This window comes from Kamptonema sp. UHCC 0994, assembly GCF_029167235.1.
Classification (GTDB): Bacteria; Cyanobacteriota; Cyanobacteriia; order Cyanobacteriales; family Microcoleaceae; genus Kamptonema.
The window spans coordinates 1-42,255 of record NZ_JARFTR010000066.1 but is presented as its reverse complement, the minus strand read 5'-3'; the positions used below and the strand labels follow the sequence as shown (position 1 = coordinate 42,255).

Below are 42,255 nucleotides of genomic sequence, written 5' to 3'. Positions count from 1 at the left end.
TAAAGCATTCGTAAGTCCTACTAAATATCAATGCCTTCTTCCTTCTTCCTTCTTAGGTAATTTTGAATGAATGTTTTACTTCTCTATCCCCTATTTCCTAAAAGTTTCTGGTCATTTGAGAAAACCCTAGCTTTGCTAAATCGAAAGGCAATGTTACCGCCTCTCGGTTTAGTAACAGTGGCGGCAATTCTACCACAAGAGTGGCAATTTAAGTTAGTAGATCGTAACGTGCGCGAGGTGACAGAGGCAGAATGGGAGTGGACAGATTTGGTAATTCTGTCAGCAATGATTGTCCAAAAAGAGGATTTACTCAATCAGATTCAGGAAGCAAAACGTAGGAATAAGCGGGTTGCTGTGGGTGGCCCTTATCCGACAGCTTTACCTGATGAAGCCACAGGGGCGGGTGCAGATTATTTAATCTTAGATGAAGGCGAAATTACCTTACCATTATTTGTCAATGCGATCGCGCAGGGAGTTACTTCTGGTATTTTCCGTTCAGGTGGTGAAAGACCCGATGTTACCCATACTCCTATTCCCCGATTCGAGTTGCTAGAATTTGATGCTTACGCGGAGATGTCGGTTCAGTTCTCGCGCGGTTGTCCTTTCCAGTGCGAATTTTGTGACATTATTGTGCTCTATGGTCGTAAACCTCGGACTAAAAACCCTGAGCAAATTTTAGCAGAATTAAATCGCCTCTATGAGTTAGGTTGGCGGCGTAGTATTTTTATGGTCGATGACAATTTTATCGGCAATAAGCGCAATGTTAAGTTATTTCTGAAAGAGCTGCAACCTTGGATGGTGGCACATCAATATCCATTTTCTTTTGCAACGGAAGCTTCGGTGGATTTGGCTAACGATCAAGAACTGATGGATGCGATGGTCGCGTGTAATTTTGGGGCGGTATTTTTAGGGATTGAAACTCCCGATGAAGAGAGTTTGACTCTGACTCAGAAGTACCAAAATACAAGAGACTCGCTGAGTGAAGCGGTACTTAAAATTACTCGAACAGGATTAAGAGTAATGGCAGGATTTATCATCGGCTTTGATGGTGAAAAGGCGGGTGCAGGTGCGCGAATTGTCAAGTTTGTGGAGCAAACATCGATTCCAACAGCGTTGTTTAGTATGCTGCAAGCCTTGCCTGATACGGCTCTCTGGCATCGGTTAGTGAAGGAAGGACGGCTACGGAAAGAAGGGGCTAATATTAATCAGACTACTTTAATGAATTTTGTGCCGACGCGACCCCTTGAAGATATTGCCCATGAGTATATTGAGGCTTTTTGGGAACTGTATGAACCATCTAAATTTTTAGATCGTACTTACCGCCATTATCGCATTTTGGGGGAGGCAACCTATCCTAAAAAAGGTAAAGGTGCGGGTAAGAAAATTAACTGGGTGACTATTCGGGCGCTACTAACTATTTGCTGGCGACAGGGTGTTATTCGCAGCACTCGCTGGCAATTTTGGCGCAATTTGTTGAGTATGTTTTATCATAATCCTGGTGGTGTAAGTAGCTATTTAGCGGTGTGTGCTCAGATTGAGCATTTCTTGGAGTATCGTCAGATTGTGCGGGATCAAATTGAGGCGCAGGTGGCTGAGTTTTTAGCTTCTGTTCCTGCGGTGAAGGTTCCTGAGATAGCGATTATAGCAACCGCCAAGGCGGTTAGGGGCTAGGGGCTAGGGGCTAGGGGCTAGGGAAAGAAGGGAATAGAATAAGCAAGTTTGGTGGAACTCAGAACGTCTTAACTGCCAAGAAGGTTGCTATAAATAATTTTGTTATAGCAACCGCTAACGCCAGCACCAAATCGTATTATCAGGAGTCACAATTCCTGCTGTACAAATCATTTCAGGTCACTATACGGCCAAAAATCTTTGAATCACTTCATCGCTAAGTTCGCTAGTATTTCCCGATGCCACAATTCCACCCTTTTGCATCGCGTAGTACCAGTCAGCTTGCCGCACAAAATGCAAGTGCTGTTCTACTAACAAAACTGAAATTCCTTTAGATGCAACAATACCTCGTACAGCAGCTTCAATTTCCAGAATAATAGAAGGTTGAATCCCTTCTGTAGGTTCGTCTAAAACCAATAATTGCGGCTGTCCCATCAATGCTCTAGCAATAGCTAACTGCTGCTGTTGTCCTCCACTTAAATCACCACCCATGCGAGAAAGCATAGTTTTTAACACAGGAAATAGCTCAAATATCTCATCGGAAATTTCTTGCTTTGTGGGGCGAATTTTTCTTGCTTCCAAACCTAAAAATAGATTTTCCTCAACAGTTAAACGGGGGATAATTTCGCGGCCTTGCGGGACATAACCAATGCCCATTCTCGCTCTTTTGTCAGGAGATTTGGAAACAATTCCTTCTCCACAAAAAGCAATCGCACCGCTACGGGGTTGCAGCAATCCCATCAGGGTTTTTAGCAGAGTAGTTTTGCCGACTCCATTGCGGCCAATCAAGCAAACCATTTTCCCCGCCGCCACACTCAGATCCACATCTCGAAGAATGTGACTTTCACCATAGTAAACATTTAAACCAGAGATTTGCAGCATATTTTTTGGTAATGGGTAATTGATAATTGGTAACAGTTAACTGTTAACCGTTAACCGTTAACCGTTAACCGTTAACCGTTAACCGTTAACCGTTAACCGTTAACTTTTTAAGCAGCTTGATGCTCGTTTTCAGGCTTTCCTAGGTAAACTTCAATTACACGGGGATCGTTTTGGACTTCATCCATACTTCCTTCGCACAAAACCGAACCTTGATGCAAAACCGTCACTTTTCTAGCAATTTGCCGTACAAACTCCATATCGTGTTCAATCACTAATACGGAGTGACTTTCAGCCAGAGAAATCAGTAAATCACCAGTTAAAGCCGTCTCTTCATCAGTCAAACCCGCTACAGGTTCATCTACTAACAATAAATCAGGAGATTGGGCTAGTAACATCCCAATTTCTAACCATTGTTTTTCACCGTGAGAAAGTAAACCAGCCGCAATGTCAGCTTTGGCAATTAAACCGATAGTTTCCAATAAACCACTTACCGTGCGCTTTTCGGCAACAGGAGTACGCTGAAAAAGCGTTAAAAAAACATTCTTTTTGCGATTACAAGATAGTTCTAAATTTTCGCGTGGTGTTAAATTCAGATAAACTCGCGGTGTTTGAAACTTACGACCAATTCCGAGACGAACAATTTGATGTTCCGACAATTGGCGCAAGTTTCGCCCTTTAAATATAACCCGCCCTTCTGTCGGCTGCACTTTGCCAGTAATCACATCTAGAAATGTTGTTTTTCCCGCACCATTCGCGCCAATAATAACTCGCAACTCGCCTGCATCCATACTGAAATTAAGCCCATTTAGTGCCTTAAAACCGTCAAAGCTAACGGTCAAGTCCTCAATCTCTAAAATCTTTTCGTTCATAAGTTTGCTAATTGCTAATTGCTAATTGCTAATTGCTAATTGCTAATTGCTAATTGCTAATTGCTAATTATTAGTTCTTGATAAGCAACAACTAACAACCAACAATTAACAGTTAACGATTCTCCAACTCTTCCTTTTCGCGCTGTACTTCTGGATCTTCTTCCAAACTAGGATAAGTAGGAGCATACCTATATCTACCAAGCAATCTCTGAAACATTTCCCAGCCTTGAAACCGCAGCCATCCGACTAAACCATTAGGTAGCACCATCACCACAATTAAGAATAGCGCCCCTTGGAAAAATAGCCAAACTTCAGGAAATTGTTCGCTTAATAAACTCTTACCAAAATTCACTAAAAGTGCCCCGACTACAGCCCCCACCAAACTAGCACGACCTCCCACTGCTACCCAAATTACCATTTCAATTGAAAAAGCAATATCCATCGCCTTCGGTGAAATAATCCCCGTTTGCACTGTGAATAAAGCACCAGCAATTCCTGCCAAAGCAGCAGAAATTCCAAACACTAAAACTTTAAAATCAGTGGGGTCATAACCTGAGAAACGCACCCTAACTTCATCATCGCGAATTGCGATTAGCAAGCGACCAAAACGCCCGCTAGTCAGCCAACGGCAAAGGGCGTAAGCACCTACTAAAAATAATATTGTCAGCGTGTAAAAGACAAACTGCGTCTGTGGTGAGTTAACTGTTGCCCCAAATATGGTTTTAAAGTCAGTTAATCCATTAGTACCATTAATCAGTTTTTGTTGGCCATTAAAAAAGTTAAAAAATACAATTGTTGCCGCTTGAGTCAGAATTGAAAAATACACGCCCCGGATGCGATTGCGGAACACTAAATAGCCCAGAAATGCACCTAAAAAGGCAGGGACAATGACTACTGCTATTAAGGACAAAGGGAAAGAATAAAACGGTTGCCAAAACCAGGGTAGTTCAGTAACTCCGTAGAGATTCATAAATTCTGGCAATTTAACGCTTGCATCTGCGGGAATTTGCAATTTCAAGTACATGGCAAAAGCGTAGCCACCCAAAGCAAAAAACACCCCGTGTCCCAGACTCAGCAAACCAGTGTAACCCCAGATTAAATCAATACCAAGGGCAGCAATTGCTAAGGCAAGAAATCGCCCCATTTGGTTCAGGCGAACGCTGGGGAGAATCGCAGGCATGATAAAGATAAAGATCAGCGCAAACGCTACTACAATCGCCCCTTCAATAACCAGCGAACGCCTCTCTTCACTTACTATAATTCCCGGTGTTTCATGCTTCATGCTTTTTTCCTTCTTCCTTGTTCCTTCTTGATTTCTTTCTCTCTAAATTATTCCCTCTTCCTATTCCCTATTCTCTATTCTTCATTCCTTTTTCCTCCTTCCTTTACCCTTCTACAGTGCGCCCTTTTTGCGGGAAAATTCCTCCAGGCTTCACCTGAAGAAAGGCAATAATCAACGCAAATACCATCACCTTTGCCATGCTAGTTGTAGCAAAGAAAGTAAAGAAATCAGCTAAAGGTTTAATCGGTGTCAGTATTAAAGCTAGCGTACCGGAACCAATCAAATAACTAACTGTACCAATAGCCATCGCCGCTACTACACTTCCTACTATTTTGCCGACACCTCCGACAACCACAACCATAAAAGTATCAACCACATAGTTTTGCCCCGTATTTGGCCCGACGGAACCGAGTAAACTAATTGCACAACCAGCAACTCCAGCCAACCCAGAACCTAGAGCAAAAGTTAGTGCATCTACTTTTTCAGTAGGGATTCCCAAACAAGCGCTCATGCTGCGGTTTTGTGTCACTGAGCGAATGCGAAGGCCCCACACTGAACGCTGTAAAAATAGGTAAATTCCTACCAAACAAATTATCGTCAATACAATGATAAAAACTCGCGCATAAGGTAACTGAAAATTACCTAAAGGCAACCCACCACGCAACCATTTAGGTGCAGTCACATCTACATTTTGAGCGCCAAACCAAGGCTTAGTTACATCTAGCTTATAAGTCTGTCCTAAAAATGCACAAGCTGCCCAGGAAATTCCCAAAGATAGCGGTAACATTACAGCCACTATCCAGTTACGAACTCGCTCGAAATCAGGGCGGCGACGCAGCACCCACATTCCGCCAAAAAATAGTAAACAAAATAGCGAAATTCCAGTTACCAATACCCAACTTACACTCCGCACAAACTGCTGTAAAATCAAGCTCACGCCCCAAGTTGCCAGCAGAGTTTCCAAAGGCCTGCCATAGAGATAACGAATTACCCCTCGTTCCAGAATTAATCCCATGATTGCGGCAACTAAGAAAGCCAGAGGAAGGGCAAATAGTATATAAATTTCAAAGGCAAATCCTCCCACACCTTTGAAGTAGTTCTGCACCACAAAAGTAGTGTAAGCTCCTAACATCATTAACTCGCCGTGAGCCATATTAATCACACCCATCAGCCCGAAAATAATTGCTAAGCCGAGAGCCGCAATTAGCAATACAGCGCCAATGCTAATTCCATTAAATATTCCATCTAAAATTTGTAGTAGCAACCGTTTACTCCTTTTTTCATAGTTAGTAACTTAGAACTTGTAACGCCGCCCTCTGGGCGGTAAAGTCACCGCCCAGAGGGCGGCGTTACGAACTCTAAGTTTGTTTGAACTTGCCTGGATCGGGTGCAGTCTTATTCGTCCAGTCACAAGTAAAGCCTTTAGTATCAGCAACAAACTGATTCCAAGGAACTGGCTTCACCGCTTCTGGAGTTGCAAAAACTATGTTAAACAAACCATCATCTCTAACTTCACCTAACCGCACAAACTTAGCAAGGTGATGATTATTTTCCAGCGTGACTTTACCCTCTGGAGCATCAAAAGTTTGACCCAAAGCTGCCGCTCGCACCTTATCTAAATCATCCGCCGTCCCTGCTTTCTCAACTGCTTGCTTCCACAGGTAAACCATAATGTAAGCAGCTTCCATTGGGTCATTTGTTACTCGCTCTGCGCCGTATTTTGCTTTGAAAGCTTCAACAAATTTTTTATTAGCAGGAGTGTCAATCGTCATAAAATAATTCCAGGCGGCGTAATGACCTTTGAGATATTCCACGCCAATTGCTTTGACTTCTTCCTCAGCAATGCTGACCGACATTGACGGATACTTGTCGGGCCCTAATCCTGCACCCTGCAACTGTTTAAAGAATGCTACGTTGCTGTCACCATTTAAGGAATTGAAAATCACGCCACCGTCTGGCAAAGCAGCCTTAATTTTTGTAATAATCGGCGTAACTTCAGTACCTCCAAGGGGAATGTAATCTTCGCCAACTACTTCGCCGCCTTTCTCTGCTAATTGCGCCTTGATAATAGTGTTTGCCGTGCGGGGAAAAACGTAGTCAGAACCAACCAAGAAGAATTGTTTACCTTTGTTTTGCAACAGCCAATCAACGGCAGGTTCTATCTGTTGATTCGGTGCTGCACCTGTGTAAAAAATGTTCTTGGAACACTCTTGACCTTCGTATTGTACGGGATACCAGAGCATATGATTTTTCTGCTCAAATACTGGCAATACTGCCTTCCGACTAGCGGAAGTCCAACAACCAAAGACAGTGACAACTTTATCCTGGTCAATTAATTTTTTAGCTTTCTCTGCGAAGGTCGGCCAATCAGATGCGCCATCTTCTACGATCGCTTCAATTTGCTTACCCAGTACGCCACCCGCTTTGTTAATCTCCTCAATCGCTAACTGTTCGGCATCAACAACGCTCTTTTCGCTAATTGCCATCGTGCTGCTTAGAGAGTGCAAAATACCTACTTTAATGGTATTTCCGCTGCCGGCTGCTGGCGACGGAGATGCACTTGGCGTTGGAGAAGCATCAGAACTTGCTGTAGGAGTTGGACTCTTACAAGCTTTCAATAGCAAACTTGTTGCCAGGGTAGCTGAACTGTATAAAAGAAATTGCCGCCGATCGAATCGCTTTACCATGTCCTTTCTCTAAGTCCTAAATAGATGAGTTAGGTGATATTGCAGCCTATCACATTACGGTGTGATATTAGGACTAGGTTAAGCGTTTAGTTGTATTTTTAGATACAAAAATCAAAATTGACAAAATTAAGATTTAGTGCTTTGGGTTCTTTGACTTTTTTCTGGATAATTTTCAGGCGATCGCCGATTACTAATTAGATATGAAGTTTTGTAAAATGCGGAGGGGTGCGATCGCCAAAGTAATAATAACCTCAAATTTACCATTCTTGCTCCGAACTTGGAGGCAAACGCAACTTCGGAAATCGATAAAATGTATCTCCCTCATCATCTACTTCTAAAACTGCTGAAAAAACCTGAACTTGCCGCTTTAAATACTGTTGTGCAACTTGAGCCTCAACCCTAGCCTTTGCCGCCAGTTGAATTAAAGAAATCTGGCTATTTTGTTTTTCCAATAACAGATAAAAAGCCTCATCTAACTGTCGCTTATACTTCTTCTCATTGACACTATTCAGAACCAATAATCCTAACAGAGAACCCAAACCAACTATAAATAAAACTTGTAGAATTGCCATAGTAATAAAACCACTTATTCAAATGAATACTAAACATAAATAGTAATAGTGAGAAACTGTTCGGGACTTGTAGAGACGGGATTAATCGCGTCTCTACTAAAAAATTATTAATTTCCCACTAACTGGCTTGAGGCTGAACCAAATTATCTGCTCCTCGAACCACCTTAGCAGAAATAATTTCATCCCCCTGCTTCAGTTTTTCCAAAACCTCTTTCCCCTCAATCACGTAACCGAAAACAGCATAGCGACCATCCAATAAATTGAGGCCAGCAGGTGTTAACTCCGGTTCAAACAAGAAAAAGAAAAACTGCGAAGAAGCGCTATCAGGTTCAGATTCTACTCGCGCCATCGCCACAGTACCATAAGCAGAAAAAGGCAACACTGGTTGATCGCGATAGCGTCCCGCATCTTCTAAAGTAATCCCATAAGTAGGTTTATCATCTCCTCTCACCATTACCTCCAAAGGAATATTGCGGTATACTCCTGTAGCTGGATCGAGGAAACCAACTTCTGAACCCGGCGGATCTCCCGCTTGTAGCACATAAGATTCTTCCGAGCGAATAAACTTCAAACCGTTGTAAAAACCCCGCTCCACCAAATCCACAAAATTACCAGCCGTAACAGGAGCACTATAGCCATCAACTACAAAAGTAATCTGTCCTTTTTCAGTTTCCATCTCTATTGTAGCGCGACCTTTCAGTTGAGGCAAATTAGCGTATTCTAAAGGTACTTCAAAAGGAAACTCCTTCACCATTAACTCTTCAAGAGCGGCAACTTTATTAAGAAGTTCGCCTCTTTGTTTGCCGACTTCTTCCTTGTCCTTGGTCTCAACGGCCTTTTGCAATTCTGCAACTCGTGAATTGAGCTCTGCAATTAGGGCTTCAGCTTCAGGCTTTTGTTCATCAGAAATACTTTTTAGTATCTCACTTGAGCGGGTACTCAAAACCCTTGATGCCTTTTTGACATCGTTGCTAATCGGCCCCCAGCGTTTAGCCAGGATGTGGTTGCTAATATCTTCTAAACTGGTTTGGATATCTCGCACCGCCTCATTGTTAATGGGTAAGGCGTAACGCAATAGGGCCTGGCTATCAGTAATGGCATTGCCAGCAGGCATACTGCTAGAGCGTCTCGCCGCCTGGGAAACAGGGCTTAAACTTAACGAGAGAGTGAATAGCAGCAGTGCTAAGATGCCAACCTTGAGCCAACGCTTGCCAGTATCAATCAGGAAATTACGCAAATCGAGCATAAGTTTAATATTTTATGATCTTTCTCATCTTCCCACAGGGCTGTCCGCCCTTTGACTTAACTCAGATGCCGCACTGTGCTTTATGTGCTGGGGTCTGGGAAGCTTTTTGGCTTTAGTTACACCTGTTGCCCCGTTGGGCGGTAAAATAAAATGCCGATTGTTCTTTTTAAGGTCAAGATACCTACATAAGCGTCGCTTAAGACTTGAACCGGGGAGTCTAATGTAGGGCTAAACTAAGTTTACCTACATTTTTAGAAGCGGTTTTCACACTTAACCAGAATTTTTTTATGATTTCGAGTAATGACTTTCGACCAGGTGTTTCGATTGAGTGGAATAACGGGGTGTGGAAAGTGGTTGAATTCCTCCACGTTAAGCCCGGAAAGGGCTCGGCTTTTGTGCGGACGAAATTAAAAAACGTACAAACCGGAAATGTAGTAGAACAAACTTTCCGAGCCGGGGAGACTTTACCTCAAGCCAACCTGGAAAAGAGTTCTATGCAGCATACCTATAAAGATGGCGATCAGTTTGTCTTTATGGATATGGCAACTTATGAAGAAACAACTCTGAGTGCTACCCAGATTGGCGATCGCGTCAAGTATCTTACAGAAGGTATGGAGGTCAATATTCTCCGCTGGGGCGAACAAATTCTAGAGGTAGAACTGCCTAATGCTGTGGTCTTGGAAGTAATACAAGCCGATCCCGGCGTTAAAGGAGATACTGCTACTGGTGGTAGTAAGCCTGCCATTGTGTCAACTGGGGCTCAGGTGATGGTGCCGCTATTTATTTCAGCAGGGGAACGGATTCGGATTGATACCCGCACCGATAGTTACCTTGGCCGCGAATAAGGGCTATGCCTAGAGTTACGTAATGCCGCCCTCTGGGCGGTGACTTGACCGTAAGCGAGGGCGGCGTTACAAAGAGTTTTGCGTAAGTCCTAGTAAAGAAAGCCCCATTTTCAATTATCCAATTAACCCATTACCGATTAACTTGCTGTGCAACTAGACTTAAACCAGCTTTGCGAACTGCTGACAGTTTTAGACTCTACTGGCATTTCGGAGCTGAACTTAAAAAGTGCAGATTTTGAATTGACGGTGCGAAAAGGCTCTCCGGTTAGAGAAACTGGGGCTCCTTCCCTAGGTAATGCTCTCAATTCTGATGCGATCGCCGATCGCTGTGATATTTTGACCGATGGTAGTATTAATGACACAGTGGCCCTGACGGGGGCATCGGCTGCTCCTACACCCCTAAGTTCGGGGGTGAATCCGGCTGCTAAAGGTATTTCCCCAACTGGTTCCAGTGCTGCTCGGCCGATAGCGGTTCCGCCACCGGCAGAACCTAAATGGGTGGAGGTGATCTCCCCAATGGTAGGAACTTTTTACCGGGCTCCTGGGCCTGATGAGCCGCCTTTTGTGCAGGTAGGCGATCGCGTCAGGGTTGGTCAGACCGTCTGTATCATTGAGGCAATGAAACTGATGAACGAGATCGAGGCAGAGGTATCGGGTTCCGTTGTGGAAATTTTGATTCAGAACGGCGAACCTCTGGAGTACGGTCAGCCATTGATGCGAATTAATCCAGATTAAGGATTACTTTATTGTTATAAACAGACTAAATGTTAGTATTTGGGGATCTGTTCTTTCAGGTGAGTTTGATGAAGTCATCCCAGCCTGTGCCGCAAGAAGTTGTGCAGCAAGTTGCTGAGTATTTCAGTATTCTGAGCGAACCGATGCGTTTGCGGATTTTAAATCTGCTTCGTGACGGGGAAAAATGTGTTCAAGAGTTGGTGGAAGACACCGAAACCAGTCAAGCGAATGTTTCTAAACATTTGAAACTTATGCTGCAAGCTGGTATTCTCACTCGCCGGAGTGAGGGAACTTCAGCCTACTATCGGGTGGAAGATGAATTGATTTTTGAGCTGTGCAATTTGGTTTGCGATCGCCTCGCCGCCCGTATCGAACAGCAAGCCCGCCACTTTCGGGAATTTAGTCTGACCAGCAAGCAGTAAGGGTAATTGCTAAATGCCTTGAGGCAATGGGCAATCTGCCATAGTTTTTCACTTTTTGCCAATTGCCAATTACCCATTACCGCAGGCTAACAATTACTGCACAGCAAAGTCTTTCTCAAAGGAGGAGCGAGTGCTCGGCCAAGCTACCTCTAACCCTTCACCACCTAAAATTTTCAAGGGTTTTCCATCTACAGAAATCCAGACTTGAGCATCCGGTTGCAAACTGGTAGCTGTGAATATTACTTGCCCCAAACGCCCAATCATCGAGGTGCTACCACCGCCAGAGGTAAATTCCTCTGACAAATTCACGTGAACACCATCCTCCAAAACTTTTACACTCTCAAGTTTTGTTCCTTTGGGAACTTCGCTCTGGCCCTTCCCATCTGTGGGGCCTGCTAACAATTGCTCGAAAGCACCTTTTATAGCTGTATCGGGTTTCTGGATTCCCTGAGCGGCCAATTTATCAGGCACAATCTGAAATTTGCCGCCTGTATCTTTGAGCCAGTAGACTTGAGCTGTTTTCTCTGCTGTTGAGCCTAAAGGTATTGGTGCGGGTGACTGAGGCTTGAGAGCCGACTGTGAATCCTGAGATGGCTGAGTCTGAGCAGGAGTGGGAGTCGGTACGGGGATAATTACGCTTGGTGTATTGCTAGGACTAGGGGAAGCTATGGGGACGGTGGGGGGAGCAGAAGATTCACTGGTGCGGAGATTAGGGTTTTGCGTTGTCCACCAGGCTATTCCGCCACCAGCGGCTAAAACGAATCCACAAACACCTGCAATGACAGCTATAGGGACTTGGCGAATTTTTTGTTGATCTTTCATATTAAAATTTCTCCTTGAGGATCGGTCGCTTTAAGGGGTGAAGAGCTACTTCAGATAGCTACATTTAGCTACATTCGTCCCTAGTTAGATTCTGGAAACGCCTGGGGCGGCTCCCGCAAGCGTTTCTAGCCTTAAGTATATCGATACCTATCTTTATACGTCCCTAAAACTTTTAGCCTTTTACTTATAGCAGATCGCATCTTCTACCCAAACTCGTTATTAAAAAGCTTCAGCTTGTTTAATTCATTTATGGGAGCCACGAGCCTTGTTGGTTACTTTTTGGACAAAAAAGGACTAATTTACGACTTAAATATTCTAGCATCTGTTGACGTACTGCTTTTTCAACACCTTCTAGTAGATTGTTGGGCGGTTGAAACCGCTACTACACAAACGAAGTCCGCCTACGCGGACTAAAGAATAAAGAAGATATTTAAGCCGGATTTGGTATCACTAAGGCGGCCCCCCTTGCTGCTGCATCAACTCTTTAAGCTGAATAAGCTGTTCTTGCGTCAATACTTGGCGTTCGGCTAACATCATTTCAAAGTGATTGTTGTCGATTTGCTGGCGTAGGGTTTGGATGTACTGCTGTTGTTGTCGCAATTGCTCTAATGGGGTATTGGTTTCTAAGAGCGATCGCATTTTTCCATCCGCCTCAAAAAGTTGCTGTTGTATCTTCTGGATACCTTTGATACCTTGTTCGTGAATCGCCTGGATGCGCGATCGCTGTTCGTTGCTGAGGTTGATATTTTTTGCCCAAGGGGGTTCTGTCTGACTCCCTGATTCCATCCCCATCATCGGCGGTGGTGGCGGGGGACAGGGTGGAAATTGAGCGATCGCAGTTTCAGTAGTGACGTGCGGTGGTGGATAGGGTGGAAACTGAGCGATCGCACTTCCAGGGCTTATATTCCTCAATTGCAATTGATTAACTCCCATTCCACTCGCAATCTGTAGAATCACAGATGTTGTACCCAATACCAATAAGTAACGCTTAATCATTAGACCGATCCCCTGAAAATAAGTTGAAATTGCCTTATCAATTTTCTAATTAAACAATCTGAATATGACAGGTATACCTGCAATTAAATGACAAATTTGTAATGTTCGTTAATCCTATATCATAGTAGAATAACTAAAGAGGTAAAATTATGAATATTCTCTATGTTGAAGACGAAGCCAAAATTGCTAGCTTTGTCTGTGCTGGATTGAAAGAACAAGGTTTTGTTGTTGATTATTGCGATAACGGTGATGAAGGTTATCTGCGAGCAATGGATAACCAATATGACGTGCTAGTTCTTGATATTATGCTTCCGGGTAAAGATGGATTAGCAATCCTTAAAAGTTTGCGTCGCTCTGGTCGCAATGTACCCGTAATTTTATTAACTGCTCGCAATGAACTTGACGACCGCCTGGAAGGACTAAATCTTGGGGCTGATGATTATTTAGCTAAACCATTTTTTGTTGAAGAACTAATCGCACGTATTCATGCAGTTATCCGCCGTGTTTCTGGGGAACGCCAGAATATTTTAAGCCTTGGCCCCCTAAAACTGGATCGGATTACTCGCCAAGTTACTTGCAATCAACAATCAGTAGAACTTACTACCCGCGAGTTCAATTTACTAGAATATCTAATGCGTTCCCCTGGAAGAGTTTTAACTCGGACACAAATTTTAGAGCACGTTTGGGGCTATGATTTTAATCCTAGTACAAACTTAGTAGATGTTTGCATTCAGCGCATTCGTAAGAAACTAGAACGTATGGACGGTGGGAGTTGTATTGAAAGCGTGCGGGGCGTTGGTTACTGTTTTCGTAAACCGGAAGTTTAATCGTGAAATGGCATTCTTTTCGTCTCCGAATTACTCTTTTATCTGCAATTCTTGCAGGTAGTGCTTTAGTGGGTTTTGGTTTTGTCTCTTGGTTCCTAATTTATCAGACAAAATTAGCTCGTCTTGACGATCAGATCAAAAGTCATTTATTGCGAGAATCTTCTGCACCCCGTCCGCTGGATCATTGGGAGTCTTATGAGTTAGCATTACCGTCTTTCTTCGGTGTTGATTCGCAGGCTAAGATTGCACTATTGGTGCTTGATGTTGATGGAAATATCTTGTTTCAATCTACTAATTGGCCCTCTGATTTAGATCGATCGGGATTATTTCCTCCCCAAGATACTTTTAGACCACCACCGCGTTTTCGTCCTCCCAGACAACGCCCCCCGTACCCATACCCACCACCCAGAGAAGGAGAGGAATTCCCCCCCCCAGGGCCACCGCCGGAACCACCAGAGGAAGGGCTTTTTCCCCCTCCAGAACCCCGTCGAGAACCACCAGAGGAAGGGCTTTTTCCCCCTCCAGAACCTCGTCGAGAACCACCAGAGGAAGGGCTTTTTCCCCCTCCAGAACCCCGTCGAGAACCACCACCATTTAGGCCCCACAAACCGATAAACCAGTTATCTCCACTGGTAAAACGTCATACTGTGACAGGAATTTGGCGGGTTGGGGGAGCGACATCTCCTTTTATTCAGATTGCGATCGCAGTCAGTTTCACTGAATTTGAGCATGAAATGAGTGCGATTAGTAATATTTTTCTGATTTCAGTACCATCAGTTTTGATTGTAGTCGCGATCGCGGCTTGGTTTCTATCTGAAAGGGCATTAAAACCAATCCGTGAAGTCACGGCAACTTTGCAAAGAGTGACAGCAAAAGGATTAGATCAGCGGATTCCGATTAGTGCAGTAGATGTCGAATTTTTAGAACAAATAAAGGTATTTAATCAGATGATGGAACGCCTAGAACGCAGCTTTCAACAAGCATCGCGTTTTAGTGCGGATGCGGCCCATGAACTGAAAACACCCTTGGCAATTTTGCAGGGTGAATTAGAGAGGACATTGCAACAAGCTGATTCTGGTTCGGAGCTCCAGCAAAATCTAAGTAATTTGCTGGATGAAGTGGGCCGTTTGGGTTCAATTGTCCGCAAGTTACTATTACTATCTTTAGCAGATGCGGGACAAATGCGCTTACACAAAGTTGAGATCGATTTGTCCGCACTTTTGCTGACTTTAGCGGAAGATATTGAACTGTTAGCGCCGGATTTAAGTGTAAATTTACAGATTCAGCCGGGATTACGAGTTAAGGGCGATCGCGATTTATTGATCCAAGTATTGCAAAATTTGATTACTAATGCTGTTAAGTATAATCTACCGTCGGGTTGGGTGCGGATTGAGGCGAAGCTTAAGGAGTTGATGGTTTCTGTAACTGTTACTAATTCTTCCCATGATATCCCTGTAAGCGATCGGGAACGAATTTTTAATCGATTTCACCGGGGAGATTCTGCCCATAATCGCCATATTGAAGGTCTAGGTTTGGGATTGAGTTTATCCCGTGAAATTGCCCGTGCTCATGGTGGAGAGTTGATATTGGATTCGACACCGATTGGTCAAACGGCTTTTACTCTAAGATTAACAGGATTTAGGGGGCGGTAAAAAATTAAAAAGTATTGCGTCGCGATCTTTCCTGCAAAAATCCTCCTACTCCCCTTCACTGCGGAAATCTTTGGAGTTGATAGGGGGTTGGTTGCCAAATCTTGATATTCGTGGGAGAATAGTGTGCGATCGCCCACAATGGTAGGGTTAATGTCAGTATCGCGATCGCAGTTCCGACAATATTGGCTAGCGTTTGCTGAGGAGGTCGGTCTGAAGGACTGGCAGGCTGACTATTAGATTCCATAAGGAATAGATACGCTATTGTGAACTCACTGAAAGCGATCTAAAAATAACTATAAGTCATTGTAACACAATTCTGGCTTTTTGACACAAAAATATGAATATACCTCCAAGGAAATATCTCCCCAGCCGCTCATCAGGATGGGGAGAAAGCGTCGAGCGCCGAAATTGATTCACTCATGGACTTGGTTATACATTCCCTGTACTACATCCAGCATGGTAATCGCTTGCTGCCATTGGGGAGCATCTGGATTACTACTTTTAGAGCGTTGAATTTTAAAGCTCTCACGTAAGAGTTGCAGCAGTACCTCTGGGCGGGGTACTGAGGTGTCCGATTCATCTGCGGAGGGCGTTTCATTTTCTGCTACTTCTTTAATAGCCTGGGCTTTCTCCGCCAGTGCGATCGCTCTCCCTGCCAGGTTTTCCGGCATTCTTGGTTGCTCTGACAAATAGACGCTAGTAATTTCCAGCAAAAATTGACGTACTTGCTGTGCCCACTCGCGCTCGTGCCCTGAATGTAAACCTGAGATTGCTTGCCCATCGCGATCGTCTTCAATACTCTGTACTTTCTGTAGCAGAGGCAGAGCCTTTTGAGAAAAATTCTCTGGCAGTCTGGGGATATCCGACAAAGAGCAGCGAGCAATATCCATCAACAGTTGGTAAACATCTTCCACCCAATTGATATCTGTGGACTGCGAATTGAAATTAGTCATAACTAGAGTTTAATGTTTCCTATATCTAAGACTAGAGGATTGACTTTCTGCGGCGAAACCATGCAGAGGCTCAGAGACAGAATTTTTGAGGTCGCACAAAATGAGAGTGAAGTGCTAGACTTCTTCAGCTTGCTGGGAATACCTGCGACGGGGATCGCCGCAGGGGCAGTTTATTTTTCCGTAAGTTTCCAAACGCCGTCCCAGTTGAGGACATCTGGAGGCTGGTGCTGAAATAGCATACAGCGCTCAACGTGCAATTTAGCTGCCTTGTTTTTGGGATCTGCTTCCAGAACAGAGTGAAATTGGCTGTCAGCATCTTTAAACGCCTGCTTAGCTTTGGGTTCTAACAGCCGCTTGACCTCAGAGAGCAGCTTCTTAACTTGATCTAGGGATAAGTTCGGGAATTCTTCGTTTAAAAAATTCTCGACTGCTTCTACTGACCGACTTTTAATTTTAGCCTCTAATAGCAGCTTAATTTCAGCCGGTGTCAGTTTCTTAATCTGAGGCTTTGATGGCTGCTTAACTTCGCTCTCCAAGAGCTTTTTAGCATCGCCCTCTGCCAGTTCCTTAATATCCTCTGCTGATATCTGCTTAACTTTAGCTTTTAAAAGCACTCTCACTTCGTCCTCGGAGAGATTTTTGATCGTCTCCAAAGACAGCAGCTTGATTTCTGGCTTCAGCAATTTAATCAGCTCATCTTTTTTAGAGGGTCTGGCAATTTTCGACTCTGGCAGCTTTTTGATGTAATACAGCAGTTTCTTAAGTTGATACTCTAACTGCTCTTCGACATTGTAGGAGAGCTTTTTGATATCAGCCGGAGACATCTGTTTAACTCTTTCTAACAACTCGCGAATCTCTCTGTCTGAAAGCTTTTCACTCACTGGCCGTTTGTAGCACTCCCGCCCCTTTTCATAGTGTTCTATGACCTTCTGCTGAGCTGTGGAGAGTGGTTTGCCAATGGGCGAAAACCCTGCACGGATGCCTAAAAGTTCGTAGATGGTAACGGGTTCGGTTTTGCCTTTAACAGTGATGAAATCCAGTTCTCGGACATAAAGGCGCTCGGCGTAATCTCTATAAGTATTTTCGCTGATTACCAAGTCAGTACCGTATTGTTTAGATGTCCCTTCTAAGCGAGAGGCCAGGTTCACACCATCACCAATGGATGTCAATTCCATACGCTTGCTAGAACCAATGTTACCGCTCACTACTTCATCGGAATGGATGCCCATACCAATGCTAATCGCCATTAACCCGTTCCTGACGCGATCGGCATTGAATTCAACTAAACGTTCCCGCATTTCTACAGCCGTTTGCATGGCGCACCAACTGTGATCTTCTAGAGGTGCAGGGGAACCAAATACAGCCATCAGTGCATCGCCGATGTACTTATCAAGAGTACCGCCGTATTTAAAGACGGCATCTACCATTTCTTCAAAATATCCGTTGAGCATAGCGACCACTTCTTCTGCTTGCAGTTTTTCAGTTAATGTGGTATAGCTGCGAATATCTGAGAACAGCACCGAGACGTGCTTGCGCTTGCCGCCGAGTCCGGTGTCCCCCGAAGCTAACAAAGCTTCGGCTACTTCCGGGGTCATGTAGCGATACATCAAGCTTTTTACTTGTTTTTCACCACTGATATCTTCCATCACTACCAGGGCCCCATTAACTTTATCAGGGTCAACAGCATCTGCCATTGAATTAATTGATAAATTAATACTCTGAGGTTCGCCTTCTAGGGGAAGTAAAACTTGGTCTGGGTAAAACTGTCGGCGATCTTTCTCCTCTTTGGGTGACAAAGCTGCTTCAAACCACTGGGCAAAATTACCTTTTTCTAAGTTAATCAACTCGCGCAAAGATTTGCCTTCGGCCAGGTCAGCATCGGTAGCTCCCAGTAGTTTTTTTACGCTATCGTTGGTAGCGACGATATGACCATTTTTATCTGTAGAAATTACGCCATTTGTCAAGCTGCGAAGCATATCTTTTTGTCTTTGTTCTTGCTGCTTGACTTCAGCGAAAAGTTTAGCATTTTGTAAGGCGACTCCGGCTTGGATATTAAACGCCTTCATAAATTCTAGGTCGTTGCGGTTAAAACTCGCCTTCCATTGTTCGGGCGCTTCTGGCCAGTTAGCGGAGTCGTAGGGTGCGTAATCTCCCTGTTTTTTCTTGTTAATTAACTGGGTGACACCTATTAATTTTTTGTCGGCATTAAACACTGGCATACACAGCATACTGCAAGTACGATAGCCCGTTCTTTTATCCGTTTCTTTGGCTGTCACTGCACGGGGATCGTCGTATACATCAAAGGGAATTAAAAGGTGTTCTCCTGATTCGGCTACCATCCCAGCAAAACCAGCGGTTCTAGGGATACGAATTTCTTGTAAAATCCCATTGATGGGAATTTTTGTCCAAAGTTGATCTTTATCGTCATCTATTAGCCAAAGGGTGCTGCGATCGGCGTTCATCAGTCCTTTTGCCTGATCCATGACTCGTCCCAAGGTGTCATCTAAGTTGAGACTACTCTGGGAAAGTGCTTGGACGGCATTCATTAGGGCGCTGGCGGCACGCTGTCTTTGAGTTGCTGCATAGAAAGATTTAGAAGATTCGAGAATTAGGCGAATTGAGGGGGCGAATTCTCTAAATACTTGTTCGTCTTCTGCGGTAAATCCACAGGCATCAATTTTGTCTTCTAATCGTCCATGAGGTTCGTGATTTAACTTAAGCTTATTAATCAGTTGGACGACTGCTACTAATTCCCCTGTTTCTTCATTGATCAGGGGCATTGCTAACATTGAAAAAGTCCGATATCCAGTTCTTTGATCCGTCTTCTTAGCGTTAGTTGAGCGCGGATCGTCGTAGAAATCGAAGCCAATATTAACAACTTTTTTAAAGGTAGCTACTTCTCCAGCGATGCCCACAGTAGAGGGAAATCGAAATTCGAGGTTGTTGCCTTTCTCGTCTTTGGCGACAATTGACCAAAGTTCGCTGGGTTCTTTTTCGTCGTCTAATAAATAAATAGTGCTGCGGTCGGCGTTCAGTAATTCCCCTGTTTTAAGGGTGATGGACTGCAACATTTCGTTGAGGATGGCATCAAATCCCTGGCTATCCAGTAGACTGTCCAACATCCCTAGGGTTTGGTTAACAACTCTGAGCTTATCTTCTACATCTCTAGTGACGTGCTTAAAGTTGTCTTTGTTAAGGGGGGCGAGGAAACTTGAGAAGTTTCCTTGGGCTATGGTGAGAGAACTGCTACTAGAGTTAGGTTTGGGATGCTGAACCTGATGATTGTCATTCTGAGGACTAACATCTATCACGGCGGTGGTAGCGTTGTCCATAGATACGTTGGGAGATGCAGATTTCATAGACCTTTATAGAGGCTATTGCGTAAGGGTTGGTCTTTGACAAGTGAGGGGTGGGCAAGTTTACTAGGGCGGGTAGGTAGCACCTAGTAAGCAGAGTCTAAGACTTATTCCCAGTTTACTTGGATCGGGGGCTGTTGCTAAATCTGGGGAGGGTCTAGCCTTGCCATGATTGTTGCATCATAACCTGCTAATATGTGTGCTGGTTTCTACAATTGTGATTTTTAAGCGATTTTTCTGTCATGTTGGCACGGTTAGGTTGTAGTTTAATGCTGCAATTGTCGTCTGCTAGCATTTTAAATATTTTTGGGCTGGGTAGAGTTAAGTTAGGATTTGCGTTTTTTGTCTGTATAGGCTTTTTGATGGCTTCTTCTGGTCTGATTTTGGCTTTTAAGGTCGATCGGTTGCTGTTTTGAGTGGGTTTGGCGGAGGATGGCGGCCTCGGTGAGGAGAGATTCGGCGAAGGCGATCGCTTCTGTGGCCGATCGCCCGCTGGCAAGTTGGGCTAATTCTTCGCGCCGTTTCTCTTGGTTATCAAGCAGGGTGACTCTAACAACTGTACGGATGTCAGGGGAGTTTGGAGTTGCCAAACTAGAAAGTTCTCCCCCATCTTCCCTACCTTCCCCATTTCTCCCATCTCCTCCATCTTCGATAAGTTGTTTATTAACTCGGAAGTGGGAGTCGGCCATTGCGGCGACGAGGGGTTGGTGGGTGACGCAGAGGATTTGATGTCTGTGGGTGAGTTGATAGAGTTTTTGGGCGATCGCTTGGGCGACTCTTCCCGATACTCCGACATCGATTTCGTCGAAGATTAGGGTTTCGGAACTGTCTATCTGGGAGAAACAGGCTTTGAGGGCGAGTAAAAAGCGGCTCATTTCTCCTCCTGATGCGATCGCACCTAATGGCTGCATAGGTTCTCCGGGATTGGGGCTAAAACAGAAGGCGATCGCATCTGCGCCTCCGGCTGTGGGGGAACAAGGACTAATCTCAACTTGAAATTGTACTTTCTCCATTGCTAAAGGTTTAAGTTCTCCGACTAAGCGAGTTTCGAGTTGAAGGGCTGCGGCTTTGCGTTTTAATGTGAGGGCATGACACTCGCTTTTAAGCTGGTCGAAAGCGGCTATATGGGCTTGTTCTAAGGCTTCCATTGATTCGCCGCCGTCGTGGAGTTCTTTGAGTTCGATTTGGATATTCTGGTAGTAGGCGATCGCTTCACTCAAAGGGCCATATTTACGACAAATTTGTTTAAGTTCTCTGATCCGTTCTTCTACTTCTTCCAGTCTTTGAGGATCTGTCTCTAATTGTTCGCCATAGCTGCTAATTTGTCTACCTGCTTCTGTGACTTGGGCTAAAGCATCGCTGACCATTTCTAGTATGGGTTGCAATTGAGGATCGTAAACTGCCATATCATTGAGAGAACTTTCAGCACGGCTGAGTAAGTCGCCAGCGGCTTCTGTGCCTCTATCATTTTGATAAAGAGCTTGGTAGACTTGATAGCTCTGCTGTTGTAATTCTACGATGTGGGCGAGTCTGGTTCGTTCCTGTTCGAGTTGTTCTTGTTCCTCTGGTTGGCTGAGATTAGCTTCGCCGAGTTCCCGGACTTGATATTCTAAGAGGTCTAGCCTTTGCAAACGCTGTTGTTCGGATTGTCGTCTGCGTGTAAGGGCGGCGGCGGCTTGTTGGGCGGCTGTGTAGGCGGCGGCTACTGCTTGGCGGCTATTCAGGAGCTCGGAACCGCCATAAAAATCAAGCCATTCGCGCTGAAGGGCGGGTTGTCCGAGTTGTACTGTTTGACCTTGGGCGGTAATTTCAACCAGGCGATCGCGCAGTTGATCCATCAGTTGGCGATTAACAAGAATACCATTCAAGCGCGATCGGCTGCGGAATGCGCCGCTGGAAGCCGTAATTTCTCGACTACAAACTGCTAAGTTTCCGTCTACAAGTTCTATTTCTTGTTCGCTCAGCCATTGAGCCACCGATCGATCTAATTCAAAAGTAGCTTCTAATATTGCCCGCACTGTTCCTGTACGAATAGCGCGACGATCGATTTTGCCGCCTAAAGTCGCATCTAGAGCGTCTAAGATAATTGATTTACCTGCACCTGTTTCGCCTGTAAAGACGTTTAAACCGGGGCCAAAATCGATGTTGAGACTGTCGATTAAGGCAAAGTTTTCAATTCTGAGAGATAGGAGCATGGATGGCGGATATAAACCTCAGCAAGGGATAAAAAAGTCTTTGATTCTGTTAAAAGTGTCAGGAATAAGAAATGGAAATTAAATAATATACACAAAAGTGCCTGGGAACACCCCGATTTTTCATCCAGACTGAACCCGATCTTTTCCCCCTACCCCCTCCCCTTCAAAGGAAGGGGGCTGGGAGGTTAGGTCTTTTTCAAAAATGGGATGCTCCCAAGTATATTATTGCGCCTTAGCGCTAAAACGCAACAACATACAAGTTGCTCTAAAATCTAAAGCGTAATTTTTTAACCTCCTTTTTAATTGATTTATATGGATTTTGTTAGAAGACTAAGCTATTGAGAAAATGGTTAGTGGATAGATAGAAAAGTTACAAAACTGATGCCGCTTATGATGGGGAGTAGATTATTATTTAATTGCTCGATTGCGATCGTTTTTCGCCCGCAAATTCAATGGGGAGTTGAGGAAGCCGGAGACGAACTGCATTGGCTCGCAGCCAGAGAGTTACAGCGTGTCGCCGTTGCGGTGTCAGATACTCTCCAGCCTTTATAACTCCAGCACAAACACCGATATTCTTTAGTCTGGTTTCTTGCTCAGAAGCACTAGCACCCTGCAATAACCTGACTTGGGCTTTGATAAAATCCACGTTCATAGGAGTAATATTCAGTAAAGAACTCAGTTAAATAACGATACTTAGCTTTTAATTGTACATCTAAAATCAGTTTTGATGAATCAGATTTAATCAAGTTTCTTTGCGTACTTATTCAATCAAATGGAAGCAGTGTTGAGTTATATTTAACTCAACACTTTCTCAAGACTAAAATCAAAATTAAGCTGTTTATGCACTTTATAGCGCCGAAAAACTGTTCGGTGCGAACAATTAATACAATAGTTTTAAACTATCTACAGCTAAGAATTTTGCCGCCTTACAGCACTTTTCAAATGAATTGAATATAACTCTCCCCAGCCATAAATTGGGGTATCTTACCGCCCAGAGGGCGGCGTTACGTAAGTTCTCCAAACAATAAAACTGTTAAGAGTCATTATGGCGGTTGCTATACTAACAACTTGAGAGCTATAATCCCAATTTTTAGCGTCTTTTAAGCTTACTCAAAAGTCTGCTAGTAGCGGTTTTTTATTGATTAAACCTAAGATCCGCTTAAGAATTTCTCCTGCTACGCATCAATGGCGATCGCTTTTTCCGTTACTTGCGCTTCAATATTTCTAGCGGCTGTTATACATAAGTGTAAGTAGCCACCGCAAATGCAACTTATAAGCCGTACCTGCTTAATTGCCTATTTTTGATAGAAATGTAAGTCATTACTACCAATTAGGTTGAGTTTGGTTAAGTTAAATTTGTCTGTGAACGTTAATGTGTTTGTCTTTGGCTGACAGCTTGAATCTGCAACCTTGTACTCAACAGAGTTGTTATTATTTGTTGACAGTTCCCAGTCTAAAGACGCAGGTATTGTTGAGCATCTGCTTTTTGACATAAATCGGCAAAAAGTTTGATTTTCAACGCTGCTGTCAAACAACCTCTACTCACTCACTCAACTAGGGTTGAAGTTGTGACTACTTTTAAATTTGTACTCGATAGCGAGTATGGTTCGGATGATAGCATAGAGCCTTGAAGAAAACAACATCTGCTTTGACTACTAAGTAAATCCACCTAATTTACCCTGTGATAATTTTAAGCTGTAACATAATTTAACAGTGACTATATTTACAGATGTACTCTATTCCATTAGACGGATGCCATTTTTTGTGAAATCTCTAATAAGATTGAGATGCTAATGGCGTTTTTATGTAATTAAAATAAACTACAGCTTAGAAGGATACTGAATGAAACCTCCTAAGCTGTAGTCCTCAGAGTTCTAAAGATTAGCAATAGGCACTTCTTCTATTGCATCAGCTAATTCAAACCCAAAGACTCGCGAGTAGAAATAAAATTCCCCGTCGAGTGTTTTTTTGATATTTTCAGCACGACGAAAACCGTGTTGTTCGCCTTCAAAAGTAATGTAGGCTACTGGCAAACCTTTAGCTTTAATTGCTGCTACCATCATCTCAGCTTGATTAGGTGGTACAACTCGATCTTCTAATCCTTGAAAGAAAATTACTGGACAAGATAAGCGTTCAGTAAAATGAATGGGAGATCGCTGTTTATACAAATCTTGCCGTTCAGGATAAGGCCCAACCAATCCATCTAAGTAACGAGACTCAAATTTGTGAGTATCTGTGGCTAAAGCTTCTAAATCGCTGACTCCATAATAACTCGCACCCGCCTTAAAAACGTCTCGGAAAGTGAGAGCACACAGAGTAGTATAACCGCCTGCACTACCGCCGGCAATCGCCATTTTTTGGCTATCTACTAATCCTCTTTCAGCTAAATACTTTGCACCGTTAGTACAGTCATCAACATCGACAATTCCCCATCGATCTTTTAGCCGCTGACGGTATTCCCGTCCGTAACCAGTGCTACCGCCATAATTGACATCAAGGACAGCAAAACCACGACTTGTCCAGTATTGAATTTTTAAATTGAAACTGCTAGAAGTTGCTGCGGTTGGGCCACCATGACTTTTGACAACAAGGGGAGGTTTTTCTTCAGCAGGTGCGGTGTAGTCGCGGTTTTTGGGAGGGTAAAAGAAAGCGTAAGCTGTCTGTCCGTTTTCTGTAGGAAACTCTATGGGTTCGGGGTTGGATAGATAGCCAGAATTGATGGTTAATTCACTAGAGCGCCGCAGCACTTGTAATTGATTTGTTGCTAAATCTAATTGTGCAATAGCTGTGGATTCTGTAGGAGAAGCTGCAAGGAAAACCACTTTGTTGTCTTTGGCTTTAATTCCTGAAATATTAGTGTAAGGAGTCTCAATTGTTGTTAACTGTTTTGTTTTGATATCGAGACTGGCTAGATACCAGATGCCTTGTTGAGTGTAGGTACAGATGATGCTATTTGCTGAGGTAAAAGCATAAGTTAACATCCCAAAAACCCATTGGGGAAGTCCAAATTCAGCAGGCATTTCGCACAGAGTTTCGATTTCTCCTCCCCATTTTTTTAAGGGGGTTTCCTCGCTTGTTAATGGGATTAGTTGCCAGCGGTAGAAGTTCCACCAATTAGAACGATCGCTAACAAAATACAACACTCCATCGGTTGACCATTCTGGTTGAAAAATAGATTCGCTAACTCCGCCTGCAACTAATTGTTTTTCACCTAAAGAACCGTCTGCTTTTATCTCCGCTACCCATAATTCTGTACCATCCCAAGGCATATTTGGATGATTCCAACTCAGCCAACAAAGTTGAGAATTATCGGGACTTAGACGAGGTGAAGCGTAAAAATCATTGCCGTGAGCTAAAATCTGGATATCTTCGCTATTATCCAAATTAATGCTAACTATTGTGTTAACAGGTTCACTGGTAGTGGTATGATCTTCTCGGATATAAATGAGGCGATTGCGTTCGCGATCGATGATGCCATCTGCATAACGCCAGTCACCCGCAGGCGTTAAAGGTTGTGGTTCTGAATCAATTGTTTGACAGTAAAGGCGTTGATCGGTAAAGTTGGAAAAATAAACTGTGCGATCGGCAACTAAAAACGCGCCGCCTCCATATTCATGTACGCGAGTGCGAACATTAAAAGGTGGTGGTGTGACATCTGCTATTGTACCATCTGATGTCCGACGCACAATGACATTACGTCCGCCTTCGGAGGGCCTTCCTTCCATCCAGTAAATATCATCGCCATCTAGGGAAATTCCCCCTAGTCCAATTGTACCAGAGACAATTAAATCTGAGGTAATTGGTGATTTCCAAGAGCCATAATTTGCGATTTGATTCATCATTAATTCTCTCTATTTCCAAATCTAGTTAACAAATCTTCGCGAGATAAATTAGATAATTCAAGCAGCATTCGCGTTAATTCTTGCGGCGGTAACTCAAGCATTGGTTCAAGCACTGCTAATAGTGCTTCATCAATAGACCCAAATCTCGCTATTAACAAGTTTTCTACAAGAATACGCCGTTCTTCAAAGCGTCCTATCTCTACTCCTATCTGTCGTCCCTGTAGCAAAGTTTCTTCTCGCCATTGGACATAAGCTGGTGTTAAAATCATAATTAACTCCCGATCTTCTTCAGTTAAATCTTGCTTGGTTTGTAGATTAACTCGCCAGGTTGAAACCAGTTCTAAAAGAGGCGATCTGGATAAGGTTCCAGCAAACATGGACTCGATACTATTTTACCAAGTAATCCTAAATTTTGCCGACCGCCAGTAGGTTGCACTGTGGGTGCAAACCAGACATCGATTTGGCGAACTTCGCCACTTACTTCGCGGCTAACATTCACTTCCCCTAGTGATGCTAGTAGTTCAGCTAAATACTGTTTGGCAAATTGGTCGTGAGGCTGTCGCGTCATTAATGTTTTAGCACCCGATCTTCAATAAAAGTTTATCATAAAGATGCGATCGCGCACCAATATCTTACTGTAAAATATAGTTACATATAAGCATTCTCCTCATCTTAATTGACGGGAATCAAAAAAATTAAAGCTAATAATATTTATTAAGATACGTTTGCCGTAACCCTAAACTTGATATGCTAATGCCTTAATCGCATTACGGGCGTATGAATGGGAGAACATAAACGCATTGGCATCCTCACCAGTGGAGGAGATTGTGCAGGCTTAAACGCTGTAATTCGAGCAGTGGTTTACCGCGCAACGGGAACATATAATTGGGAAGTTCTAGGAATTCGTCAAGCCACCAATGGATTGATGAGCCGTCCTCCACAGGCAATTTCCCTCGATATTGAAAAAGTTGACCCTTGGCTCACGGCTGGCGGTACAATGTTAGGCACGACGAATAAGGGAGATCCTTTCGCATTTCCCATGCCTGATGGCAGCTTGTGCGATCGCACCGTCGATATCATTGAAGGCTATAATCAACTCGGACTAGATGCCTTAATTGGCATTGGCGGTGATGGCAGTCTAGCAATTCTCCAGCGAATTGCTCAACAAGGTAATATCAACTTAGTTGCTATTCCCAAAACTATTGATAATGATGTTGGAATTACCGAACGTTCCATCGGTTTTGATACCGCCGTTAATATTGCCACAGAAGCACTAGATCGCTTGCATTTCACCGCCGCTAGCCATTCGCGGGTGATGATTATGGAAGTCATGGGACGGGATGCTGGACACATTGCGATCAGTGCGGGAATTGCTGGAGGTGCAGATGTAATTCTCATTCCCGAAATTCATTACAAATTATCTAATATCTGTGCCAAAATCCAAGAACGCCAGGAAAAGGGAAAAAACTACTGTTTAATTATTGTCGCTGAGGCAGTTCGCACTGAAGAAGGCGAACAAGTGATGCACACAAATCGTTTAGGACAGAAGCGATTAGGGGGAATTGGTCAGCATTTAGCTGATGCAATTTCTGAATGTAGCGGTGCAGAAACGCGAGTAACTGTTTTGGGACATATTCAACGCGGGGGTACTCCTTCGCCGCTGGAAAGATTAATTGCTTCAGCTTTTGGCGTAGCCGCAGTTGATTTAATTACTGAGGGGAAATATGACCAGATGGTAACTTGGCAAAATCGCTCAGTGGTTAGCGTTCCGCTTAGCGATGCGATCTCAAAATACAGTGCAGTCGATCCCAAAGGTACTCTAGTTAAAACTGCTCGCGGACTTGGAATTTGTTTGGGTGATTGAAAATTGGTTTAGATGTAAAAAAATAAACGCAGATAGATTTAGATCGTCATCTGCGTTTATCTATCTGCGATCGCTAATTAATTAGCCGCCTGCAACAGCAGGAACGATGCTAACTTCATCTCCATCTTTAAGTTCAGTCTTTGAGCCATCTAAAAAGCGGATATCTTCGCTATTAACGTAGAAGTTCAAAAATCTGCGAGGTTCACCTTGTTCGTCACAGAGGCTTTTTTTGATGCCGGGACAATTTGTTTCTAGTGATTCAATCAGTTCGACAATATTGCCGCCTCCGCACTCAATTGTCGATTGATTCTTGGTGAATTTTTGCAAGGGTGTGGGAATTAAAACTTTGACACTCATGGTTTGTTGGTAGTTGGTAATTGGTAGTTGGTAATTGGTAATTGGTAATTGGCTGTTATTAGTATTACCAATTACCCAAAATCTGAAGGGTGATGATTAGACGCTCACTTCTTGCCATTCTAAGCGATCGAGTGTCCGAGCACGTTCTAGGGCACGCTCAAATGCTTCTAACTTCGGCTCTAGGGTAATCGGTTCGCCGATGTATCCTTGGACGGCTTCTTGGGTTTTCAAGCCGTTGCCGGTGATGTAGGCGACGGTGGTTTCTTCGGGGTCAATTTTGCCAGCTTCTACGAGTTTTTTCAAGACTGCGATCGTAGTTCCGCCTGCGGTTTCGGTGAAGATACCTTCAGTTTCCGCTAATAATTTCATGCCTTCGATGATTTCGGCATCGCTGACGGATTCAATATTACCGCCTGTTTTCCGGGCAATTTCTAAGGCGTAAATGCCGTCTGCGGGGTTGCCGATCGCGATCGATTTAGCAATTGTATTCGGCTTGACTGGCGTTACGAAATCCCGTTCTTCGCGGAATGCTTGAGCGATCGGCGAACAACCGTCTGCTTGAGCTCCGCTAAACCGGACTTTCTTTCCTTCCACTAAGCCGACTTCTGTAAATTCTTGAAAACCTTTGTAAATTTTAGTGAAGAGGGAGCCAGAAGCTAAAGGAGCGACGATGTGATCGGGTAATTGCCAGCCTAACTGTTCGGCGACTTCATAGCCAAGGGTTTTAGAACCTTCCGAGTAGTAGGGACGCAGGTTGATATTGACAAATCCCCAGCCATGTGTATTGGCTACTTCGCAGCAGAGGCGGTTAACTTGGTCGTAGTTACCGTGAACTGCCATTACAGTTGGGTTGTAGATCAGAGTGCCTAATATTTTGCCCGCTTCCAAGTCGGAGGGGATGAAGACACAACAATCTAGACCGGCATGGGCTGCGATCGCAGCTGTAGAATTAGCTAAGTTGCCAGTGCTAGCACAGGAAACAGTAGTAAAACCCAATTCTCTAGCTCTACTAAGAGCAACTGACACCACTCGATCTTTGAAGCTGAGAGTGGGCATATTAACAGCATCATTTTTAATATAAAGATTTTTTAGACCCAGGCGGCGAGCTAAACGGTGAGACTTAAGCAGGGGAGTCATACCCGTGCCGACATCAATAACATTATCTGTAACGACTGGTAAAAAGGAGCGGTAGCGCCAAATCGAGTTAGGGCCAGCTTCGATAGTTTGGCGGGAAACGGTGCGACGAATAGCATCGTAGTCGTATTTAACCTCCAGCGGCCCAAAACACAGGTCGCAAACGTGCTTAGCTTCGAGTTCATACTCTGCACTACATTCTTTACACTTGAGGCTGACAGCGGTTGCTGATGTGGATTTGGTTTTGGTTGCTTGGGTCATGGGTGGACTCCCTACTTTCTACGGTGGTTTTCGACTCTTTGTGGATAGTAACACGAGCTCAAAATGTTGTCAAACATACCCGATAAAAAAAGTCGGGTATAGTTTTATCAAAGTCAAAAGATGAGCTTGGTAGCTGAACGCTTCAAGGCGAAAGCCTAAGTAAATCAATACTCAGGACTTACGCACGATTACGTAACGCCGCCATCTTGGCGGTGACTTTACCGCCAAGATGGCGGCGTTACGGATAGTTTTGCGTAAGTTCTAATCCTAAATACTTTAGAAAATGCTGTAACGAGAGTGACAAAAAAAGATATTGTATATAGTTGACTCTATCTCCCCATCTCCCCATCTCCCCATCTCCCAGTCTCCCCATCTCCTTAGAGAGAGGTATTATTGAGCAATCGCCATCTGAAGATTGGCAGTGAAAGGTTGCTCCTGAGTTCCGGCTTGAGGACTAATCATGGAGAAGCATATACTCTGAGAAAGTCTTTTCTCTCACTGTCAACCTCAATATAGGTATGACAGGAGTATCCAGTCAGGAAAAAAGATGAAACTTCGTCATAAGACACTATTAATAATTGGTGCAACCCTCGCTGGATTGACTAGCGTTCTTTATATCACATCCTCAACAATCCTTCTGAGGAGTCTCAAGAAAGCTGAGGAACAGGAAGCTCGTCAAGTTGTGAACGGAGTGCTGAGCGTTTTTGGCCAAACAGAAGACGACTTCAACTCCCGCTTTGCTGATTGGTCAGCGTGGGATGACACATATACTTTCATTCAAGATGCAAACAAAGGATATATTAACTCGAATTTAGCGCCCGAAGCGCTAGGAAACTTGAAGGTAAATTTGGCGTTATTTATTAATAGTTCTGGCAAGATAGTCTACGGTACTGGTTTCGATACTAAAAACGGCGAAAAAACACCGATACCGGAGATGTTAAAACCCCATCTAAATGTTAACGATCTTCTGTTACAGCACCCCAACCCCAAAAGTAAGCGCTCTGGCATTATTCTGCTACTTTCAGAGCCGATATTGATTACTTCACAACCGATTGTAACTACTCAAGGAACAGGCCCAATCCGAGGTACACTGATCTTTGGTCGTAAATTAGATGCTGTTGGTATTAAGCGGTTGTCGAAAATTACGCGCTTTCCCCTCACAGTTTATAGTATTAATGAGCCTCAGCTACCCGCAGACTTCAAGATTGTACGGGATATCCTGTCTGAAAAAAACCCGATTTTAGTGCGCCCCGTGAACGAAGAGAAAATCGCAGGATATGCTCTCTTCAAAGACATTTATGGTAAGCCGGCGCTGCTATTGCAAGTGAATATTCCCAGAGAAATCTATCAGCAAGGTCAAAGGAGTTTACACTACTTGCTTGCCTCTGTAGTGATAGTGGGGGTGGGGTTTAGCGGCTGTACTGTGCTGCTATTAGAACGCCAAGTCTTGTCTCGTTTGAGCCATCTCACACGAGGTGTGAACCGCATTAGCACTAGCAAAGACCTCTCATTGCGATTGTCTGTAGCAGGTAGAGATGAATTATCGAGCCTTGGTAGCACTATCAATGGAATGCTAACTGAAATCGAGCAAGCTGAGAGCGAACAAATTGAGGAAAGAGCTCGCTATCGCGCTGTAGTTGAGCAAGCCTCAGATAGTATTTTTTTGTTTGAAGTTAAAACTAAACGCATTTTAGAAGCTAATACAGCTTTTATAAATTTACTTGGCTATACTCTTGATGATATTTTAAAACTCACTATTTACGATATTACCGTCCACGACAAAGATACAATCAACCGCAATATAGAGCTGTTGATTAGGAGAAAACAGCGCAGGCTAGGCGAAGTGATTTACTGCCGTCGAGATGGTTCTCTGGTTGATGTTGAGGTAAGCGCTAACATGATTTCTTACGGTGGTCGAGAGATTATTTGCACAGTTGTCCGCGATATTACCGATCGTAAACGAGTTCTAGAAGAAATGTATAGAGCTAAAGAAGCTGCTGAAGCTGCCAATTTAGCTAAGAGCCAATTTCTTGCTAACATGAGTCACGAGTTGCGAACTCCTCTCAACGCAATCATTGGCTATAGCGAGATATTACAAGAGGATGCTGAAGATTTAGGTGAGAAAGATTTTGTTTGTGACGTAAAGAATATTTACAAAGCAGGCAAGCATTTACTGGGATTGATTGATGAAATTCTTGACTTGTCTAAGATTGAAGCCGGCAGGATGGAGATGGAGTTTATCACTTTCGATGTGAGGACTACAATTCGAGATGTGGTGGCAACTGTCGAGCCGCTATTGATCAAAAATACTAATCGCCTGAATGTACAGTATGGAGATAATATTGGATCTATGCACTCAGACCAAACGAAAGTACGACAGATTTTGTTTAATTTGCTCAGTAATGCAGCTAAGTTCACCCATGACGGTACGATTTTGCTGACTGTGAATAGGGAAAAAGTAGCTATTGAGTCTGAAGGATTAAAGAATAACGAATTAGATGTTAAAAGTGATTTATCTAAAGGTTTAATCGCTGATTATGATTTTTTAATTTTTAATTGCACTGATACTGGGATCGGCATGAGTTCAGATCAGTTACAAAAGTTATTTCAACCTTTTATGCAGGCAGATCCTTCGACTACGCGCAAATACGGTGGTACTGGTTTGGGGTTGGCGATCGCGAAGAAATTCTGCGAGATGATGGGAGGAGAGATTACAGTAAAAAGTGAGTTGGGTAAGGGTTCAACTTTTACTGTAATCATACCAGCCTGAAAAAGAGGGGCTAGGGAAAGAGAGGGGGAGATGGGGAGGATGGGGGAGATGGGGGAGATGGGTAATTAGCCATTAGCCATTAGCCATTAGCCATTAGCCATTACCAATTACCACTTTTACCCTAAACCTATTGTTCGATCTGAGATAGATACAAACTTAAGTTGTTCGGGAGAGATATTCTTGACCATACCCAGAATATTGCCAGTGCTGGTTTCTCTAATTACCGAAACTTTAATGTTTTCTGTTTGGAAATCTGCCGTCCTTGGGATTCCCAAAGGAAAAGGGCCTCTGCTGTCAAAATCTCTGCGATCGCCAATTGTTAAAAACCTTTCAGTAACAACAATATCATCCTGTGTCATTCCTCCAGTCAAGCCGATCGCATCTCCAGAACCAGGAGTGAAATCTAAAATAAAATCGGCGATAACTGGGTCAATAATAAACTGATCGTTATTAGACCGGGGTTGAAGGGAACCAACTTCTTGATTGGGGACTGCGGAATCTTTCGTGAGCACAAAGATATCTTCACCTGCACCTCCCCAAAGCTTATCGATACCCCCATCACCGATCAAGGTATCGTTATCTTCCTCACCTACTAAATTGTCATTGCCTTTGCCACCCCGTAACACATCGTTTCCCTCATTTCCAATCACATAATCGTCTTCTTTATTCCCGTTAAGAATGTCGTTGCCAACCCCACCATAAATCTGGTCAAAATCTATACCGCCTCGCAAAGTATCGTCTCCACCACTACCAACTAAGGTGTCTTCGCCTGCATTTCCATTTATTAATTCCGGTTCGTCAGATCCTTTGACAAAATCATTTCCATCTAGGGCAATTAAACCTCCGGGAGTTGAACGCAGGATGCGAGGTGCGAGGGAAACTATGTCCTCATCATTTGTGAGGTTAAAAAAGTTGGGGTCGAACAATGGGTCATCCGCTGGGTCAATGGGGGGCGCGGAGATCAATCTGATGTTGGCAGGATCGAGAAACCCTGTATCAGGGTTGATCTGTGAAGCATTGATGTTTTCTGATGGTTGTTTTGACATGATTTATTTCCTGATTGAGATATGGCAGAGTGTGTGTAAGTTTTGTTAGATTTAATTTTAGTCAAAAACTTTAGCAATAAACAGCGAAAGTTGAGAATAGAGGCTGGTGGCGGCAAAAAATGTTACATTTTTATATATATTTTGGTGGTGTATTATGGTATTATCTAGATAATGGGATGGTGGCAAAAATAAAATTTTTGGACGGATTTCCATTATAAAATAATATCATGTCAAGTTAATAAAAGCAAGCGGTTTTACCAAAAAAATAAAAATTTTTGAGAGCTAATTTAAAAAAATCAAGAGCAAAATTACTACAATCTTAATAGCAGAGGAGATAACAATTATGGCATACGATTATGACTTGTTTACGATCGGTGCGGGATCTGGGGGATTGGCGGCTTCTAAAAGAGCTGCTAGTTACGGAGCGAAAGTTGCGATCGCAGAAGGGGATCTCGTTGGGGGTACTTGCGTAATTCGCGGCTGCGTACCCAAAAAGCTGATGGTCTACGCTTCTAGTTTCTCGCACCTTTATCAAGATGTGATCGGTTATGGATGGAGTGAAGTTGAGAGTAGCTTTGATTGGCTAAAACTCGTAACAGCCGTAGATAAAGAAGTCCGCAGATTGAGTAAACTGCACATCAGCTTGTTGGAAAAAGCCGGAGTTGAATTGATTTCTGGATTCGCCAAATTTGTAGACCCCCACACCGTCGAAATTGGCGATCGCAAAATCACAGCAGAGAAAATCTTAATTGCCGTAGGTGGCGAAGCATTCAAACCTGACATTCCCGGAATAGAACACAGCATCACATCCCGCGAGATATTCTTGCTAAAAGAACAGCCAAAACGGATTGCAATTTGGGGTGGCGGCTACATCGGCGTTGAATTTGCCTGCATTATGAACGGGTTAGGAAGTCGCGTTAGTCAAATCATCAGGCGAGACTTAATTTTAAACGGTTTTGACGAAGATATTCGCTTCAACATTCAAGAAGGAATGACTAAACATGGTGTGGAATTTTTGACGGAAAGCGCTATTGAGCAAATTGAAAAAACCCCAGAGGGTTTAAAATTAAGATTGTGGGGAGCTTGCCAAGGAACAATAACAGTAGATGCTTTACTTTGTGCTACTGGCCGCAGTCCAAATTTAGAGGGATTGGGTTTAGAGAATGCAGGAGTTGAGACAGTCTTAGGCGCGATCGCAGTTACAAAAAATAGTCGTACCAGCCAGCACCATATTTTTGCCGTCGGAGACTGTACAAACAGGATAAATTTAACACCAGTTGCTATTGGCGAAGGTCGAGCTTTTGCCGATACTGAATTTGGTAATAACCCTAGAGCGATTAGTCATAAAAATGTAGCTTCGGCGGTGTTTTCTCAACCAGAATCTGCTAGCGTGGGTCTGACAGAAGCACAAGCGCGAGTAAAATTTGGGGATTCAATCAAATGCTATAGCAGTAAATTTCGCCCCATGTTTCACAGTTTGACTGGTGCTGATGAGAAAACCTTTGTTAAGTTAATAGTTGAGGAAAATACTGACATCGTTTTGGGAGTTCACATGGTAGGAAAAGATGCTGCGGAGATTATTCAGGGTATGGCAATCGCAGTTAATATGGGAGCTACGAAGAAAGACTTTGATGCTACCATTGGCATTCATCCATCCACAGCCGAAGAGTTTGTGACTTTGCGATAACTTATGTAATTATGGATTCTGAAACAATGGATATTAAATCAGATCAACAGGATTTAGTAAATTATCCCAAAGGCAGTATTTTAGCCTTTTATATTGGTCAGACACCTAACACAGACGGTCGCACGATCGAAGAGATGTGGTCATGGAACTATCAGAAACTAGAGGATACACATAATTATATTCAGTAGCAGATTGTGGTATTATAAATTTAGCCAGTTTCTCCCGAACTTACGCAGGAGATGGTCACGGCGTAAGCAGGCTAAGAGAGATGCTACAATAGCTCAATATGAGCGATTTCCCTCACACAAGGCTAAATACAAGACGTGCCGGTATAATTGCATTAATTATCACCTTATGGATTACCACAACATCATTACAATTGAGCCAGGAAAACGCAGTGGCAAACCCTGTATTCGGGGAATGAGAATTACAGTCTACGACATCTTAGAGTATTTAGCAGGTGGCATGACAGAAGCAGAGATTCTGGAAGACTTTTCTGAACTTAATTCGGAAGATATCAAAGCCTGTCTTGCTTTTGCTGCTGACCGTGAGAAAAAGTTATTCGTAGCATCCCTGTGAAACTATTATTAGACGAAAACCTTTCAGACCGGATTATTGCCAAGATTATTGATTTGTATCCCAATTCCAATCATGTCAAGAATTTGGCACTTACGAATACTGATGATGCGATTATTTGGGACTATGCAAAAGTCAATAACTTTGTGATTGCTTCCAAGGATTCTGACTTTCATCAACGTAGTTTACTGTATAGTCATCCACCCAAATTTGTCTATCTTCGGATTGGTAACAGTCCTACATCAAAGATTATTCAGATTTTGAGATATAATTTTGATACTATTATCCAATTTGGAGATAGTGAAACCGAAAGTATCCTAGTGTTGGCGTAGAGTGAACTAGCGATGCCTGCGGTGGGCTACGCCTACGCAGCCATCTTGGAGTCCAAAACCCGCATTCTACTGTTGCCCATTGAAAAGTGTCTGAAGTTATTGAATATAAAACAATATTGGAGGAAAATCAGGTGATTGCCGATCCAGTAATCTTACAATTGTCAAAGGTTTCTTTACAGGCGAAACAGCTACTACCTGAATATTCAGGTATCTACTACGTTCTGGATGAAACTAACAATGTTTGGTATGTAGGAAAAGCAAAAAACATCTGTAAACGTTGGCAAGGTAAATCTCATCATCGGATCTATCAACTAGAAGCACAAAAAAAGAAACATTTCACAATTTACTATGAGCAAGTTAGCGAATCTCAACTAGACAGCGTAGAGAAGCAACGTATTGAAAAATATCATCCACACTTAAACTCTAGTCCAGTAAAGACAAAAAAAGTGCGGCCAGTTGAAACTCTATTAAGGGAAACCATAGCTGCAATCTCTGATTTTGCTTTTTTATTAGGAGTAGAACCACCCAGAAAAGAAATTCAGTCTCAAATTACCATTGATTGGCTGGCACAGAAGAAAATATTGGGATTAAGTATTATTCATGTTTGCCTAGATATAGATATTCTTAAAGAAAAATACCAACCTGCTTCTATTGAGGAGGAAGAAGCCCTAATCAAAAAGGCATTTAGCAGTCGCAAGGCTTATGCTAGTAAATGGGAGGTTCCACCTGTCTATCCTTGGATGTATCGACTTTATGTAAATGGATATGTAGTTGAAGTTAATTATTGGAATCGTTGGTACTCAAAAGAAGAAACAGAAGGTATTAGAGAATATACTGATACTACTTTAGCTCAAGATTATATTAGGGCTTTAACTCCAGAATCACTAGGTAAAATTCAAAATCAAGCTGATGAAAAAGATCGCTATTTCTTGCATATCAAGAGACTTAAACCTTATACTTTAGACTTGATAAAAATACTATTCAATGAACCAGTGGATAGTAAAGCTGCTAAGGCAATGATGTGCAAAATTAGTGATGACTATAAAACAGGAATACGTGGAATAGGCAGTCGCTCTCAACCTATTAAATCAAAACTGATTAGCTCAGACTTTACTACAATTGAAGAACTATTGATGAATCGAGAAATTGATCCTGAAAAATACAATAGAGGTGGGGTGATTGACATTGGTTATTCTGGAGAAAGAATGGGGCTATGTATTAAATGTTTTAGCGTTGACATGAAGATGCCTAGCAAGTATGAAACAGATGCTAACAACCAGAAGTATCCTATTTATTATAATCTAGCCTACGGAATACTAAACAACAACAAAACACACTATGCACCTTCTCAACTTGATACCGTCTATCTTTTAGCTAGTGTTGAGAAAAAAGGATGGCTCTTGGTTGAGGAGTATCTGAAAGATTTTGCTATCCCTGCGGCTAATCAGTTAAGTAATGGGATAGGGTATATAGAAAAGTTTTATGTTTCTGCTCGTAAGTATATAGTTCCTGCAAAGGTAAATATAAAACTGGAGACTCTTGGATATAGTGCTTGGATTCCTTTTGGAATAAGCGCGGATTTTCCTAGCTTTGAATCGGCTAAAGAAGAGATTTGTAAGCGATTAAAAAATTCTGGTTTACCAGGAATAAGATTAGGTTTTAAACGGGAAACTATAGAAAAATAGTTTCTCTTAGAAAAGAAGAGGTGCGGATTCCGCACCCGTTAAAAAATGCAATCAAAAAAGACTTTTCATCACCAACTACACCCCAACAGGCGCAGCCAACTTAGCAATCATCCCTGGATCGATCGCAATTCCTAACCCTTCAGCCACACGGCGACCATAATTCACATCAGCCCGGAAAAAATGACACAATTGCCACTGTTACACAGGTATCTTACCACTCTGACCATTACTACTAAATCTGAGGTTGAACCTTTTTTCGAGATCCAGTGTCTAAACCTGTCAGATATCAAACTGGAGAGGGAGACTCTGCTGGTGTTAGCTGTGCCAACCGATGCCATACCTGGTTACTCTGACTCGTACCTAATCGCTCAGTGCTTGGAAGGCGATCGCACCTGCTTTCGCCACCTGTACAGACGCTATCAAAACAAAGTCAGGTCAACCCTTTACCAACTCTGCGGTCAATTCTTCTTAGATGATTTAGTGCAAGAGGTATTCTTACGAGTCTGGAAAGGACTACCCAAACTCAAACAGAGAGACAACTTTTCCACTTGGCTCTATAGAATTACCTGGAATGTTGCTGCCGATCAAAGGCAAGCATTTGCCCAGCAGCGCTCGTTTAATTCTAAACTTAAAATAGAGGAACATTTTAGTGTGGATGCCAACTCAAAAATTTCCTTAGACTTTGATTTAATGCAGATTCACTATCAAGATTTAGTGAAGCGAGGCTTAGAAAAACTAAGCTTTGAACACCGCAGTGTTTTAGTGCTGCATGATTTAGAAGACCTTCCGCAAAAAGATGTTGCTCAAATTTTGGGAGTGCCTGTTGGAACTGTTAAATCTCGACTATTTCGTGCTAGAGCTACCGTGCGTGAATTTTTACAACAAGAAGGAGTTCAGTTATGAATGAACCAATTAGTGACAAAAAATTAGTCAGTTTTTTGAAGCTATATCGTCCAATTATTCCTGAAGAGATGCCAGATTTAGAGCAAAGAATTATGGTAGCTATAGAAGGGGAAAACTCAACAGCAAACAGAGATAAAGATAAAATTCAAAATCTACCCCTCTTATCGCTATTTGCTAAACATAGAGCAAAAATCCAAAATCGCTTGTGGGTATTTCCCCCTGCTATTGCTGCTAGTTTGTTAGTTGCTTGGTCTGGCTATCATACTCTAACTCCTACAAGACTTAGCGCTACTGAAGAAGCTCATCTAGAAGCATTTCTTGTAAGTAATTGGGATGGAGCCGTGAGCGATTCTAATTTGCTACCGATGACATTTCCAACTGACAATTAACAACTCACAACTAACCAATATCAAATAGGTGACATTCATGTTATTGCGCCGTTTTTCAGCTTTAGCTTTTTTAATGCTCTCTCTAGGTAGCACTGCCGCGATCGCAGTTCCTAAATTACCTCAAACAATTGCTCAAGCTCCACAGGAGCCAGGGCCTCCTATGCGCGATGGCGGTCAGTTGTTTGAGAAACTGAATTTAACCGCAGATCAAAAGCAGAAAATGCAGGCAATTCGCAATCAATATAAAGACCAAATTGCCCAGCGCCGAGAAGCAATGCGTAAATCTCGACAAGAGTTAATGAATATGATGAGCGGCACTACTTCAGAGAGTCAAATTCGCGAAAAACACCGTCAAGTTTTAGCTGATGGACAGCGGATGGCAGAGTTGCAATTTGATATTATGCTGGCGATGCGGGAAGTTTTAACCCCAGAGCAGCGCCGTCAATTGGCACAACTGATGCAAGAGCGTCGGGCGAATGTTACAAACCAGAATAGAGGCGGAAATAGACCTCAGCGGTGATAAGTAGAAGGCAACATTTACACGACTTACGGATCGATATCGTCACGCCACTGTCCCAGCAGTATCTCTACCGCCGGGACAGCGGCGTTACAAATAGTTTTGTGTAATTCCTATAATTAGGTAGGGCTACTTAACATCATCAATATTGTAGAAACTTTATCATTAAAAAAATGACCAGCAGGCACACCAATTCTGCGGGTCATTATTTTATGCGATCGCTAATCTTGTTCACGGAAAACTCATATTCGTTCTCAAAGACCAAAGGTGGTGGTACAAGAAATTTATGGTTTACTACTAGGACATTGGGCTGTAAAGTCAATTGCCTTAGTGTGTGTAAGTCCTGTTAGTTTGAAGAAGGTTCTGGGAAGGGAACAGTCGGCCCCAAATCTTGAGGGTTCTGCGATCGCGAACTGTCTACACTATTCTCCTCCGAGATTGGCGGCAAAAGTTCTGGCTTTGGCTGAGGAATGGGCGCTGATGCAGGCTCTAGGGGAGATTCAGGAAATAAGGGAGCCTCAGCAGCAGGGGGTGCCGGTGCGGGTAGAGGTGCAGAGGGCTGGGGCGGCTCTGGCGGTAATGGTGCAACTTCTGGAACTGGTGTAGGTGCAGGGGCGGGAGGTTCTGGCGGATATTCCCGTTGAGGTTCAGGAGTATAGGATTCCGCCTGCTCAGGTTCAGGTTCAGGAGTATAAAACTCCGCGCGCTCGGGTTCAGGCTCACGCTCAAGTTTAGGCTCAGGCTCAAGCTCAGAAGATTCTGGAGTTGGTATTGCAGAGGATTCGATCGCAGAGGTAGATGCAGATGCGGTAGTTTTTTGCTCCGTAACACTTTCAGAGCTGCCTTTAGGAGGTTTATGCCATTGCAGAGGGAATGTAGGGCTGCTCTGGATAGATGGTTCACCGAATAAAGGGACAGAGGGATTTTGGCTGCGGAATTCTGGGTGTAGCGAACTCTCTAAGGGCATGAAAGATCGATCCGCTGGAAAGTTCTTGTTCATAGCAGTCATATCATTATAGCGCCGCGCTAAGTCAAAACCTATCCAACCAGCCACTCCAGCCGTGAAGACAAACAGGAACAAAATAAAGGATGAGGAAGGAAAAATGGGTAATTCGGCATTTTCTGCTTGCTTTTTCTTCCTTTCTAATAACTGCTGAGTTTCCAAAAAAGCCAGCCAATCTTCTACTGTCTGGTGGCGATTGCGAGCGTCTATTTCTAGGCCTCGCAGAATAGCTTGCTCAATGGCTGGACAGGGTTGCGATTGAAATTGCTGCAAGGAAAACAGGGGAATGCGATCGCGTAGTACAGCCGCCACAGGCGGTTCACCCGTCAGCAAGTAGTAAAAGGTTGCAGCCAAACCATAAATATCTGTAGCGGGAGTCAACTTATTGGCAATTTTGGTTTTCTCTAAACCTGAGCGAGATGAATTGGGAAGCGAAAGTGTCTCTCCTGTGTCCCCCTCTTCCTGGGAGAGATACTGCTCAATTGGTGCGTAAGGCGATCGCAAACTGGTGTTGTTTTGCCTCATACCGTAGGTAAACTCGTGGGTAAGGCCAAAATCAATCAGCATTACTAAATGAGTCCCCGCTCGCCGGATAATGTTTTCTGGTTTGATGTCTCGATGTACTAAGTCGCTTTTGTGAAGTGTACTCAGAGCGGAGGCAATTTGCCGAATGTAGTGCAGAGCTTCGGCTGCCGGTAAGGGCTGACCCGATTTTATCAATTGAGCTAGAGTTTGACCAGGAATATAGTCCATGACAATAAAAGACAACCCTGCTTCCTCAAAAAAGTCCAGCATTCGGACGATGTTGGGATGCTGACACCACGAAAGAAGCTTGGCTTCTCCAACAAATTGAGCCTGAAATTTGGCAAAATCAGGGTGTTGGTGCAGGCTATCGTTCAGGGTTTTGAGTACGACTGTTTGAGCTAGATAGGTGTGAGTGGCTCGGTAGGTAATCCCGAACCTTCCTATGCCCAAAATTTCGTCTATCCTGTATTTGCCGTCTTGAAGGACTGTTCCTAGCGTTAAGTTCATGTTTCTTAAAAACCCATTTCCCAACTTATGCTATCGCTTTTGTAGTATTTCGCAGTGCGGGGTTTTTGCCAAGGGTGGGGTATAGCAGAGGGCTGAAGGTAGAAGGCTGGAGTTATAGCAACCGCCTCTAGTAAGGTAAAAGTCAACTGCAATCGTTGTTTAGTAATGGTTTCAGCAATTAAGAAAGTCCTCATCACCTTGGCGGTGGCTATAGGAGCAAACAAAAATCCCGCTCGGTTGGAGCGGGAAAGCCATCAGGGTGCATCTACTCATTTAATCTAGCACGGCAGGGGGTGAAACCCCTCACTGTATTTACAAAAGTTTACATAAGGTACAAATCTGATAATTTAGGCGATATTGATTGACAAAAATATCATAATGTGTATTATCAGAGTAAGGATGGGTGCTAGGCGATCGCAAACATCTTTGCTGAAGGGTCTAATTTTTGATATTAAATATGACTAATTCTCGTAAGCTTCGTACTCCATCCTTTGCCCGTATTTTCGGAATTATCCTAAGTATTACCCTTATAATTTGGCTACTTAGAGGTTTTGGCATACTAACATTTATTCCTGGTGGTGTTTTATGGTTGCTGCTTTTACTTTCTATTGGCACTGGCATTATTAGCACTCTTCAAAGGAGATAAGGGAGCAGGGGAGCAGGGGAGCTCTTGAGCTCTTGAGCGGGGGAGCAGGGGAGCGGGGGAGCAGGGGAGCAGGGGAGCGGGGGAGCAGGGGAGCAGGGGAGCGGGGGAGCAGGGGAGCGGGGGAGCGGGGGAGGATTTTCCCCAATGAGCAATTAGCAATTAGCAATTAGCAATTAGCAATTAGCAATTAGCAATTAGCAAT

General features: G+C 43.4%; 40 protein-coding genes. 17 read left to right on the top strand and 23 right to left on the bottom strand.

The annotated features are described in order from the left end of the window. Positions 1–66 precede the first annotated feature (66 nt). On the top strand, positions 67–1,671 hold the full coding sequence (locus PY364_RS06785; RefSeq protein ID WP_275521469.1) for a B12-binding domain-containing radical SAM protein: 1,605 nt from the start codon (positions 67–69) through the stop codon (positions 1,669–1,671). A gap of 180 nt (positions 1,672–1,851) precedes the next feature. Here the strand turns inward: PY364_RS06785 and urtE are convergent, their stop codons facing one another. The 7 genes from urtE to PY364_RS06750 all read right to left on the bottom strand — a co-directional run bounded on the left by urtE (position 1,852) and on the right by PY364_RS06750 (position 9,206). After that, complete coding sequence (gene urtE, locus PY364_RS06780) at positions 1,852–2,550, bottom strand: urea ABC transporter ATP-binding subunit UrtE (RefSeq protein ID WP_275521467.1); 699 nt, start codon at positions 2,548–2,550, stop codon at positions 1,852–1,854. Positions 2,551–2,657: 107 nt separating this feature from the next. Then, the gene (urtD, locus tag PY364_RS06775) at positions 2,658–3,419 is read right to left on the bottom strand and encodes an urea ABC transporter ATP-binding protein UrtD (protein ID WP_275521466.1); all 762 of its coding nucleotides are present in this window, start codon (positions 3,417–3,419) and stop codon (positions 2,658–2,660) included. Positions 3,420–3,531: 112 nt separating this feature from the next. Beyond that, on the bottom strand, positions 3,532–4,701 hold the full coding sequence (urtC, locus tag PY364_RS06770) for an urea ABC transporter permease subunit UrtC (protein ID WP_275521465.1): 1,170 nt from the start codon (positions 4,699–4,701) through the stop codon (positions 3,532–3,534). 103 nt (positions 4,702–4,804) lie between these two features. Next, positions 4,805–5,965 (bottom strand): branched-chain amino acid ABC transporter permease, encoded by a 1,161-nt coding sequence (locus tag PY364_RS06765; protein WP_275521463.1) that lies wholly within the window; start codon positions 5,963–5,965, stop codon positions 4,805–4,807. Between the two features lie 94 nt (positions 5,966–6,059). After that, positions 6,060–7,388, bottom strand: a complete 1,329-nt coding sequence (gene urtA / locus PY364_RS06760) for an urea ABC transporter substrate-binding protein (protein WP_275521462.1) — start codon at positions 7,386–7,388, stop codon at positions 6,060–6,062. A 257-nt stretch (positions 7,389–7,645) separates the two neighbouring features. Continuing rightward, on the bottom strand, positions 7,646–7,960 hold the full coding sequence (locus tag PY364_RS06755; protein ID WP_275521461.1) for a hypothetical protein: 315 nt from the start codon (positions 7,958–7,960) through the stop codon (positions 7,646–7,648). 118 nt (positions 7,961–8,078) lie between these two features. Further along, the gene (locus tag PY364_RS06750) at positions 8,079–9,206 is read right to left on the bottom strand and encodes a peptidylprolyl isomerase (RefSeq protein ID WP_275521460.1); all 1,128 of its coding nucleotides are present in this window, start codon (positions 9,204–9,206) and stop codon (positions 8,079–8,081) included. Between the two features lie 287 nt (positions 9,207–9,493). Between PY364_RS06750 and efp the strand changes: the two genes are divergently transcribed. The 3 genes from efp to PY364_RS06735 all read left to right on the top strand — a co-directional run bounded on the left by efp (position 9,494) and on the right by PY364_RS06735 (position 11,208). Then, positions 9,494–10,051 carry an elongation factor P gene (gene efp, locus PY364_RS06745; protein WP_275521459.1) on the top strand — a complete coding sequence of 186 codons (558 nt, stop codon included), beginning with the start codon at positions 9,494–9,496 and terminating at the stop codon, positions 10,049–10,051. A gap of 147 nt (positions 10,052–10,198) precedes the next feature. Then, a complete protein-coding gene (gene accB, locus PY364_RS06740) occupies positions 10,199–10,786 on the top strand; it encodes an acetyl-CoA carboxylase biotin carboxyl carrier protein (protein WP_275521458.1) in 588 nt (195 codons plus the stop codon). 29 nt (positions 10,787–10,815) lie between these two features. Then, on the top strand, positions 10,816–11,208 hold the full coding sequence (locus PY364_RS06735) for a metalloregulator ArsR/SmtB family transcription factor (RefSeq protein ID WP_343277560.1): 393 nt from the start codon (positions 10,816–10,818) through the stop codon (positions 11,206–11,208). Between the two features lie 93 nt (positions 11,209–11,301). Here PY364_RS06735 and PY364_RS06730 read toward each other — a convergent pair whose 3' ends face one another. Both PY364_RS06730 and PY364_RS06725 read right to left on the bottom strand, forming a co-directional pair. Then, positions 11,302–12,030, bottom strand: coding sequence for a GerMN domain-containing protein (locus tag PY364_RS06730; protein WP_275521455.1), 729 nt, complete (start codon positions 12,028–12,030; stop codon positions 11,302–11,304). A 450-nt stretch (positions 12,031–12,480) separates the two neighbouring features. Further along, entirely contained in the window at positions 12,481–13,026 is a 546-nt protein-coding gene (locus tag PY364_RS06725; protein WP_275521454.1) for a hypothetical protein, read from the bottom strand. A 149-nt stretch (positions 13,027–13,175) separates the two neighbouring features. Between PY364_RS06725 and PY364_RS06720 the strand changes: the two genes are divergently transcribed. Then, positions 13,176–13,853 carry a response regulator transcription factor gene (locus tag PY364_RS06720; RefSeq protein ID WP_275521453.1) on the top strand — a complete coding sequence of 226 codons (678 nt, stop codon included), beginning with the start codon at positions 13,176–13,178 and terminating at the stop codon, positions 13,851–13,853. A gap of 2 nt (positions 13,854–13,855) precedes the next feature. Beyond that, positions 13,856–15,505, top strand: a complete 1,650-nt coding sequence (locus PY364_RS06715) for an ATP-binding protein (RefSeq protein ID WP_275521451.1) — start codon at positions 13,856–13,858, stop codon at positions 15,503–15,505. Between the two features lie 55 nt (positions 15,506–15,560). Here the strand turns inward: PY364_RS06715 and PY364_RS06710 are convergent, their stop codons facing one another. The 8 genes from PY364_RS06710 to PY364_RS28810 all read right to left on the bottom strand — a co-directional run bounded on the left by PY364_RS06710 (position 15,561) and on the right by PY364_RS28810 (position 26,419). Next, entirely contained in the window at positions 15,561–15,749 is a 189-nt protein-coding gene (locus tag PY364_RS06710) for a hypothetical protein (protein WP_275521450.1), read from the bottom strand. Between the two features lie 169 nt (positions 15,750–15,918). Next, positions 15,919–16,458: an inorganic pyrophosphatase gene (locus PY364_RS06705; protein ID WP_275521449.1), complete on the bottom strand. Its 540-nt coding sequence runs from the start codon at positions 16,456–16,458 to the stop codon at positions 15,919–15,921. A 170-nt stretch (positions 16,459–16,628) separates the two neighbouring features. Further along, on the bottom strand, positions 16,629–19,817 hold the full coding sequence (locus PY364_RS06700; RefSeq protein ID WP_275521447.1) for an adenylate/guanylate cyclase domain-containing protein: 3,189 nt from the start codon (positions 19,815–19,817) through the stop codon (positions 16,629–16,631). Between the two features lie 323 nt (positions 19,818–20,140). Then, complete coding sequence (recN, locus tag PY364_RS06695; RefSeq protein WP_275521446.1) at positions 20,141–22,009, bottom strand: DNA repair protein RecN; 1,869 nt, start codon at positions 22,007–22,009, stop codon at positions 20,141–20,143. A 412-nt stretch (positions 22,010–22,421) separates the two neighbouring features. Next, on the bottom strand, positions 22,422–22,661 hold the full coding sequence (locus PY364_RS06690) for a hypothetical protein (RefSeq protein ID WP_275521445.1): 240 nt from the start codon (positions 22,659–22,661) through the stop codon (positions 22,422–22,424). Positions 22,662–23,883: 1,222 nt separating this feature from the next. After that, the gene (locus PY364_RS06685; protein WP_343277559.1) at positions 23,884–25,851 is read right to left on the bottom strand and encodes a S9 family peptidase; all 1,968 of its coding nucleotides are present in this window, start codon (positions 25,849–25,851) and stop codon (positions 23,884–23,886) included. Then, positions 25,851–26,228 (bottom strand): hypothetical protein, encoded by a 378-nt coding sequence (locus PY364_RS06680; RefSeq protein WP_343277558.1) that lies wholly within the window; start codon positions 26,226–26,228, stop codon positions 25,851–25,853. Before PY364_RS06680 ends, PY364_RS06685 begins: the two co-directional genes overlap by 1 nt. After that, positions 26,192–26,419 (bottom strand): hypothetical protein, encoded by a 228-nt coding sequence (locus PY364_RS28810; RefSeq protein WP_343277557.1) that lies wholly within the window; start codon positions 26,417–26,419, stop codon positions 26,192–26,194. Before PY364_RS28810 ends, PY364_RS06680 begins: the two co-directional genes overlap by 37 nt. 213 nt (positions 26,420–26,632) lie before the next feature. Here PY364_RS28810 and PY364_RS06675 point away from each other — a divergent pair, with 213 nt between their 5' ends. Further along, positions 26,633–27,715 carry an ATP-dependent 6-phosphofructokinase gene (locus PY364_RS06675; protein WP_275521444.1) on the top strand — a complete coding sequence of 361 codons (1,083 nt, stop codon included), beginning with the start codon at positions 26,633–26,635 and terminating at the stop codon, positions 27,713–27,715. Between the two features lie 81 nt (positions 27,716–27,796). On the opposite strand, the gene PY364_RS06670 is transcribed toward PY364_RS06675, so the two are convergent. Both PY364_RS06670 and thrC read right to left on the bottom strand, forming a co-directional pair. Then, entirely contained in the window at positions 27,797–28,072 is a 276-nt protein-coding gene (locus PY364_RS06670; protein ID WP_275521443.1) for a MoaD/ThiS family protein, read from the bottom strand. Between the two features lie 96 nt (positions 28,073–28,168). Further along, positions 28,169–29,467 carry a threonine synthase gene (gene thrC, locus PY364_RS06665; RefSeq protein ID WP_272030386.1) on the bottom strand — a complete coding sequence of 433 codons (1,299 nt, stop codon included), beginning with the start codon at positions 29,465–29,467 and terminating at the stop codon, positions 28,169–28,171. A 547-nt stretch (positions 29,468–30,014) separates the two neighbouring features. On the opposite strand from thrC, the gene PY364_RS06660 reads away from it, so the two are divergent. Further along, the gene (locus tag PY364_RS06660; RefSeq protein ID WP_275521442.1) at positions 30,015–32,237 is read left to right on the top strand and encodes a CHASE4 domain-containing protein; all 2,223 of its coding nucleotides are present in this window, start codon (positions 30,015–30,017) and stop codon (positions 32,235–32,237) included. 116 nt (positions 32,238–32,353) lie between these two features. On the opposite strand, the gene PY364_RS06655 is transcribed toward PY364_RS06660, so the two are convergent. Then, positions 32,354–33,283 carry a calcium-binding protein gene (locus PY364_RS06655; protein ID WP_275521441.1) on the bottom strand — a complete coding sequence of 310 codons (930 nt, stop codon included), beginning with the start codon at positions 33,281–33,283 and terminating at the stop codon, positions 32,354–32,356. Positions 33,284–33,340: 57 nt separating this feature from the next. Continuing rightward, positions 33,341–33,496, bottom strand: a complete 156-nt coding sequence (locus tag PY364_RS06650; RefSeq protein WP_275521440.1) for a hypothetical protein — start codon at positions 33,494–33,496, stop codon at positions 33,341–33,343. Between the two features lie 130 nt (positions 33,497–33,626). Here PY364_RS06650 and gor point away from each other — a divergent pair, with 130 nt between their 5' ends. From gor to PY364_RS06610, 8 genes are all read left to right on the top strand, one after another. Next, entirely contained in the window at positions 33,627–34,970 is a 1,344-nt protein-coding gene (gene gor, locus PY364_RS06645; RefSeq protein WP_275521439.1) for a glutathione-disulfide reductase, read from the top strand. A gap of 26 nt (positions 34,971–34,996) precedes the next feature. Beyond that, positions 34,997–35,158, top strand: a complete 162-nt coding sequence (locus PY364_RS06640; RefSeq protein ID WP_275521438.1) for a hypothetical protein — start codon at positions 34,997–34,999, stop codon at positions 35,156–35,158. A 166-nt stretch (positions 35,159–35,324) separates the two neighbouring features. Further along, a complete protein-coding gene (locus PY364_RS06635) occupies positions 35,325–35,549 on the top strand; it encodes a DUF433 domain-containing protein (protein WP_275521437.1) in 225 nt (74 codons plus the stop codon). Next, a complete protein-coding gene (locus PY364_RS06630) occupies positions 35,546–35,878 on the top strand; it encodes a DUF5615 family PIN-like protein (protein WP_275521436.1) in 333 nt (110 codons plus the stop codon). The genes PY364_RS06635 and PY364_RS06630 overlap by 4 nt, the downstream gene beginning before the upstream one ends. A gap of 86 nt (positions 35,879–35,964) precedes the next feature. After that, positions 35,965–37,563, top strand: coding sequence for a hypothetical protein (locus PY364_RS06625; protein WP_275521435.1), 1,599 nt, complete (start codon positions 35,965–35,967; stop codon positions 37,561–37,563). Positions 37,564–37,875: 312 nt separating this feature from the next. Then, on the top strand, positions 37,876–38,466 hold the full coding sequence (locus PY364_RS06620; protein WP_275521470.1) for a sigma-70 family RNA polymerase sigma factor: 591 nt from the start codon (positions 37,876–37,878) through the stop codon (positions 38,464–38,466). Next, complete coding sequence (locus tag PY364_RS06615; protein ID WP_275521434.1) at positions 38,463–38,855, top strand: hypothetical protein; 393 nt, start codon at positions 38,463–38,465, stop codon at positions 38,853–38,855. Before PY364_RS06620 ends, PY364_RS06615 begins: the two co-directional genes overlap by 4 nt. Before the next feature lie 37 nt (positions 38,856–38,892). Beyond that, complete coding sequence (locus PY364_RS06610; protein ID WP_275521433.1) at positions 38,893–39,375, top strand: Spy/CpxP family protein refolding chaperone; 483 nt, start codon at positions 38,893–38,895, stop codon at positions 39,373–39,375. Positions 39,376–39,718: 343 nt separating this feature from the next. Here the strand turns inward: PY364_RS06610 and PY364_RS06605 are convergent, their stop codons facing one another. After that, on the bottom strand, positions 39,719–41,407 hold the full coding sequence (locus PY364_RS06605) for a serine/threonine-protein kinase (protein WP_275521432.1): 1,689 nt from the start codon (positions 41,405–41,407) through the stop codon (positions 39,719–39,721). Between the two features lie 5 nt (positions 41,408–41,412). Further along, entirely contained in the window at positions 41,413–41,631 is a 219-nt protein-coding gene (locus tag PY364_RS06600; RefSeq protein WP_275521431.1) for a hypothetical protein, read from the bottom strand. 233 nt (positions 41,632–41,864) lie between these two features. Between PY364_RS06600 and PY364_RS06595 the strand changes: the two genes are divergently transcribed. Next, a complete protein-coding gene (locus PY364_RS06595; protein ID WP_275521430.1) occupies positions 41,865–42,053 on the top strand; it encodes a hypothetical protein in 189 nt (62 codons plus the stop codon). Positions 42,054–42,255 lie beyond the last annotated feature (202 nt).

Bases quoted from the DNA above. Each gene is read 5' to 3' on its own strand.
- PY364_RS28810 (WP_343277557.1), bottom strand. From the start codon at position 26,419: ATGACGCGACAGCCTCACGACCAATTTGCCAAACAGTATTTAGCTGAA.
- PY364_RS06720 (WP_275521453.1), top strand. From the start codon at position 13,176: ATGAATATTCTCTATGTTGAAGACGAAGCCAAAATTGCTAGCTTTGTC.
- PY364_RS06710 (WP_275521450.1), bottom strand. From the start codon at position 15,749: ATGGAATCTAATAGTCAGCCTGCCAGTCCTTCAGACCGACCTCCTCAG.
- PY364_RS06735 (WP_343277560.1), top strand. From the start codon at position 10,816: ATGTTAGTATTTGGGGATCTGTTCTTTCAGGTGAGTTTGATGAAGTCA.
- PY364_RS06640 (WP_275521438.1), top strand. From the start codon at position 34,997: ATGGATATTAAATCAGATCAACAGGATTTAGTAAATTATCCCAAAGGC.
- PY364_RS06680 (WP_343277558.1), bottom strand. From the start codon at position 26,228: ATGTTTGCTGGAACCTTATCCAGATCGCCTCTTTTAGAACTGGTTTCA.
- PY364_RS06595 (WP_275521430.1), top strand. From the start codon at position 41,865: ATGACTAATTCTCGTAAGCTTCGTACTCCATCCTTTGCCCGTATTTTC.
- urtD (WP_275521466.1), bottom strand. From the start codon at position 3,419: ATGAACGAAAAGATTTTAGAGATTGAGGACTTGACCGTTAGCTTTGAC.
- PY364_RS06700 (WP_275521447.1), bottom strand. From the start codon at position 19,817: ATGAAATCTGCATCTCCCAACGTATCTATGGACAACGCTACCACCGCC.
- PY364_RS06705 (WP_275521449.1), bottom strand. From the start codon at position 16,458: ATGACTAATTTCAATTCGCAGTCCACAGATATCAATTGGGTGGAAGAT.
- PY364_RS06670 (WP_275521443.1), bottom strand. From the start codon at position 28,072: ATGAGTGTCAAAGTTTTAATTCCCACACCCTTGCAAAAATTCACCAAG.
- urtC (WP_275521465.1), bottom strand. From the start codon at position 4,701: ATGAAGCATGAAACACCGGGAATTATAGTAAGTGAAGAGAGGCGTTCG.
- PY364_RS06755 (WP_275521461.1), bottom strand. From the start codon at position 7,960: ATGGCAATTCTACAAGTTTTATTTATAGTTGGTTTGGGTTCTCTGTTA.
- PY364_RS06690 (WP_275521445.1), bottom strand. From the start codon at position 22,661: ATGAACGTGGATTTTATCAAAGCCCAAGTCAGGTTATTGCAGGGTGCT.
- gor (WP_275521439.1), top strand. From the start codon at position 33,627: ATGGCATACGATTATGACTTGTTTACGATCGGTGCGGGATCTGGGGGA.
- PY364_RS06655 (WP_275521441.1), bottom strand. From the start codon at position 33,283: ATGTCAAAACAACCATCAGAAAACATCAATGCTTCACAGATCAACCCT.
- PY364_RS06730 (WP_275521455.1), bottom strand. From the start codon at position 12,030: ATGAAAGATCAACAAAAAATTCGCCAAGTCCCTATAGCTGTCATTGCA.
- PY364_RS06660 (WP_275521442.1), top strand. From the start codon at position 30,015: ATGAAACTTCGTCATAAGACACTATTAATAATTGGTGCAACCCTCGCT.
- urtE (WP_275521467.1), bottom strand. From the start codon at position 2,550: ATGCTGCAAATCTCTGGTTTAAATGTTTACTATGGTGAAAGTCACATT.
- PY364_RS06725 (WP_275521454.1), bottom strand. From the start codon at position 13,026: ATGATTAAGCGTTACTTATTGGTATTGGGTACAACATCTGTGATTCTA.
- PY364_RS06675 (WP_275521444.1), top strand. From the start codon at position 26,633: ATGGGAGAACATAAACGCATTGGCATCCTCACCAGTGGAGGAGATTGT.
- PY364_RS06650 (WP_275521440.1), bottom strand. From the start codon at position 33,496: ATGGAAATCCGTCCAAAAATTTTATTTTTGCCACCATCCCATTATCTA.
- thrC (WP_272030386.1), bottom strand. From the start codon at position 29,467: ATGACCCAAGCAACCAAAACCAAATCCACATCAGCAACCGCTGTCAGC.
- PY364_RS06750 (WP_275521460.1), bottom strand. From the start codon at position 9,206: ATGCTCGATTTGCGTAATTTCCTGATTGATACTGGCAAGCGTTGGCTC.
- urtA (WP_275521462.1), bottom strand. From the start codon at position 7,388: ATGGTAAAGCGATTCGATCGGCGGCAATTTCTTTTATACAGTTCAGCT.
- PY364_RS06610 (WP_275521433.1), top strand. From the start codon at position 38,893: ATGTTATTGCGCCGTTTTTCAGCTTTAGCTTTTTTAATGCTCTCTCTA.
- PY364_RS06685 (WP_343277559.1), bottom strand. From the start codon at position 25,851: ATGATGAATCAAATCGCAAATTATGGCTCTTGGAAATCACCAATTACC.
- efp (WP_275521459.1), top strand. From the start codon at position 9,494: ATGATTTCGAGTAATGACTTTCGACCAGGTGTTTCGATTGAGTGGAAT.
- PY364_RS06615 (WP_275521434.1), top strand. From the start codon at position 38,463: ATGAATGAACCAATTAGTGACAAAAAATTAGTCAGTTTTTTGAAGCTA.
- PY364_RS06635 (WP_275521437.1), top strand. From the start codon at position 35,325: ATGGATTACCACAACATCATTACAATTGAGCCAGGAAAACGCAGTGGC.
- recN (WP_275521446.1), bottom strand. From the start codon at position 22,009: ATGCTCCTATCTCTCAGAATTGAAAACTTTGCCTTAATCGACAGTCTC.
- PY364_RS06785 (WP_275521469.1), top strand. From the start codon at position 67: ATGAATGTTTTACTTCTCTATCCCCTATTTCCTAAAAGTTTCTGGTCA.
- PY364_RS06605 (WP_275521432.1), bottom strand. From the start codon at position 41,407: ATGAACTTAACGCTAGGAACAGTCCTTCAAGACGGCAAATACAGGATA.